This is a genomic window from Coprococcus sp. RTP21281st1_F1_RTP21281_210402 (assembly GCF_040915325.1).
In the GTDB taxonomy this organism is placed as follows: domain Bacteria; phylum Bacillota; class Clostridia; order Lachnospirales; family Lachnospiraceae; genus Coprococcus; species Coprococcus aceti.
Genome location: NZ_JBCPDQ010000001.1, coordinates 1 through 57,671, shown reverse-complemented (window position 1 = coordinate 57,671; position 57,671 = coordinate 1). Strand labels below are relative to the sequence as shown.

General features: G+C 38.1%; 69 protein-coding genes and 1 riboswitch (1 of these 70 running past the window's edge). Of the genes, 3 read left to right on the top strand and 66 right to left on the bottom strand.

What is annotated here, in order from left to right:
* From AB5150_RS00345 to AB5150_RS00225, 25 genes are all read right to left on the bottom strand, one after another.
* A protein-coding gene (locus AB5150_RS00345) for a DUF3048 domain-containing protein (protein WP_015534912.1) crosses the window boundary here: on the bottom strand, positions 1-256 show its 5' end (the start). The gene continues 842 nt to the left of window position 1, outside the view; the window shows 256 of its 1,098 coding nt (coding positions 1-256); its start codon is at positions 254-256; the stop codon falls past the left edge of the window.
* A complete protein-coding gene (gene ybeY, locus AB5150_RS00340; protein WP_015534911.1) occupies positions 243-755 on the bottom strand; it encodes an rRNA maturation RNase YbeY in 513 nt (170 codons plus the stop codon). The genes AB5150_RS00345 and ybeY overlap by 14 nt, the downstream gene beginning before the upstream one ends.
* Position 756: 1 nt before the next feature.
* Complete coding sequence (locus tag AB5150_RS00335) at positions 757-1,779, bottom strand: PhoH family protein (RefSeq protein ID WP_022216489.1); 1,023 nt, start codon at positions 1,777-1,779, stop codon at positions 757-759.
* Between the two features lie 28 nt (positions 1,780-1,807).
* Positions 1,808-3,079, bottom strand: a complete 1,272-nt coding sequence (locus tag AB5150_RS00330) for a sporulation protein YqfD (RefSeq protein ID WP_082423595.1) — start codon at positions 3,077-3,079, stop codon at positions 1,808-1,810.
* Between the two features lie 4 nt (positions 3,080-3,083).
* Positions 3,084-3,359 carry a YabP/YqfC family sporulation protein gene (locus AB5150_RS00325; RefSeq protein WP_055279965.1) on the bottom strand — a complete coding sequence of 92 codons (276 nt, stop codon included), beginning with the start codon at positions 3,357-3,359 and terminating at the stop codon, positions 3,084-3,086.
* Positions 3,360-3,471: 112 nt separating this feature from the next.
* A complete protein-coding gene (rpsU, locus tag AB5150_RS00320) occupies positions 3,472-3,648 on the bottom strand; it encodes a 30S ribosomal protein S21 (protein ID WP_004851031.1) in 177 nt (58 codons plus the stop codon).
* A 148-nt stretch (positions 3,649-3,796) separates the two neighbouring features.
* Positions 3,797-6,460, bottom strand: coding sequence for an alanine--tRNA ligase (gene alaS, locus AB5150_RS00315; protein WP_368291009.1), 2,664 nt, complete (start codon positions 6,458-6,460; stop codon positions 3,797-3,799).
* 18 nt (positions 6,461-6,478) lie between these two features.
* On the bottom strand, positions 6,479-7,753 hold the full coding sequence (gene hisIE, locus AB5150_RS00310; protein WP_082419752.1) for a bifunctional phosphoribosyl-AMP cyclohydrolase/phosphoribosyl-ATP diphosphatase HisIE: 1,275 nt from the start codon (positions 7,751-7,753) through the stop codon (positions 6,479-6,481).
* 17 nt (positions 7,754-7,770) lie between these two features.
* Entirely contained in the window at positions 7,771-8,373 is a 603-nt protein-coding gene (gene hisB / locus AB5150_RS00305) for an imidazoleglycerol-phosphate dehydratase HisB (RefSeq protein WP_015534907.1), read from the bottom strand.
* A gap of 37 nt (positions 8,374-8,410) precedes the next feature.
* Positions 8,411-9,703 (bottom strand): histidinol dehydrogenase, encoded by a 1,293-nt coding sequence (gene hisD, locus AB5150_RS00300; RefSeq protein ID WP_055144485.1) that lies wholly within the window; start codon positions 9,701-9,703, stop codon positions 8,411-8,413.
* Positions 9,704-9,917: 214 nt separating this feature from the next.
* Positions 9,918-10,568, bottom strand: coding sequence for an ATP phosphoribosyltransferase (gene hisG / locus AB5150_RS00295; RefSeq protein ID WP_055144488.1), 651 nt, complete (start codon positions 10,566-10,568; stop codon positions 9,918-9,920).
* A gap of 58 nt (positions 10,569-10,626) precedes the next feature.
* Positions 10,627-11,877, bottom strand: coding sequence for an ATP phosphoribosyltransferase regulatory subunit (hisZ, locus tag AB5150_RS00290; RefSeq protein WP_022216494.1), 1,251 nt, complete (start codon positions 11,875-11,877; stop codon positions 10,627-10,629).
* 132 nt (positions 11,878-12,009) lie between these two features.
* Positions 12,010-12,543 carry a Holliday junction resolvase RecU gene (locus AB5150_RS00285; RefSeq protein WP_368291006.1) on the bottom strand — a complete coding sequence of 178 codons (534 nt, stop codon included), beginning with the start codon at positions 12,541-12,543 and terminating at the stop codon, positions 12,010-12,012.
* Complete coding sequence (locus tag AB5150_RS00280; RefSeq protein ID WP_118017591.1) at positions 12,544-13,548, bottom strand: RluA family pseudouridine synthase; 1,005 nt, start codon at positions 13,546-13,548, stop codon at positions 12,544-12,546.
* A gap of 6 nt (positions 13,549-13,554) precedes the next feature.
* Positions 13,555-14,124, bottom strand: coding sequence for a hypothetical protein (locus tag AB5150_RS00275; protein WP_015534904.1), 570 nt, complete (start codon positions 14,122-14,124; stop codon positions 13,555-13,557).
* A 60-nt stretch (positions 14,125-14,184) separates the two neighbouring features.
* Positions 14,185-14,952, bottom strand: a complete 768-nt coding sequence (locus tag AB5150_RS00270; protein WP_015534903.1) for an SDR family oxidoreductase — start codon at positions 14,950-14,952, stop codon at positions 14,185-14,187.
* Complete coding sequence (locus AB5150_RS00265; RefSeq protein WP_368291004.1) at positions 14,949-16,334, bottom strand: RsmF rRNA methyltransferase first C-terminal domain-containing protein; 1,386 nt, start codon at positions 16,332-16,334, stop codon at positions 14,949-14,951. The genes AB5150_RS00270 and AB5150_RS00265 overlap by 4 nt, the downstream gene beginning before the upstream one ends.
* 11 nt (positions 16,335-16,345) lie before the next feature.
* The gene (locus AB5150_RS00260) at positions 16,346-17,149 is read right to left on the bottom strand and encodes a GTP pyrophosphokinase family protein (RefSeq protein ID WP_022216499.1); all 804 of its coding nucleotides are present in this window, start codon (positions 17,147-17,149) and stop codon (positions 16,346-16,348) included.
* 27 nt (positions 17,150-17,176) lie between these two features.
* Positions 17,177-17,995, bottom strand: coding sequence for a lipopolysaccharide assembly protein LapB (locus AB5150_RS00255; protein ID WP_015534900.1), 819 nt, complete (start codon positions 17,993-17,995; stop codon positions 17,177-17,179).
* 186 nt (positions 17,996-18,181) lie between these two features.
* Complete coding sequence (locus AB5150_RS00250) at positions 18,182-19,360, bottom strand: phosphoribosylaminoimidazolecarboxamide formyltransferase (RefSeq protein ID WP_015534899.1); 1,179 nt, start codon at positions 19,358-19,360, stop codon at positions 18,182-18,184.
* A 26-nt stretch (positions 19,361-19,386) separates the two neighbouring features.
* Positions 19,387-20,100, bottom strand: a complete 714-nt coding sequence (locus tag AB5150_RS00245; protein ID WP_022216500.1) for an IMP cyclohydrolase — start codon at positions 20,098-20,100, stop codon at positions 19,387-19,389.
* Positions 20,101-20,212: 112 nt separating this feature from the next.
* A riboswitch (ZMP/ZTP riboswitch) is annotated at positions 20,213-20,308 on the bottom strand.
* 111 nt (positions 20,309-20,419) lie between these two features.
* Positions 20,420-20,575, bottom strand: coding sequence for a FeoB-associated Cys-rich membrane protein (locus AB5150_RS00240; RefSeq protein ID WP_022216501.1), 156 nt, complete (start codon positions 20,573-20,575; stop codon positions 20,420-20,422).
* Positions 20,576-20,691: 116 nt separating this feature from the next.
* Entirely contained in the window at positions 20,692-23,181 is a 2,490-nt protein-coding gene (locus AB5150_RS00235) for a ferrous iron transporter B (protein ID WP_368291002.1), read from the bottom strand.
* Between the two features lie 131 nt (positions 23,182-23,312).
* A complete protein-coding gene (locus tag AB5150_RS00230) occupies positions 23,313-23,534 on the bottom strand; it encodes a ferrous iron transport protein A (RefSeq protein ID WP_022216503.1) in 222 nt (73 codons plus the stop codon).
* Positions 23,535-23,587: 53 nt separating this feature from the next.
* Positions 23,588-23,800: a FeoA family protein gene (locus tag AB5150_RS00225; protein WP_044997990.1), complete on the bottom strand. Its 213-nt coding sequence runs from the start codon at positions 23,798-23,800 to the stop codon at positions 23,588-23,590.
* Between the two features lie 264 nt (positions 23,801-24,064).
* Here AB5150_RS00225 and AB5150_RS00220 point away from each other — a divergent pair, with 264 nt between their 5' ends.
* Positions 24,065-24,439: a metal-dependent transcriptional regulator gene (locus tag AB5150_RS00220; RefSeq protein ID WP_022216504.1), complete on the top strand. Its 375-nt coding sequence runs from the start codon at positions 24,065-24,067 to the stop codon at positions 24,437-24,439.
* A 113-nt stretch (positions 24,440-24,552) separates the two neighbouring features.
* On the opposite strand, the gene AB5150_RS00215 is transcribed toward AB5150_RS00220, so the two are convergent.
* The 3 genes from AB5150_RS00215 to AB5150_RS00205 form a co-directional block, all read right to left on the bottom strand.
* Positions 24,553-25,437, bottom strand: coding sequence for a phosphatidylserine decarboxylase (locus AB5150_RS00215; protein ID WP_055279973.1), 885 nt, complete (start codon positions 25,435-25,437; stop codon positions 24,553-24,555).
* A 94-nt stretch (positions 25,438-25,531) separates the two neighbouring features.
* Positions 25,532-26,224, bottom strand: a complete 693-nt coding sequence (locus AB5150_RS00210; protein WP_055144505.1) for a phosphatidylcholine/phosphatidylserine synthase — start codon at positions 26,222-26,224, stop codon at positions 25,532-25,534.
* 102 nt (positions 26,225-26,326) lie between these two features.
* Entirely contained in the window at positions 26,327-28,021 is a 1,695-nt protein-coding gene (locus AB5150_RS00205) for a S8 family peptidase (RefSeq protein WP_055273013.1), read from the bottom strand.
* 292 nt (positions 28,022-28,313) lie between these two features.
* On the opposite strand from AB5150_RS00205, the gene AB5150_RS00200 reads away from it, so the two are divergent.
* Together AB5150_RS00200 and sigE are read left to right on the top strand one after the other, a co-directional pair.
* A complete protein-coding gene (locus AB5150_RS00200) occupies positions 28,314-28,769 on the top strand; it encodes a sigma-E processing peptidase SpoIIGA (RefSeq protein ID WP_368290998.1) in 456 nt (151 codons plus the stop codon).
* Positions 28,747-29,484 (top strand): RNA polymerase sporulation sigma factor SigE, encoded by a 738-nt coding sequence (gene sigE / locus AB5150_RS00195; RefSeq protein WP_368290996.1) that lies wholly within the window; start codon positions 28,747-28,749, stop codon positions 29,482-29,484. The genes AB5150_RS00200 and sigE overlap by 23 nt, the downstream gene beginning before the upstream one ends.
* A gap of 102 nt (positions 29,485-29,586) precedes the next feature.
* Here sigE and AB5150_RS00190 read toward each other — a convergent pair whose 3' ends face one another.
* From AB5150_RS00190 to AB5150_RS00005, 38 genes are all read right to left on the bottom strand, one after another.
* Positions 29,587-29,808 carry a hypothetical protein gene (locus AB5150_RS00190; RefSeq protein ID WP_015534896.1) on the bottom strand — a complete coding sequence of 74 codons (222 nt, stop codon included), beginning with the start codon at positions 29,806-29,808 and terminating at the stop codon, positions 29,587-29,589.
* A 224-nt stretch (positions 29,809-30,032) separates the two neighbouring features.
* Positions 30,033-31,271: a tyrosine-type recombinase/integrase gene (locus AB5150_RS00185; protein WP_368290993.1), complete on the bottom strand. Its 1,239-nt coding sequence runs from the start codon at positions 31,269-31,271 to the stop codon at positions 30,033-30,035.
* 84 nt (positions 31,272-31,355) lie between these two features.
* Positions 31,356-31,787: a dUTP diphosphatase gene (locus AB5150_RS00180; protein ID WP_368290992.1), complete on the bottom strand. Its 432-nt coding sequence runs from the start codon at positions 31,785-31,787 to the stop codon at positions 31,356-31,358.
* A 4-nt stretch (positions 31,788-31,791) separates the two neighbouring features.
* Positions 31,792-32,118 carry a hypothetical protein gene (locus AB5150_RS00175; protein WP_368290991.1) on the bottom strand — a complete coding sequence of 109 codons (327 nt, stop codon included), beginning with the start codon at positions 32,116-32,118 and terminating at the stop codon, positions 31,792-31,794.
* A gap of 58 nt (positions 32,119-32,176) precedes the next feature.
* On the bottom strand, positions 32,177-32,407 hold the full coding sequence (locus AB5150_RS00170; protein WP_368290990.1) for a hypothetical protein: 231 nt from the start codon (positions 32,405-32,407) through the stop codon (positions 32,177-32,179).
* The gene (locus tag AB5150_RS00165) at positions 32,404-33,030 is read right to left on the bottom strand and encodes a hypothetical protein (protein WP_368290989.1); all 627 of its coding nucleotides are present in this window, start codon (positions 33,028-33,030) and stop codon (positions 32,404-32,406) included. Before AB5150_RS00165 ends, AB5150_RS00170 begins: the two co-directional genes overlap by 4 nt.
* Entirely contained in the window at positions 33,030-33,161 is a 132-nt protein-coding gene (locus AB5150_RS00160; RefSeq protein ID WP_368290988.1) for a hypothetical protein, read from the bottom strand. The genes AB5150_RS00165 and AB5150_RS00160 overlap by 1 nt, the downstream gene beginning before the upstream one ends.
* A gap of 13 nt (positions 33,162-33,174) precedes the next feature.
* Positions 33,175-33,735 carry a 4Fe-4S single cluster domain-containing protein gene (locus tag AB5150_RS00155; RefSeq protein ID WP_368290986.1) on the bottom strand — a complete coding sequence of 187 codons (561 nt, stop codon included), beginning with the start codon at positions 33,733-33,735 and terminating at the stop codon, positions 33,175-33,177.
* 1 nt (position 33,736) lies between these two features.
* Positions 33,737-35,926, bottom strand: coding sequence for an anaerobic ribonucleoside-triphosphate reductase (nrdD, locus tag AB5150_RS00150; protein WP_368290985.1), 2,190 nt, complete (start codon positions 35,924-35,926; stop codon positions 33,737-33,739).
* A gap of 3 nt (positions 35,927-35,929) precedes the next feature.
* Entirely contained in the window at positions 35,930-36,142 is a 213-nt protein-coding gene (locus AB5150_RS00145; RefSeq protein WP_368290984.1) for a hypothetical protein, read from the bottom strand.
* Between the two features lie 40 nt (positions 36,143-36,182).
* The gene (locus AB5150_RS00140) at positions 36,183-36,515 is read right to left on the bottom strand and encodes a hypothetical protein (protein ID WP_368290983.1); all 333 of its coding nucleotides are present in this window, start codon (positions 36,513-36,515) and stop codon (positions 36,183-36,185) included.
* Positions 36,516-36,721: 206 nt separating this feature from the next.
* Positions 36,722-37,294 (bottom strand): hypothetical protein, encoded by a 573-nt coding sequence (locus AB5150_RS00135; protein WP_368290982.1) that lies wholly within the window; start codon positions 37,292-37,294, stop codon positions 36,722-36,724.
* Positions 37,291-37,548, bottom strand: a complete 258-nt coding sequence (locus AB5150_RS00130; protein ID WP_368290981.1) for an HPr family phosphocarrier protein — start codon at positions 37,546-37,548, stop codon at positions 37,291-37,293. Before AB5150_RS00130 ends, AB5150_RS00135 begins: the two co-directional genes overlap by 4 nt.
* Before the next feature lie 156 nt (positions 37,549-37,704).
* Complete coding sequence (locus tag AB5150_RS00125) at positions 37,705-38,295, bottom strand: hypothetical protein (protein WP_368290980.1); 591 nt, start codon at positions 38,293-38,295, stop codon at positions 37,705-37,707.
* Positions 38,296-38,309: 14 nt separating this feature from the next.
* Positions 38,310-38,951 (bottom strand): hypothetical protein, encoded by a 642-nt coding sequence (locus AB5150_RS00120; protein WP_368290979.1) that lies wholly within the window; start codon positions 38,949-38,951, stop codon positions 38,310-38,312.
* A gap of 129 nt (positions 38,952-39,080) precedes the next feature.
* Positions 39,081-41,069 carry an NAD-dependent DNA ligase LigA gene (gene ligA, locus AB5150_RS00115; protein ID WP_368290978.1) on the bottom strand — a complete coding sequence of 663 codons (1,989 nt, stop codon included), beginning with the start codon at positions 41,067-41,069 and terminating at the stop codon, positions 39,081-39,083.
* A complete protein-coding gene (locus tag AB5150_RS00110; protein WP_368290977.1) occupies positions 41,062-41,184 on the bottom strand; it encodes a hypothetical protein in 123 nt (40 codons plus the stop codon). The genes ligA and AB5150_RS00110 overlap by 8 nt, the downstream gene beginning before the upstream one ends.
* A gap of 110 nt (positions 41,185-41,294) precedes the next feature.
* Positions 41,295-41,678, bottom strand: coding sequence for a hypothetical protein (locus AB5150_RS00105; RefSeq protein WP_368290975.1), 384 nt, complete (start codon positions 41,676-41,678; stop codon positions 41,295-41,297).
* A 30-nt stretch (positions 41,679-41,708) separates the two neighbouring features.
* Positions 41,709-42,320, bottom strand: a complete 612-nt coding sequence (locus tag AB5150_RS00100; RefSeq protein WP_343087447.1) for a hypothetical protein — start codon at positions 42,318-42,320, stop codon at positions 41,709-41,711.
* 50 nt (positions 42,321-42,370) lie between these two features.
* The gene (locus AB5150_RS00095; protein ID WP_343087448.1) at positions 42,371-42,646 is read right to left on the bottom strand and encodes a hypothetical protein; all 276 of its coding nucleotides are present in this window, start codon (positions 42,644-42,646) and stop codon (positions 42,371-42,373) included.
* 42 nt (positions 42,647-42,688) lie between these two features.
* A complete protein-coding gene (locus AB5150_RS00090; RefSeq protein WP_290987858.1) occupies positions 42,689-42,850 on the bottom strand; it encodes a hypothetical protein in 162 nt (53 codons plus the stop codon).
* Positions 42,840-43,376: an AAA family ATPase gene (locus tag AB5150_RS00085; RefSeq protein WP_368290971.1), complete on the bottom strand. Its 537-nt coding sequence runs from the start codon at positions 43,374-43,376 to the stop codon at positions 42,840-42,842. The genes AB5150_RS00090 and AB5150_RS00085 overlap by 11 nt, the downstream gene beginning before the upstream one ends.
* A gap of 31 nt (positions 43,377-43,407) precedes the next feature.
* Complete coding sequence (locus AB5150_RS00080) at positions 43,408-43,731, bottom strand: hypothetical protein (protein WP_368290970.1); 324 nt, start codon at positions 43,729-43,731, stop codon at positions 43,408-43,410.
* Positions 43,732-43,776: 45 nt separating this feature from the next.
* A complete protein-coding gene (locus AB5150_RS00075) occupies positions 43,777-43,929 on the bottom strand; it encodes a hypothetical protein (protein ID WP_368290969.1) in 153 nt (50 codons plus the stop codon).
* 2 nt (positions 43,930-43,931) lie between these two features.
* Positions 43,932-44,108, bottom strand: coding sequence for a hypothetical protein (locus tag AB5150_RS00070; protein ID WP_368290967.1), 177 nt, complete (start codon positions 44,106-44,108; stop codon positions 43,932-43,934).
* Positions 44,109-44,127: 19 nt separating this feature from the next.
* Positions 44,128-44,316, bottom strand: a complete 189-nt coding sequence (locus AB5150_RS00065; protein WP_368290966.1) for a hypothetical protein — start codon at positions 44,314-44,316, stop codon at positions 44,128-44,130.
* Positions 44,291-44,743 carry a helix-turn-helix domain-containing protein gene (locus AB5150_RS00060; RefSeq protein ID WP_368290965.1) on the bottom strand — a complete coding sequence of 151 codons (453 nt, stop codon included), beginning with the start codon at positions 44,741-44,743 and terminating at the stop codon, positions 44,291-44,293. The genes AB5150_RS00065 and AB5150_RS00060 overlap by 26 nt, the downstream gene beginning before the upstream one ends.
* Positions 44,744-44,895: 152 nt before the next feature.
* Entirely contained in the window at positions 44,896-45,462 is a 567-nt protein-coding gene (locus tag AB5150_RS00055; protein WP_368290964.1) for a hypothetical protein, read from the bottom strand.
* 208 nt (positions 45,463-45,670) lie between these two features.
* Entirely contained in the window at positions 45,671-45,931 is a 261-nt protein-coding gene (locus tag AB5150_RS00050; RefSeq protein WP_368290962.1) for a hypothetical protein, read from the bottom strand.
* A 29-nt stretch (positions 45,932-45,960) separates the two neighbouring features.
* Entirely contained in the window at positions 45,961-46,500 is a 540-nt protein-coding gene (locus AB5150_RS00045; protein ID WP_368290960.1) for an ERCC4 domain-containing protein, read from the bottom strand.
* Entirely contained in the window at positions 46,484-49,810 is a 3,327-nt protein-coding gene (locus AB5150_RS00040; protein WP_368290959.1) for a PHP domain-containing protein, read from the bottom strand. Before AB5150_RS00040 ends, AB5150_RS00045 begins: the two co-directional genes overlap by 17 nt.
* Positions 49,788-51,392, bottom strand: a complete 1,605-nt coding sequence (locus tag AB5150_RS00035; protein ID WP_368290958.1) for a DHH family phosphoesterase — start codon at positions 51,390-51,392, stop codon at positions 49,788-49,790. Before AB5150_RS00035 ends, AB5150_RS00040 begins: the two co-directional genes overlap by 23 nt.
* A complete protein-coding gene (locus AB5150_RS00030; protein WP_368290957.1) occupies positions 51,373-52,401 on the bottom strand; it encodes a hypothetical protein in 1,029 nt (342 codons plus the stop codon). Before AB5150_RS00030 ends, AB5150_RS00035 begins: the two co-directional genes overlap by 20 nt.
* Positions 52,402-52,419: 18 nt before the next feature.
* A complete protein-coding gene (locus tag AB5150_RS00025; protein ID WP_368290956.1) occupies positions 52,420-53,979 on the bottom strand; it encodes a DnaB-like helicase C-terminal domain-containing protein in 1,560 nt (519 codons plus the stop codon).
* Positions 53,972-54,451, bottom strand: coding sequence for a hypothetical protein (locus tag AB5150_RS00020; protein WP_368290955.1), 480 nt, complete (start codon positions 54,449-54,451; stop codon positions 53,972-53,974). The genes AB5150_RS00025 and AB5150_RS00020 overlap by 8 nt, the downstream gene beginning before the upstream one ends.
* 13 nt (positions 54,452-54,464) lie before the next feature.
* The gene (locus AB5150_RS00015; protein WP_368290954.1) at positions 54,465-55,598 is read right to left on the bottom strand and encodes an AAA family ATPase; all 1,134 of its coding nucleotides are present in this window, start codon (positions 55,596-55,598) and stop codon (positions 54,465-54,467) included.
* A gap of 60 nt (positions 55,599-55,658) precedes the next feature.
* The gene (locus tag AB5150_RS00010) at positions 55,659-56,870 is read right to left on the bottom strand and encodes a hypothetical protein (RefSeq protein ID WP_368290953.1); all 1,212 of its coding nucleotides are present in this window, start codon (positions 56,868-56,870) and stop codon (positions 55,659-55,661) included.
* A 261-nt stretch (positions 56,871-57,131) separates the two neighbouring features.
* A complete protein-coding gene (locus AB5150_RS00005; protein WP_368290951.1) occupies positions 57,132-57,572 on the bottom strand; it encodes a YopX family protein in 441 nt (146 codons plus the stop codon).
* Between the last annotated feature and the right edge of the window lie 99 nt (positions 57,573-57,671).

The window sequence follows — 57,671 nt, the reverse complement described above, 5'->3', positions numbered from 1 at the left end:
TTATAGCGATCGGTCTTCCGTACTCTTCCTTTCTGTCGGTGTTCCACTCGCCTGTAAGATCATTATATACTCCCTCATGGTAAGTCTCATCAACCGCTGTGGCAGACTTCATCATATCGGCCTGTGATACATCCACCTCTGCCTTAGCCTCCGTTGTAGTGACATTCTCCTCCGTTTTCTTCGAGCCGCATCCAAAAAGTGATAATCCCATCACAAGAGCGGTTGCCAGAACTAATCCCGTCTTAATTCTCCTCATAGTCTCTTGTATATCCTTTCATTGTAAGTATTTTTTCCTGCATCTCTTCCATGACCCTGCGCTCATCGTCCTCCATATGGTCATATCCTGACAAATGGAGCATGCTGTGGGCTACAAGAAAAGCCAGCTCTCTCGTCTTTGAGTGATTGTACTCAGTTGCCTGCTCATACACCTTATCAATAGATATAACGATATCTCCCAATAGCAGTTCATCTGTAGTAAGATCAAAGTAGTCACACCGGCTATCCTCGAGACCATCAAAGTTTCCAGGAATTGTATAATCAATCAGTGGAAATGACAGAACATCTGTCGCCCTGTCTATATTCCTCTGCTGGTTATTGATTTCATGTATGGAGTCATTGTCCGTGAGCAGCACGTTCACTTCGCAGGGATATGGACACCCAACGAATTCCAGCGAAGCCTGGACGATACTTGTTATGACATCCTCATAATTCTTAATATCAATATCTCCATACTCATTCTCAATATTAACTGACATATTATTTTCCTCTGTTTTTCTGAGCAGTTGTGGTTTTTCTAGGCTTTGCCTGTCTGCTCCTCTTATCCTCATATTTCTCATACGCATTTACGATCTTCTGCACCAAAGGATGTCTCACAACATCAAGACTCGTCAGATGGCAAATGCTTATGTCATCAATATCCTTTAACACCTTGAGTGCAACATCAAGACCTGACTGCGCGTCGTGTGGAAGATCCTTCTGTGAAAGGTCTCCTGTTATTATGGCCTTTGAGCCAAATCCTATTCTGGTAAGGAACATCTTCATCTGGGCAGGAGTGGTATTCTGGGCCTCATCCAGCACAATATACGCATTATCAAGAGTTCTTCCTCTCATGTAGGCAAGAGGAGCAACCTCGATCAGTCCCTTTTCCATATTCTTCATAAAAGCATCAGCACCCATTATCTCATACAATGCATCATAGAGCGGCCTAAGATAAGGATCAACCTTGCTCTGAAGGTCACCCGGAAGAAATCCCAGTTTCTCACCGGCTTCTATGGCCGGCCTTGTAAGTATGATCCTTCCAACCTCATTATTCTTAAATGCCGTTATGGCTTTTGCCATGGCAAGATAAGTCTTTCCTGTTCCGGCAGGGCCCACTCCGAATACTATCATGGACTTTTCTATTGAATTGACATATGTTCTCTGCCCGACAGTCTTCGGTTTGATCGGCTTGCCGCTCATCGTGTGACAGATTATGTCCCTGTCAAGCTCAGCAAGACTCTCCTTAGCCTCCTGCGGGTGTTCATTGACTATCGATATAGTGTAGTCTACCTTCTGTTCATCGATGGACGAGCCACGGTCTGCCATCTGGAAGAGCTGTTCTATAACCTGAATAGACTTCTTCACGCCTTCCTCGGAGCCGCTGACCTTAAGCTTGTCATCGCGAAGTATCATTGACACACTGTATTCTTTCTCAATCTTTTTTATATTGGCATCAAACTGTCCAAACACAGTCTGTATATAGTTTGATGCAACAGTTACGGATTCTGAATATTCGCTCAATACTTGTATCCCCTGTCATTATTATTTGTCAGTCAGGCTCCACCTCTTCGCTTCCCGATGTATTGTTTACGTCAATATATCTCGGCACAGCAACCGGGAGTCTGATACTGATATCGCCTTCAGCCGAAGCCTCACCGCGTTCATTAGTAATAATAACATTTTTTCGGACAATTTGCACCCCTTTTTCTTGCATTTTGCCAATATAAACATGCAGATGCTGGTTAAGTCTGTCTTTCTGCTCCTTATCCGTAAGCTTACGTGTATTTACTTTATAGAACACTTTTCGCTCTATATTCACGGATAACGGAAAATACATATCGCCGATATGCAGCCGTTTTTCCTCGGCGGAAAGGTCGTATGAGCCGTCGGAGGCAGCAGTTTTATACGGAGTAAATACCCGGCGTCCAATTTTTATATCTACTTTGTTTACCTTCCTGTCTGTAGTCTCCTTTTCCTGGAGCTCACTCTCAACCACATCTCTGTACTCTACATCACAAAGACCATATATCTCTCCGGAAGCAGGTACAAACACCGTATCCACAACCTCACTGTCATCATTGTATATGTTAACTGTTCCCGATATAAGAGTATCCCCTTTTTTTACTTCATCTCCAACCGATGCAACAGGCGTCCCCGCCGATGCAACAAGGGAATAGATCGTACAATCCATTGTGGCCACGAGATCACACGGTCTGCCATCTTCCGGAACTGTAAATACATCCACGGACTCCTTGAGCGCAACTGTAAGCTTTGTCCCACTGATGCTGCAGGATGCCCAACATATCTCCCCAAGATTATCCGTCAGCATGTCTGTCAGTTCGCTCAGATCAATACTCTTTTTTCTATGTCCATAGCACGGATACTCCATCTCGATAAGATCTGCAATTTCCTCACTTGTATAATCCTCACATCCGTCAATTTCTATGTACCATACATACCCTGATTCCCAGTATACAAACAGCAAAAATAATAAAACTCCGAGTAATATCGAGATCCTCTTCCTATTGCCCAGCAAACCGGTTCTTAGAGTCTTCTTCTCAGCTATTCGGATATCTATCATACATTTGTCCGCTATCTCTTCAAGTCTTTTTCTGTCATCGGAGTATATGCAGAAGTTTTCTGCCTTGCCATTCCATTTACTGTCATTCTGTTTACTGCCATTCTTTTTTCTGTTCTTCTTTACATCCCTCTCGCACCATGTACGTATTCCTTTATGGCTGCATATATTCATCAGGCGCAGAGCTGCGCGGCTGTCACAGCTCACATAGCACACACCTCTTATTTCCCTTCTAATATTCATGCAGTCACACTGTCAGCCAATCTACACTGTTTATCGAACCGCATATTTTCACTTCATAGGATGCATAGTAAGCGATCTGTAATCTTTCCCCATATATATTCAATATCCCTTTCCGGGTCTTAACAGACACTCTCTCGTCGTCAGAGTAGATCACATGTCTGAAATTCTCTATCACCAGCTCATCATTGTTGAACATGGTGAGTCTGGAGGTCGTTCCCGCCGAGTCCGGACACCAGCACGGAGGTTCAAATGCTATAACGTTTTTCGCTCTGTCTTTCATGAATACCACCATAACGCTTTTGGAACATTATATGAATACACATAAAAAAAGAGTACCGAATAAACTCGGTACTCTTAGAAATCAATTTAAAATCAAATATATATACTATGATTTATTTGTACTTGCGCTTTCTAGCTGCCTCTGACTTCTTCTTACGCTTTACACTAGGCTTTTCGTAATGCTCTCTCTTACGAATCTCCTGCTGAATACCAGCCTTCGCACAATTTCTCTTAAATCTGCGAAGAGCGCTATCTAAGTTTTCGTTCTCTTTAACTATTACACTTGACATTCTCTCACCTGACCTCCCTCCAGTTGTAAAATTATGCTACCAAATAACAACTGATTGGGTATTTTTAAGCACAAAATGTATTATATACATAAAATTCCTAATCGTCAACAGGAAAATGACAAATTAATAAAATATCTGTCACGAAACCTTAAGCTATCTGATTCTGAGCCTCTGTAACCGCCTGGGCAAGAGCTACCTCAATTCCGTCAGGATTCTTTCCACCGGCCTGAGCCATGTTAGGACGACCACCGCCGCCACCACCTACAATGCCAGCCACGGCCTTTATGATATTACCGGCATGGGCTCCCTTAGCAACTGCGCCGTCTGTAGCCATGGCAATGAGATTTACCTTGCCATCCTTTGCAGATGCAAGAACAACAACGCTGTCACCAAGCTTGCTCTTGAAGTCATCTCCGAGGTTTCTCAGTGAATTCATATCTGTATCCGGGATAGCCGCTGTGAGGATCTTGATTCCGTCCTTGTCTATAGCACTTGAAAGAACGTCTCCAGCTGCCTCCTTTGCCATCTTATCCTTGAGCTTCTTATTCTCATTCGTAAGCTCCTTAACCTCTGCAAGAAGCTGTTCTATTCTTGATGCCACACCATAGATATCAGTCTTAGCTACCTTTGCAGCATCCATGAGCTCCTGCTCTACATTTCTGTAGTAATCAAGTGCTCCGACAGATGTAAGTGCCTCGATACGTCTTGTACCTGCGGCCACACCGGCCTCTGATATAATCTTGAATGTTTTTATAGCTCCTGTGCTGGCAACATGTGTACCACCGCAGAGCTCCTTTGAGAAGTCTCCCATTGATACCACACGGACCTTCTCACCATACTTCTCACCAAACAGAGCCATGGCTCCGGTCTCCTTAGCCTCATCTACAGACATTACATCCGTGCATACAGGTATATCGAGCTGGATCTGCTCATTTACAATATCCTCAACCTTCTTGATCTCTTCCTTAGTCATCGCTTGATCATGTGAGAAGTCAAATCTCAGTCTTCCCGGCTCAACGAGTGAACCTGCCTGCTCTACATGATCTCCGAGAACCATCTTGAGTGCTCTCTGAAGAAGATGTGTTGCGGAATGGTTGTTACATATGAGTGCTCTGTTCTCAGCATCAACTGTGAGTTCTGCCTCATCACCAACATTGAGTTCGCCTGACTCAACATAACCGATATGTGCGATCTTGCCGCCTACAACCTTGACAGTATCCTCCACAACGAATGTACCGTTCTCTGTCTTGATGATTCCCTTATCACCGATCTGACCACCCATGGTAGCGTAGAAAGGTGTCTCAGGAACTATAACTGAAGCCTGTGCTCCCTCAGATACAGTATCTGCAAGAACTGACTTCTTATCATCACCCTCACCAACCTCTGTTGTGATAGCTGATATAGTTGACTTGTATGTCAGCTTGTCATATCCGACAAACTCAGATGTCATGTCAACAGGAAGCTGCTCATATACGGTTGCGTCTGCACCCATGTATGTTGTGGTCTTTCTGGCCTTTCTTGCAGTCTCCTTCTGGATATTCATGCACTCGGTGAATCTGTCCTCATCAACCTCGATCCCCTCCTCCTCGAGGATCTCCTTTGTGAGATCAAGAGGGAATCCATAGGTGTCATAGAGCTTGAATGCCTTGTCACCTGAGAGAACCTTCTCACCTGCAGCCTTAGTCTCGTCTATATAATCCTTGAGGATCGCAAGACCTGTATCTATGGTCTTATTGAAGCTCTCCTCTTCCTTGTCTATCTTATTGAAGATATATTCCTTCTTCTCACTGAGCTCAGGATATGCATCCTCTGACACCTCGATAACTGTCTTTGCAAGCTCTGACAGGAACTTGCCCTTGATGCCGAGAAGTCTTCCGTGTCTTGCAGCACGTCTGAGAAGACGTCTAAGAACATAACCACGGCCCTCGTTCGATGGAACGATACCATCTGATGTCATGAATGTAACTGAACGGATATGATCAGTTATAAGTCTGATCGATACATCCTTCTCATGATCTGTCTCATATTCCACGCCTGCCATCTCACATACCTTGTCGCGGAGAGCCTTGATCGTATCAACATCAAATATAGAATCAACATCCTGAACAACAACTGCGAGTCTCTCAAGACCCATACCTGTATCTATGTTCTTCTGCTCAAGCTCTGTGTAGTTGTTGTGTCCGTCATTGTTGAACTGTGTAAATACGTTGTTCCAAACCTCCATGTATCTGTCACAGTCACAGCCTACAGTACAGCCAGGCTTACCGCAGCCATACTTCTCGCCTCTGTCATAGTAAACCTCTGAACAAGGACCACAAGGACCAGCTCCGTGCTCCCAGAAGTTGTCCTCCTTGCCGAATCTGAATATACGGTCAGCATCGACACCGATCTCCTTATTCCATATATCAAATGCCTCATCGTCATCCTGGTAAACCGATGGATAGAGTCTGTTCTTGTCAAGTCCTACAACCTCTGTGAGGAACTCCCATGTCCATGATATAGCCTCATGCTTGAAATAATCGCCAAATGAGAAATTACCCAGCATCTCAAAGAATGTACCATGACGGGCTGTCTTACCTACATTCTCGATATCTCCTGTTCTGATACACTTCTGACATGTTGTCACACGTCTTCTAGGTGGTACCTCCTGACCTGTAAAGTAAGGCTTAAGTGGTGCCATACCTGAATTGATCAGCAGTAAGCTGTTGTCATTGTGTGGAATAAGTGAAAAGCTCTTCATTCTAAGATGACCCTTGCTCTCCATGAATTCCAGGAACATTTTTCTCAGTTCGTTCACGCCATAATTTTGCATTGTCTAATATCCTCCACTCTATCTTCTGTCAGCCAGTTCTTCTGTAATATCTTTCCAGCTGATTCCTCTCTCTACCATCAGACACATGAGATGATAAAGGAAGTCAGATATTTCATATTTTATATCCTCTGAATCAGGATTCTTGGCAGCTATGACTATCTCCGTAGCTCCCTCACCGACCTTCTTCAGGATCTTGTCAATACCCTTGCCGAACAGATAATTGGTATAAGAATCATCTCCTGGCTGATCCTTTCTGTCGCGTATGGTATTGTATACCTCCTCGAATACCTTCATAGGATTGGTATCATTGTACTCCTTTCTCACCAGATCTGTAAAGAAACAAGTACGGCTGCCTGTATGACACGCAGCTCCTATCTGTGACACCTTGGCAAGTATGGTGTCCTTGTCACAGTCTATCGTAAGAGATTTGACAAACTGATAATGACCGGATGTATCACCCTTGGTCCACAGCTCATTGCGGCTGCGGCTCCAGTATGTCATGCGCCCTGTTCTGATGGTCTTCTCATACGACTCCTTGTTCATATAAGCGACCATGAGCACTTCACCGGTCTTATAGTGCTGTGTAACACATGGAATAAGTCCATCCGAATTGAGTTTGAACGCCTCAAAAGGCATGGACGATTCAAACAGATCCACATCTATATTTGCCTCACGGCAATGCTGTTTAATCTCCATTATATCCATCTTCTGGAGATTGTACAGAGAAATTGATTCAGCATTTGTCTCATTGAGCATCTCTGCCACAGCTTCCCCGTTAGTGGAATAGGTAGAAACTATAACAGGAAGTGCAACATTTTCTCTTATGGATTTTACTATATCCAGATATTCCGGCACCATGTTGTTGTGAAGCAGCAGAAGTTCTCCCGCTCCAAGCGCCTTCAGTTTTCTGGCATATCCGACAGGATCATCACACTCACTCAGATCTATAGTACAGATTATTCGCTCTGAACCAAATCTGTCAGAAGCCTCAGTGACAAGCTCCGGCGTGTTCAGTGCCGCAGATTTCATACATACCTTGGATGCACCTGCATACAGAAGCTTCTTGACATCTTCAAGCTCCCTCACACCGCCACAGGCAATAAGTGGAATATCAACACTGTCACATATCTGTCTTATAATGGCAACATTGGGTTCTCTGCCATCTTTTGTTGCCTTGCTGTCAAAATAAGCTATCTCATCAGCTCCGGCATCATTGTAATATTTTGCCATCTCGACCGCATTGTTCAGATCCAGACATGGAATTATCTTTTTGCAGATCATATCATTATCCATAGTGAACCAGCACCTCCTTAAAGTGTGCCCTTGGTAGAAAGCACCTTTCCGTTTAATCTTCTGTCATAAGTTGTCGCCTCATCAAGAGCCTTCGCAAATGCCTTGAATGCGGCCTCTATGATGTGGTGATCGTTCTCCCCTGAGAACTGCTTAATATTGAGATTCATCTCAGCAGCGTATGATACTGCATAGAAGAATTCCTTGACCATCTGTGTGTCGAAGTATCCAACCCTCTCTGTGCGGAGGTTCAGATCATAGACAAGATATGGTCTTCCCGACAGATCTATGGCACACATTACGAGAGTCTCGTCCATCGGCAGGAAGAAATTGCCAAATCTCTTGATGGCCTTCTTGTCTCCAAGAGCCTCCTTGATGGCCTTGCCCAGCACAATTCCCACATCCTCAATGGTGTGGTGACAATCCACATACAGATCTCCCTTGACTGTAACGTTGAGATCAAAGAAACCATGCTTCGCAAAACTTGTGAGCATGTGGTCAAAGAAACCGATTCCTGTGTCGATCTTTGACTGTCCTTTTCCATCTATATTAAACTCGAGGGTTATGTCTGTCTCGTTTGTCGTTCTTGTACATTTGGCGATTCTAGCTGCTTTCTCTGCCATATCCCTGTCTCCTTCCCATATTCTATATCATTATGTCTTATTTTTCAAATCTTACTGCTATTGAATTGGCATGTGCTGTGAGCTGCTCAGCCTTGGCAAATGCTTCAATGTCAGTGTGAACTGCCTCAAGTGCCTCTCTTGAATAGTAGATTATGCTGGATTTCTTGATGAAATCGTCTACTGAAAGCGGTGAGAAGAACTTTGCTGTACCGTTTGTTGGAAGTACATGGTTAGGGCCTGCAAAGTAATCTCCAAGAGGCTCTGATGAGTATTCTCCGATAAATATAGCTCCAGCATTCTTCACTCTTGTCATCACGTCAAATGGATTGGCTGTGACGATCTCGAGATGCTCTGATGCAATGTCGTTGACAGCATCTATGGCATCGCTCATGTTGTCTGCAAGAAGAATATATCCATAATTGTCTATAGACTTTCTCATTATCTCTTTTCTTGAAAGCTCATCGATGAACTTGTCAACCTGAACTGATACCTTCTCGGCAAGCTCCTCTGATGTGGTCACAAGTATGGCTGATGCCATCTCGTCATGCTCTGCCTGTGACAGCAGATCTGCAGCCACGTATCTAGAATTGGCAGTCTCATCGGCAAGTACCATTACCTCTGATGGGCCGGCTATGGAATCTATGCTGACATGTCCGTATACGGCACGCTTTGCAAGAGCGACAAATATGTTTCCAGGGCCAACTATCTTGTCAACCTTAGGTACTGACTCTGTTCCGTATGCAAGGGCAGCTATGGCCTGCGCACCGCCTGCCTTGTATATCTCATCCACTCCTGCTTCCTTTGCTGCAACGAGTGTTGTGGCGTACACCTCACCCTCAGCATTACATGGAGTTGTCATGACTATCTTCTCAACGCCTGCAACCTTTGCCGGCATAACATTCATCAGAACTGATGAAGGGTAAACAGCCTTTCCACCCGGAACATAGACACCTACAGATGCAAGTGCTGTAACCTTCTGTCCGAGAAGAGTTCCATTTGGCTTGGAGTCAAACCAGCTATACTGCTTCTGCTTCTCATGGTACTCCCAAATGTTCTTCTTGGCTTTTCTGATAACGTCAAGGAGCTCAGGGCTGACCTGTGTATATGCGTAGTCTATCTCTTTCTGTGTAACCTTGACATTTTCTGCTGTTATATCTGCCTTGTCGAACTTCTTTGTGTATGAGAAGAGTGCGGCATCGCCGTTATCTCTCACATCGTCAACTATTTCCTGTACAGTCTCTGCATAGTTACCGAAATTACTTGGACTTCTCTTCAGAAGATTCTTCAGAAGATCCTTCTTTGTCTCTGCATTAAGCTTTACGATTCTCATCTCTGTTATGCCTCCGTGTGATTATCAATTTGTTATATCATAGGTCGTCGTGCGTGAGCGCGATTACATGCGCATGCCTCAGCGTGCTTCATTATATCATGATTCGCATCTACGGTGCTTTCCGTTGCTGTCGCAACTATCATGATCCAATTCGCCGCTCGCCAATCATGCAAGCATGTTGGCTCACTTGCGCTCATTATATCATCTATATATGCTACTTGTTCTCTTCCTTTATAAGTCTGTTGAGATCTTCCAACAGCTTGTGTATCCTCTCATTCTCCATCTTGAGACTTACCTGGTTCACAACCATGCGGGCTGAGAGTGGACAAACTTCCTCAAGCACCTCAAGTCCGTTCTCCCTGAGTGTGCTTCCTGTCTCAACTATATCTACGATCACCTCTGAAAGTCCAACTATAGGAGCGAGCTCCACTGAACCATTGAGCTTGATTATCTCAACTGTCTGGTGCTTACGGTTGTTGAAGTAATCCTTTGCGATCACCGGATACTTACTTGCAACTCTTATGATCTCATTCTTCTTGAGAAGCTCTCTGGCAGATGCCGGTCCGCATACACACATGCGGCACTTTCCAAAACCGAGATCCATGACCTCATACAGGTTTCTTCCCTCCTCAAGTATTGTGTCCTTACCTACAACGCCTATATCGGCCGCACCATATTCTACATAAGTAGGAACATCTGTGGCCTTTGACAGGAAGAACTTCATCTTAAGCTCCTCGTTCACAAATATAAGCTTTCTTGTGTCGGGATCCTTCATCTCCTCACATGTTATACCTATCTGTTCAAGCAGCGCAAGTGTCTTTTTTGCAAGTCGCCCCTTAGCAAGGGCAAATGTTAAATATCTCATCTCTCCATAACCTTTCATCTAATTCAATCTATTCTCAATCAAGCCGTAAAAGTTTCTTCTATAAATTGCCATCCCACTTGGAGTGTGATCGGCTTATCAGATCGTATGCCACCGCATCGCCTGACTGTTCAAAATATATAAGGCCTGAGAAATGCTCTCTACCCGCATACTCGATATAGTCATCAACCGATTTCTTCTGTGACTTTCTTATGAGCTCTATCTTGCGTCCCTCACTTCTGAGCTTCATACCGGCCTTGATAGCCTTGCCCTGATTCTCTATATCATAGAGGATGATCGTGTTTGAATAATCCACATCTATGTCTATATTCTGTCTGTTCATGGCCATTATGAGCTCCTCAACAGTGAAGGCAAAACCGATAGACGGTGCATCCTTTCCAAACTGCTTGAGAAGATTATTGTAACGACCGCCCTTGACAACAGCATCACCGGTTCCATAAGTATATCCGCGGAATATGATTCCTGTATAATAGTTGTATCCGTCAAGCATACCGAGATCAAAGCTTATGTGATCCTGATATCCATAGCACTCAAGGGCTGCATATACTCTTCTGAGCCTCTTCACAGCCTCAAGTGATGTCTCATTTGACACATATCCCTCAGCCTTGTCAAGCATGGATATTCCGCCGAACAGAGAATCAAATGCAACAAATGCTTTCTTAAGAGAGTCACTTATATCAAGTGCATCCACATACTCCTCAAGTCCGAAAAAGTTCTTGATATGGATGTACTCTTTTATCTGATCCTCCTCGTCCTCACTGATACCAGATTCAGCAACCAGACCCTTGAAGTAGTCTATCTGGCCTATCTCTATCTGGAAATCACTGATCCCGATCTCGTTGAAGCAGTCTATCACAGTTGCGATTATCTCAGCGTCAGCAGCGGATGAATCATCATTTACAAGCTCGGCACCGATCTGTGTGACCTCCTTGAGTTTTCCCTGAAGCTTGAGTGTGTTTGTATAGGTATTGCCTGTATAGCAGAGTCTGACAGGAAGCTCCTCATCTGCATAATACTTTGCAACACATCTCGCTATTGAAGGTGTTATATCCGGCCTGAGCACCAAAGTATTGTTGTCCCTGTCAAAGAACTTGTACATCTCATTGGAAGGTGCTGAACCCTTATCTCTGTTAAATATATCAAAAAACTCAAATGTAGGTGTCTCTATATCGTGATAGCTGTATAACTCCAGAATATGATGGAGTTCATGCATAACCTTTCTCTTCTTCTTACATTCTACATCGTAGGTGTCTCTCACTCCATCCGGGGTCTGTAACAGTTTGTCCTGCATAATCATATCTCCTTGTCAATTAAACTTTGCCATGCTTCACGTTCTTTATTATTGCTTTATCGCATTAAAGTGATAATTTGCTACTTTGGTAGCATGTCAACGTGCACATTATATTAAAGCGGATTGTATTTGTCAACCTCTATCATCAAGATCCCTGCTTAGAGGTTCAAGATAATGTACCAATGCACCACCCTTGGCTCTTATAAAGAAATTGGGATCAAGTTCATTGTACTTGAAGTTGTTGGCATGCCCATTCTGGACTCTCTCAAGATACCCCTTAAGCTCCTCGAATCTCATATAATACAGTTCATTTCGTTCCGAGAACATTATGATAAGGAAGCTTACACCGTTCTGTCTCTCGAAATCCTCCATGAACCTTATCTGATGCTCATGAATGTTACGCATTGTAAATGTATCAGTGGCACATTCCTTTGCATCGAAACATACCGGAACTCCCTGGACAACACCTATATAGTCGACGGTTGAATCCTTCTCGAAATACGCCAGGGTGATCTGGCTGCTGTCCTTGTCAATCTTTATCGGCGTGATAGGTGTCGGGATCTTCTGGACCAGCGCAAGGTTCTTCTGTCTGTAATATTCATTTGTGTTGTTTATCATATCCTCCAGTGTGGAGCCACGAAGCCCTCGCGAATTCCATGTAGCCATCTATTCAAACAAATCCTTTTCTATTCTTTTATACATATCAGGCTTGAATGCTGAGAAGCTCTTGCCCGTCAGATAATCCAGTCCACCGACAACATCGGTAAACTCCACCTCGCCGCAGTGCAGAATCTGGTTTCTAAGCTTGTATGTCTGTCTGAAATGTATGTTTGTCTCCCTGTCACCATACTTCTGGTCACCGATCACCGGATACCCCATGTGCTGGAGCTGTGCCCTTATCTGGTGAGTCTTACCCGTTATGAGCTTTACCTTAAGCTCTGTATATTTTCCATTTGTTCTGACCGGCTGGAATATGGTATGGATCTTATCATAGCCCAAGTCCCCGGCAGCCCTGCGTATCTCCTCCACACTGTCACGTATTGTCACAGTGTTCTTCTTATCATCCTTCACGAGATATGCCGTAATATCCTGCGTCTCTGTCATATTTCCCTTGACTATGGTGTAGTAATATTTGTCTATGCGTCTCTCCCTTATGATCCTCGAAAGCTCCTGACTTCCCATAAGTGACACTCCACACAGAACAAGGCCGGAGGTATTCCTGTCCAGCCTGTTGCATACAGAAGGCTTGAAGGTTCTGAGCTGAGTCTCAGTTATATACTCATTGTCAAGCAGATAATCGATGACACTCTCATTGATCGAGTAATCGTCCTTCGATGCCTTCTGTGACAATACACCCGCCGGTTTATTGACTATAAGTATGTTGTGGTCGTGATATATGATCTCCGGTTTAAACCTGTTTCCACCTGTGGAAGCACCGGCTCTCACGCTGTCATCCCTGAATGAATCTATGGTCTCATCCGACAGATAGAGCTGTATCACATCTCCAACATACACGATCTCATTTCCAACCGCCTTGCCGTTATTAAGTTTTATGTTTTTCTTTCTTATCATCCTGTAGACGAAGCTTGAAGGAGCCTTGTTAAGGTACTTCATGACCAGCTTGTTAAGCCTCTGGCCGGCTTCGTTCTTTGAAATAACTATCTCTCTCATTTTTTTCTATATTCCCAGCTCATATAATCTGTTTCTGATCTTCTCATCGGCACCGACAAATTCATCTGAAGGTGCTTTGATCTTCTCGGCCTTTGCCACAAAACCATCAATGTCTGTGGCTATGATCACAACATATTTTTTCTGGTCTGCCAGAGCCTCTGTAATGATCTTCTTGAGCGCTGCCTCATCAGGTATCTTTTTGCCATATCCACCATTGTAGTAAAACAGCATTCTGCCATCTCTTATGACCGCAGCAGGGAAATACACTATTCCCTCGTACCTGCTTATCGACACATCATATACAAGTGACGGATCTCCAAAGTATGATAACTTCTCAAGTTTAGCGTACTCATCCTTCGTGAGTTCCTTGAACCCTGCACACATTATGTATGCCACAAGCTGTTTTGCAAGCGGCAGGGCGACGAGTATCGGTATGACTATAAATACAGTCTTTCTTGTGTCAAACATAGCCACAGTAAAGAATACTCCGGCTATAACAAACAATCCAAGTACAATGATACTTATAAGAACATTTCTCTTATGCCTGTTCATGTATCCGTGTTGTCCTTTTTCCATATCATCCTCCATTTATCTCTGGTCTGGCTGTAGAGCTATGTCCGCCTGCAGCCCATATATCTACTTCATAAATCTGATCAGCAAACTGTGAGGCAGGTACTTGCTCACAAGTCTGAACGCCTTCATGAGCGGCGAATACACCGATATATCGCTCATATAATACGCGTCAAACAGTGCCTTTTTTACAACCTTCACAGGATCTGCTCTTAGAATCATCTTATACGGCTTGGACTTTGTGTACTTCTGCGCAACATCGAAGAACTCTGTCTTGACAGGTCCCGGGCAGACAGCCGTAACAGTTATCCCCTTTTCCTCAAGCTCTCTGTTAAGTGCTCTTGAAAAGCTCAGCACCATTGATTTGGATGCCGCATATATAGCAAATGATGGCTGAGGCAGAAAAGCTGCAGATGAAGCAAGATTGATTATATTTGAAGGGCCTGACATATATGGCAGAGATATATGTGTTATGGCAGCCAGCGCCCTGCAGTTGAGATTCAACATTCCAGTCACGTCGTCCACTGTCATATTCTCAAAATGGCCTGCTATTCCGTATCCAGCTGCATTTACAAGTACTCTTATTGATGGAGCCTGTCTCTCAAGAAGATTTCTGTAGAACTTGATATCAGTCTCATCGGTTAGGTCAAGCGCAAGTATCCTTACAAGCTTTCCACTTACCGCGTTTATCTCGGTCTTAACCTCAGCAAGCCTGTCTTTTCTCCTTGCTATAAGCCATATCTCGTCGATTGTCCTGTATCGCTGTGCTATCTGAAGTGCAAATTCTCTTCCAATCCCTGAAGATGCTCCTGTGATTATCGCTACCTTTCTCATGACATCATCCTCCATCCCGATAAATATTTGTTTTTTAATACTCCTCTGTTGTTCTTGGCCCACCCGAGCGGATATCCATCCACGCAGACAAGCACATACCCATTCTCTATATCCTGATCATCTTCCAGCTCGACGGTCTCTCCCTTTAAATACTTTATGACCCTTATGTCATCCGCCGAAAAACTCACAACATTGTCAAACTGATCTGACTTGAGATACATCGCAAGTGACTGACTCGGTTCAAATCTGTTCTTCTTGACCTCACCGAGGAACAGTCCATGCCTCAAAAGCCTGAGTCCCTTAACATCAGGCATTCCCTCTGATATATAATAAAGTCTTCCCTTATTTTCCTCTATCCTGTCTGTCTTTATACCCGCAGACTCAGATACATGCTTTATAAATGCGATGAAATCCTCATCCGGCCTGTACGACTTGAACGAGTATGTTGAGTTTCCTCTATATGAGTCATCCTGATCCTTTTCAAACAGAGCTATGAAATGACCTTCGCCCTTCACGTGATGAGGCCACAGTCTTGAACATTTCACAAGCTCAGGATTGCCGGTCTCTCCCCAGGCCGGATTGCCGTCATCAAATTTCTCATATTTAGGAAAATCCACAAGATGCATACTGTCATCTATCGACAGCAGATACTCCACCGACCTCTCATCCTCCTCGGGGGAAAATGTACATGTGGAATAAAGCAGCTTTCCGCCCGGTTTCAGCATCTTGCACGCTTCATTTAATATTCCTCTCTGCAGTCCGGCAAAAAGTTCAGTTCCGTTGTTCTCCCATGCAGTCATCATCGATGAAGATTTTCTGAACATTCCCTCTCCGGAACACGGTGCATCTATAAGTATCTTATCGAATGTACCCTCAAATGCCTTTGACAGATTATTTGGAGGTTCACTTACCACACACATGTTTCCTATTCCGAAAAGTTCCAGGTTCTTCAGAAGCGCCTTGGCTCTCGAGTTGCTTATATCATTGGATATAAGTATTCCCGTGCCATTAAGCTTCGCCGCAAGCTCGGTGGATTTGCCTCCCGGTGCCGCGCATATATCTAGTACCACATCTCCATCCTCTATATCCAGAACACTGGCAGGTGTCATGGCACTTGGCTCCTGTATATAATAGAGCCCCGCATAATAGTATGGATGCTTGGAAGGCGTATACTTCCTGTGATCATAGTAAAAACCATTCTTAGTCCACGGCACAGGCTCCAGCTCGAAAGGACTTATCTTCAGAAAGTCCTCCACGGATATCTTGGATGTATTCACCCTGATTCCATGATACATATCACTGTCAAAACACTTTATATAATCCTCGTATTCATCGCCAAGCTGTATTCTGATCCTCTCGTCAAACGCCTTTGGTAAAGTCATAACAAACTCCTTTATCTTACGCTCTGGGCCTTGTAACCCTCAGCTATTATGTCAAGCTGCTTTGCAAAATTCTCAAGCAGCTCCATATCATCCTTCTTATATATAGAATAAAACTCATCCTGAATCTTCTGGATCTCTCTTGGATTTCCCACCTTGTACAGATTCTGGATATTAACAATGATCTCCGAAACTATATTCGCCTTGATATTGAACGAATTCTGTGCATCCATGATCTCTCCGCGGACATATGACATCTCCCTGTCAAGTGCAACGGTGGCATCCGCAGCGTTCTTGAGCTTCGCCCTTATGTCCTCTGGAATTCCCTTCCTGTACTTGTACTGCAATGAATGTTCTATGGTTGCCCAGAAGTTCATCGCCATTGTCCTTATCTGGATCTCCGCCTGTATGGTGGTGCATCCATTTACCGTATATACATCGTAATCAAGTATGATGTGATAGCTCTGATAGCCGCTGGCCTTGGCATTTGCTATATAATCCTTCTCCTCACGTATCCTCATGTCCTGTCTGCCACGTATAATCTCAACCACCTTGCTGATATCCTCGGTGAACTGGCACATGATCCTGATTCCGGCTATGTCATCCATCTCCTCAACGATCCGGTCCATAGGAATATTCTTCTTCTGAAGCTTATCGATAATACTGGAGACCGTTTTCACCCTTCCGGTCACACTCTCTATAGGTGAGTACTTTCCCATACTCTTGTACTGCATTATTATGTGGTTGAACTTCACGAGAAGCTCATCAACCGCCTGCTCGTAAGGAGACAGTATCTCCTTCCAAAGCTGAATCTCCATATAAAATAACTCCTCCCAATACAAATACTACTGTGACACTCTTGTGCTCAGGAATGTATACTCCTTCTGTCCTTTCTCATAATCCGGATACTCAGACACAAGCTGTCCCGCTATCTCATAAGCCTTATCGTAATCCTCGTTCTTCTCATAATATGTTATCTCAAGCATCAGGAGCTCTTTTCTGTATATCTTGTCTCCACTGTCAAGTCCATTTGTAATATATGCGATCGCAGACTCCATATCACCGTTATTCAGATAATATGAACCGTACATGGCATATACATACGAGTTGAATCCAAATGTCTGGACATATTTTTCATAGCTCTCAAACATCTTATCGGACTCATCAGTAACTGCGTAGCATGTTCCTATGTACATATAAAGCTCCGGATATGTCTCCGCCTGCTTCAGAAGCACATCGAGAGCACCGCCATAATTTCCCTGTGAGAAATCACTGAGTGCAGTTGCCAGTTCCTTCAGATCTTTTACATTTGATCCGGTAAATGAATCCTGTATCAATTCGTTGTATGTATTTGCGGCCTCTGTGTACTGCGCGCTCTTGAGATACGCATCAGCCAGATACAGCTTTATATTCTGATCCTTTTTCTTTGAGAACAACTGATTCTCTGCCAAGGCATTGTCAAATGAATCTATTGCCTCCTGATACGAACCTGACTTGTAATATTTTACGCCCTGATCGTAAAGTTCATCCTTCTGTGACACTATTGCCGATATAGCGTATGAGATCAGCAATACAGCCACACACGCAAGTATCACCAATGCAAAAATTAGTTTATAGTTGATCTTTCTTCTCTCTTTAAATATGCTGCGTTTACGTCTAGACATATGTTATCTCCTTTGAATCACAGTATTTTTATTACACGGCATAGCTACCGCAGTTTATACATCATTTTATATTAGCACAATCCAACAAATATATAAAGTAAAAAAGCGGCTTTGCTGATTTTCATCAGCAAAACCGCTCTCAATTCTTCTATAAATACAATATCTGACGCCGACAGGTCTGGCAGATTAGTGATGGAATAATCTGATTCCTGTAAATACCATGACCATATCGTACTTGTCAGCACACTCGATAACAAGATCGTCACGAACTGATCCGCCAGGCTGTGCAATGTACTTGACACCGCTCTTGTGAGCTCTCTCTATATTGTCTGAGAATGGGAAGAATGCATCTGATCCAAGGACAACATCTGTGTTCTGCGCAAGCCATGCCTTCTTCTGCTCTGCTGTGAACACCTCAGGCTTAACCTTGAATCTCTTCTGCCACTCGCCTTCCTTAAGAACGTCCTCATACTCATCACCCATGTATACGTCGATGGCATTGTCTCTGTCGGCTCTTCCAAGTCCGTCAACAAACTGAAGTCCCATAACCTGTGGTGACTGACGAAGGAACCAGTTGTCTGCCTTCTGTCCTGCAAGTCTTGTACAGTGGATTCTTGACTGCTGTCCGGCTCCGATACCTATAGCCTGTCCGCCCTTTACATAGCATACTGAGTTGGACTGTGTATACTTGAGTGTGATGAGCGCGATCTTCATATCGATCTCAGCCTGCTCTGGAAGATCCTTGTTCTTTGTAACAAAGTTTGACAGTAGATCCTTGTCGATCTTGAGCTCGTTTCTTCCCTGCTCAAATGTAACACCGTATACCTGCTTTCTCTCGATCTCAGCAGGAACATAGTTCTCATCTATCTGGATGATGTTGTAATTTCCCTTCTTCTTTGCAAGAAGAAGTTCCATAGCCTCATCTGTGTATCCAGGAGCGATAACACCATCTGATACCTCTCTCTTGATAAGGCGTGCTGTGTCTGCGTCACATACATCTGAAAGTGCGATGAAATCGCCAAATGATGACATTCTGTCAGCACCTCTTGCTCTTGCATATGCGCATGCAAGTGGTGAGAGCTCTCCGAGATCATCTACCCAGTAGATCTTTGCAAGTGTATCTGTAAGTGGAAGTCCAACTGCAGCGCCTGCTGGTGAAACATGCTTGAATGATGTTGCTGCTGGAAGTCCTGTTGCCGCCTTGAGTTCCTTTACGAGCTGCCATCCGTTAAATGCATCAAGGAAGTTGATGTATCCAGGCTTGCCGTTTAAAACCTTAACAGGAAGATCACTGCCATCCTCCATATATATTCTTGATGGCTTCTGATTTGGATTACAACCGTACTTTAACTGAATCTCGTTCATGATCAAATATCTCCTTTATTCTTTAATTACTTATTCTTGTTCACGATCTTTGTCTCATACTCACCTGTTGCGATGTCAATATATCTGACGAACAGTGACACCTTGTTGTCCTCATTGAGGCTGTTCCATACCTTGTCTGTGAACTCATCGATATCACCGGATATCTTAACCCACTTTGGCTCACCCTCAAAGCTTGGGAGCGGATTGCCATCATGCATATATGTGTGAATGAAATGTCCCTCACCGGCTACAGGGTTCTCGTATGAGAATGTGTATCTGTTATTTGCAGCAGGGTTGCCGTTGTTGCTCTTAAGTATGGACATTGAATAGTCGAACACACCATTCTTTATGTGCATAACACCTGAGATTCTAGGTGTGTAGTTAGGGCCGTCAGGCTCAAACTGTCTGCTTCTGAGTGACTGCTCAAATGTGAGCTCATCGTCAAGTCCGTCATATATAGTGTCTGTCTGATCGCCATTTGTAACTATAGTCTTATTGCCAAGAACTCTTACAGGTGCATAGATGATAAGGCTTGGATCCTCAAGCTTTGATGGATCAAACGCCTCTGTTCTGATTCCTTCGCCCTCTGTCACAAATACTCTGTTACGGCTGTTTGAGCTTCTTCCCATGATGAAATAAGCTGTCACTGCCTTCTTACCATCCTCGGACACACCGATAACGATTCCGCGTCCTGGATATGCATTTTCGCTAAGTTCCTTCTCAAGTGATAACATTTCCATTTTCTGTTGTACCTCCATGTGTTTTCTCGTACCTGTGAGCTGATGTTATGCTGCAAAGCATCCTAAAAAAGAAAGCCGGCCACCTGCGCACACAAATACATGTCTTGATATATTTGCTTGCCCAGGCGGTCGGCTTGTCTTAACAGTACACTCCCTGTAGGTAATTCCTACCAGCCATCGGCTGTCTCCGCCAGTCGTGTACCAACATGTTTTTATAATATAGTAAATCTTTTGTTATTTCAAGTGTTATCTTACATAAAAAGGTGCGTTGTCATAACTTACAACGCACCCCATATATATTACTACAACTGTTATTTAATTAGAGCTTGTGACTACATCCGCCATGACAGTTCGAACAGTCGCCACCACATATGTGTTTGCCCTTTTTTCTATCCTTTACCATACCTCTGACAATGAAGAACACCATCAGAACGATTATGGCCGCCACAATGATTGTACCAAGATACTCTGACATAAGTCACCACTCCTTTTATATTATATGGAGCAGACGCATTTAAATGCGCTTACGCGCGGCGTCTGCGTGCTTCATAAGGATTCCTCCCACTTACGTGGGTCCCTCCTTATGAAAAGTTAAGCGTTGAGGAACTCCTTGCTTGTCTTTACCTTCTTGTTTGGATCCGGACGGAACAGCATGAAGAAGAACAGAACAACAAGTGCAATTGCTACTACTGACCATACACCGAATGTACAAGCTCCTGTGAATAGACCTGCGATTCTGTATACAACAAGTGCTACAAGGTAAGCAAATCCACACTGATATCCGATTGCGAACCAGAACCACTTAGCACTGTTCATCTCTCTCTTGATAGCACCCATAGCTGCAAAACATGGTGCGCAGAGAAGGTTGAATACAAGGAATGAGAATCCGCTTGCTGTTGTGAATGCGCCTGCAAGTGCCTGGTAAACTGTACCATCTCCACCACCGTAGAGGATACCCATTGTACCAACGATGTTCTCCTTTGCAACAAGACCTGTGATAGATGCTACAGTTGCCTGCCAGTTACCCCATCCCTGTGGAACGAAGATCCATGCTATCGCATTACCGATCTTTGCAAGAATACTGTAATCGATCTGGCTCTCATCAAGCATCTGGAATGAACCATCAACAAATCCAAAGTATGTTGTGAACCATACAGCGATTGTTGAAAGTGTGATTATTGTACCAGCCTTCTTGATGAATGACCAACCACGCTCCCACATGCTTCTGAGTACAGAACCTACTGTTGGAATATGATAAGGTGGAAGCTCCATAACGAATGGTGATGGATCTCCGGCGAACATCTTTGTCTTTTTAAGTATTATACCAGAACATATAATTGCTGCAATACCAATAAAGTAAGCACTTGTTGCAACTATTGATGAACCACCGAATATAGCACCGGCGATCATGGCGATAAATGGAACCTTAGCACCACATGGTATAAATGTTGTTGTCATGACTGTCATACGACGGTCTTTCTCATTCTCAATTGTACGTGAAGCCATGATACCTGGCACACCACAACCTGTACCTACAAGGATAGGTATGAATGACTTTCCTGAGAGACCGAACTTTCTGAAGATACGGTCCATGATGAAGGCGATACGTGCCATATATCCACAGTACTCAAGGATTGCAAGTAAGATGAACAGTACGAGCATCTGAGGTACGAAACCAAGTACAGCACCAACACCGGCTACAATACCATCGATGATAAGTCCATGTAACCAGTCTGCACATCCAATCTTGTCAAGTCCTGCAGAGATGAGATCTGGGATTGAAGGAACAAATACGCCATAATCAGCAGGATCAATCTCTGCCATCTGTGTCTCGTTGAAGTAATCAACTGCATCAAGATATGACATTGCGTTTGTTGTCTCTTCGTCAGCATTTGCTGGAACCTCTGAGTAGTATACATCGATATCGTATGTATCGAGTGTCTCCTCATCTTCCATCTCATACTTAACGCTTGCCTCTGTGTTTGTGTTTGCCTCGATAGCTGCCTTTGTGGCATCTACATCAACAGCATCCTCGTCATCTGTTACGAGTACGCCGTATGCATCGAGTGCTGTTGTTGCTGCATCATAGTCACCTGATGCATCTTCATAAGCTGAGCTTCCGATGCCGAAGAGATGGAAACCATCGCCGAACAGGTTATCATTTGTCCAGTCTGTGCACCATGCACCTACTGTTGACATTGCTATATAATATACGAGCCACATGATGAGAACGAATATAGGAAGTGCAAGGATACGGTTTGTTACAACACGGTCGATCTTATCTGATATTGTAAGCTTCTGTCCCTTTGCAGCCTTCTTTACACACTTGTCAATGATTGATGAAATGTATGAATATCTCTCACTTGTGATAATACTCTCTGTGTCATCATCGAAATCATCCTCAAGCTTCTTGATCTCTGCTGAGCAATCTGGAGCATTCTTCATCTGCTCTATGATCTTGCTATCCTTCTCGATGAGCTTGATCGCGAAGAATCTCTTTCTGTTCTCCTCCATGTCAAGCTTAGTGCTTACGCTCTCGATTGCAGCCTCAACAGCCTCATCAAAGTTGTGAACTCTTGCATTTGCTGTCTTGGACTTTGCTGCTGCGATAGCCTTCTCTTTAACCTCGTCAATACCGGTACCCTTAAGAGCTGAGATCTCAACGACCTCACATCCAAGAGCTTCCTTCAGGTTCTTGATGCTGATGGAGTCGCCGTTCTTCTTTACAAGATCCATCATGTTAACAGCCATGACAACAGGGATTCCGAGCTCAATAAGCTGTGTTGAGAGATAAAGGTTTCTCTCTATGTTAGTACCATCGATAATGTTGATGATGGCATCAGGATATTCTTGAATAAGATAATTTCTGGCAACAACTTCCTCAAGAGTGTATGGAGAAAGTGAATAGATACCAGGAAGGTCGGTTATGATAACATCCTTGTTACCCTTAAGCTTACCCTCTTTCTTCTCAACTGTAACACCTGGCCAGTTACCTACGTACTGGTTAGCGCCAGTTAAAGCATTGAATAATGTTGTTTTACCGCAGTTAGGATTTCCTGCAAGTGCAATCTTTACTGACATTGTTTACCCTCTTTCCTATTGTATTGTGCAGACGCATTTAAAGGTGCTTACGCACGGCGTCTGCGTACTTCATATTAGCCTTTTCTATCATATGTTAGCATATACTAACGTATGAACAAAAAAATAAGCTGTTACTCTACCTCTATGATCTCAGCATCAGCTTTACGTATTGATAACTCATAGCCTCTTACAGTAACCTCTACAGGATCACCGAGAGGGGCAACCTTACGAACATAAACCTGTACACCCTTTGTGATGCCCATGTCCATGATACGTCTCTTTACAGGGCCCTCGCCTGCAATCTTCTTGACAGTGACAGTACTGCCAACCTTGACATCTTTTAATGTGCTCATGATCTTACTCCTTTTACATACTTTTGTCGTCAGTCAGATACATGTAATCGTACCTATACAAGTATCTTGCTGGCCATATCTTTATCAATGGCAACACGGGAATCTTTGATATTAACTATAAGATTTCCTGCATTCTCTGCCACGACAGTTACAACACTACCTTCAACAAAGCCCAGCTTTTCAAGAAACAATCGTGTTTTCTCTCTCCCGCCAACCTTTTTGATCACATTGGCTTCTCCCGGTTTTGCAAATGTTAATGGCATAATTGCACCTCCTTAACTAGCAACTTAAACCACTGATTTTCATATCGTGGTTAGTATATACTAACATTAATTAGATGTCAATAATATTAATCATTTTGGACTAATTGAACAAAACACGGCTCTTTTATTGATAAAAAGTGCCTATTTGTCGAAATTCGTATTTCAATTATAAAATTGAATAAAAAAATCATTTATGATATATTATTTATAATTGCTACATTGATACAGATACATTTATAATGTTAAATATAAGGGGGATATATAATAATGTTGACCACGAATGAATCAGTAGAGAATTATCTTGAAACCATTCTCGTTCTCAGCCAGAAGCTTCCGGTCGTCCGAAGCGTTGATGTTGCCAACGAGACTGGCTATAAGAAATCAAGTGTAAGCGTTGCTATGAAGAATCTCCGGGAGATGTGTTATATAGAAGTAAGCGATTCAGGATACATAACTCTCACAGCAGCCGGTAAAAAAATTGCAGAGATGATATATGAGAGGCACCAGCTTCTGTCTTCATGGTTCACAAGTCTCGGCGTTGCAAAAGAGACCGCAGCCGAGGATGCCTGCAAGATCGAACATGTTATAAGCCAGGAGACTTTTGAGGCCATCAAGAGGCATGTGAATTCTACAAATGAATAATATAGAATATAAGTTCTGACACAGACTGGATAAACAACAAAACAGGAACAGCGTATAGCTCCATAGCAAGCTATACGCTGTTCCTGTTTTATATGGAATATATAATATTGCTCTTAACGTACATATCCAACCAGCTCGCCCTGTCTGACTCTGGTCTCAATATCTTTTCTAGAATTCTCAACTATTCTGTCTAAAGGAGCGACTTTGTCCTTCTGGATGAGAAGAATGATTGTTGAGCCACCAAACTCAAAATAGCCCTTTTCCTCTCCTCTTCTGACATCCGTGGAATCCACATACCTGTTAACTATACGACCAACCAGAAGTGCTCCAACCTCCATATCAATGATGGTTCCCGCATCCTGCGTCCTTATAAGACAATACTCTCTGGTATTTTCTTTGTAAATGTCGTAATATTCACTGGCTATAGGGTTAACTGTGTGATATAAGCCTTCTATACGTCTGACATCAGACTGCTTTCCAGACACGTTATATATGTATCTGTGATAATCATCGACACACAGTCTGAACAGCCACAATTTTCCACCTCTGTAGTGTCTCGCAAGCTTTTTGTCCCTGAGGAGGGATGCCACCGTGTACTCTGAATCCTTTATATTGAAAGTCTGTCGTTCTGTGTCTTCTATATCATATACCGTAAGCCTGCTGTCACATGGACTCACAAAACCTTCATCGGTCATATCTATGGCCCTTGCTCCCGGCACCAGCTTTCTCTTGAAGAAATCGTTATATGAGTCAAACTCATTCTTCTGACACACAGATATATCAATATCATTTTTCTTAATGAATGGGTTGATCATGATTCTGGATAATCCAGTGTCCATGAATCTTCCCACAAGCTTTGACACCTCTGGTCTGATCAGCCATCCCAGCACCATACGACCCGCTCTGTTGCCATATAACAGGCGCAGGACTCTGTCCTGTGTCGATACACACTCATTATGTTTTGATCTTTTGTATATTGCATATTTGTTCTTTATCATATCTTATACATCATCCTTCATCGCTTCTGTATATCCGGTTTAGCCAAATTACTTCTATATCTTTTATTTTTCATAGCTCCTATACACTTATAACTTATAATAGAAGGGATATAAAATAAGGAATAGTTATGATATGACGTCTGACCATGTATCTTATCATAAGCCAAACTACGGCAACTGCCACAATGACAATTATCACCATAAGTTCCTTTGTGGTTGGCTTAGGGAATCTGAAATCTGTTATGAAAAGTATCATTGCAAGTATCATGATTCCATGAAGCAGAATTGGGAAAGAGGACCCAAGCAAAGGTGACGTAACGTATATTATAGGAAGCCCCACCGATATTGCGGTGATCGGCATTCCATGGAAATACTTTCTTCCATCCGGCTGCTCTATGACCTCAGCATCATCATCGTCATTGTTCTTCTTCTCCTCGAGCACGTTATAGTATGCAAGTCTTATCATTCCAGCCAGACAGTACAGTGCAAGAATAACCATTCCAAACGGCGTGTTCATTCCTGAATACCAGCACAATACAACAGGAAAAACTCCAAAACTCACCAGGTCACAGAGAGAATCTATCTGGATACCAAATCTCTTCTCATCCATAGTCCTATCCTTCTTGCTCCTTGCGACTTTTCCGTCAAATGCATCAAACAGACCGGAAAGTGCAAGACACAATATTCCTATGCTAAGGTGTCCGGTAAATGTAAAGAACATGCCTGTGATAGATGACACCAGGCTCATATATGTCAAAATAACTGTATAATTATAAAATCCTACCATGTGTGAAATACCCCGTTTTTTTCTTTTATACTTGCAAAAAGCACGTATGAATCAAATTATACACAATTACTTGACATAAAACCACATCTTTTTGCAAATCTTTCATACAATTAATCCTTTGAAGCTGTTTTCCATACACACGGTCCCCCAGCCTGTATATCTGTTCGGGTAACTGCCCAGTGAACCGAGAGGCTTTGCTCCCCTTATAAGCTGAGCCTTAACCCTCTCTCCGTACATAAATGGATCGTTCCCCAGGACTATCCCCCATTCCATGATAAGTGCCGCACAGCCAGACACAAATGCCGCCGCCAGCGATGTGCCATCGGCATTTCCGTATCCATACTCACCATAGCTGACAGTCACTCCGACACCCGGAGCTGCAATATCCGGTTTTATGGCATTATCCGACGTAAAACCCCTGCCTGAAAATCCCGTTATGGATGCATTTACCTGATCATAGGCAGCCACCGTTATTATATTTGATGCCGTACCCGGGATCGTGAGGGTTCCATACACCGAAGGATTCTCAAATGCAACCTGCCCCGTCACATAACTGTCACCGGGTAGATACGCATTGAATATCCCATTTGCAATGCTCTTCGGTGCAATCCTCACATGCCATATCCCCTGCTCTATATCCCCGGTCTCAGACTGGAAAAATACATATATGAGCTGCTTGACATTGTAAGGTGAAGGTCCCTGGAATATCCCAAGCAACTCCGTGCTCCCATAATACGCCCCGGATACTATCTGTCCCTCCGTGAGATACGCCACAAGGTCGTAGGACGGCGAATAGACGAGCACATCGAAGCTGTCGATATAGTTTTTCCATATCTGCAGGCCAAAGTTTTTCACACCGGCCGCCACCGCAATGTCAATACTCGCATAGCTTACATTTCCAAGCATACCGCTGGTATGCAGTTGTCTTCCACCGTCATTTCCTGAACCCGTGACAACACACACCTTAGCCATCTGGGCCACAGAATTAACAAACAGCTCAAGTGTCGACGTGCCATCATGGGCTCCAAAGTTATTTCCATATGAAAGATTTATCACTACCGGAGTTCCAGTCTCCATGCTGTATCTCACAAGCAGATCTATCCCCATCATTATACCTATCGTGTCCGGCAGCGCGCGTTCAAGCGACTGTTCAACGACAATGATCCGGGCTTTTCCCGCCACTCCTATATTGCTCCCGGCGGCCACAGATGCAACCTCCGTGCCGTGCTGCTCTCCCATGACACCGGGCAGCCGCCTGTCCTCATACATTTGCCCGATCTCACTTTGATCATATATCCGTCCAAGACCATAGCGGTTTGGGTAAGTCCTTTCATAATCTGTATTCTGGTTCCAATACATGACTATCCTGGAGCCGGCGTCATCTGCAAATTCCCGGTTGAGGATATTCACGCCGCTATCTATAATTCCAATACATACGCCTTCGCCTGTGAGCCCATACTTCGACATGAAATTTTCCGTTATGCAGGATATGTATCTGTCATAGGCGACACCCGCACCATAACTGTAATATTGAGCTTTATCGATATAAAGTACCCTCGGCTCCTCCTGAAGCCTTTTTATATTGTAGGAATACACGTTCACTATGGCATATCCCCCGAGCAGATAAACGCAGCTATTCAGAATATCTCCCTCAAGATCATCTATGTCACCGGAATGTCTGATTATCAGCATCCACGAATCATCGGATGCGTTATATCCAAGATAAAGACTGCTGTACGGCATGTAACCATCCGCATCCATGGCAAGTTTAAGTTCAGGGCTTATTTTGTCATCCATACATATACATTTCTCATTTTTTATCATTATATTGCACAAAATATCGCTCTATGTCGCAAATTGTTTGCTTATTTCGCACTTTTTAGGATGTTTTAGCACTTTTCCACATTATCCACAGATTTATACACATTTTTCAAATATATAGTCGTATATTGAAAAACTTAACCACATTTCCATCAACAAATTAAAAATTCAATCGAAATATCGATGCTTCATTTATTGTAATACGACCATTTTCTTACCGGCCCACATATATAATTCCAATTGCACTACATGAAAAGAAGTGAATTATTTGAACTTTCTGACAAATGTATTACTAGGCAGACATTCAAGGATCACCAATGCTATCGGTTACCTGGACACAGGTAACACGCTAAGATGCAATCTCACAGGACGCAACGTCGCCGTGACTACATACGCCGTAGCCATCGAACTGGCTCCACCGGAACTGACTCCACTGCTCGATGACTACATCAAAAAACCGTCTTCCATATATGAATATGATTACCGTGATGACATTCCGGCCGGAATACACATAATTCCCTACAATACGATATGCTCCGGAAATCAGCTTATGCTCGCCATGGACATTGACTACATGTTCATCGACAGCTCATACATGGAACACAGACCACTGATCGGTATCAGCCCAAATACATTTAATATACTTCACACAGACAAATGTATTCTTTTAAGCAAATATTATATGAAAAGAGGCAAAAGACATGTTAAACACAATAAGGAGTAACGACTTCAAATTTACTGTTGCCAGCAATATTTCACTGCGCTCCCTGAAAAGCGGCAAAGATATATATTATATTGGAGGAACCGAGGTACTTCCCGCCCCGCTGGAACCCCACGAGGAGGCCGTGGTCATAAACGAACTCACAAACAACCAGTCGGATTCCGCAAAGAAAATGCTGATAGAGCGAAATCTGCGACTTGTCGTATACATTGCTAAAAAATTTGACAACACGGGTGTCGGAATTGAGGATCTGATATCCATAGGCACGATCGGTCTCATCAAGGCCATAAACACCTTCAAAAATGACAAAAACATAAAGCTTGCTACCTACGCATCAAGATGTATTGAAAATGAGATACTCATGTTTCTCCGTCGCAACAGCAAGCTCAGAACAGAGGTGTCCATCGATGAACCGCTGAATGTTGACTGGGACGGCAACGAACTGCTTCTGTCCGACATTCTGGGAACGGATGAGGACGTAGTCTACCGTGATCTGGAGACAGAGGTAGACTACAATCTCCTCGACAATGCCATATCAAAGCTCTGTGAAAAGGAACGCACCATCATAGAACTGCGGTATGGAATAAACACCATAGGTGGGGTAGAAAAGACTCAGAAGGAGGTGGCTGATCTCCTGGGAATATCCCAGTCCTACATATCCAGGCTGGAAAAAAGAATAATCAAGAAGCTTCGCAGAGAGATAATGAAGCAATACTGATACACACAGACAAATATGACCGGGAAGCTACATACATCCGTTGTTCTGCAGTCTCCCGGTCATAATCTTTCAGTGACGATATTATGTCATTATGACATACTGTCAGTGATGATATCCCGCCATACGTCTCTTGTAATCATCCACTTTATCCCTCAGTTTGGTGTAGTCCTTTTCCTTGAGCTGCCCCTCCTCATTAAGCTTCGTAACCAGCTCATCAAGTTCCTTCAAGGCTTTATGCGCCAGATCCTTGTAGTTGTTCGCCAGATTCATATCCAACTCATTCACAGCCGAATTCACCTGCTGTTTTACTTTTCTACTCATCATAATATATCACCGCCCATTCATTTCAAGATCTTATTCCCACGTATACCAAAAGAGCCTGAAACCCTTGATTCTACTCAGGTTTCAGGCTCAATATAATGCCGGCTGCGGGACTTGAACCCGCACTTAAAATCATCTAAAAAGCCATTTTTCGTTGATTTTACAAGGTTTCTAAGGTTCAAAATGTAATCTCGTTTTGATTACTTTGATTACTTTTATAAATGCTATTACTGATTACTTTTCGCCATCATCTTCTTATTTGCTTTTTCAAGAATATTTCTCTTTTCCTCAATTTCTGAAACATCATAGGTGTAATATTGGCTATTTACTTCTGGTGTATTTCCTATAATACTAGAAGCAACAATAGAAGATGTCCCATCACATCGAATAGTTGAGTTTATGGTTCGTCTATAACAATGTATACTAATACTTTTATCGACACCTGCTTGATATGCTTTGTTTCTGGCACAGTCTCCAATTTTTCTCTTATTTATATGACCATCTTTGTTCATAAAAATATAATCTCCTAAGAACCCAAATAGTTCTTCGGTGGTTTTAATCTCTTCTAACAGTCTTTCTATATCTTTCGTAATTGGAACTATCCTTGGTTTTTTGTTTTTTGAATAATTGACAATATAATATTTATTTTCAATTCTGTCATAAATTTCTTCTTTATTAATTATTATTACATTGTCTTTAATAGAGTCCCAAGTTAAAGCAGATATTTCTCCGACTCTCATACCTGTGTACATTGCTAATTCTACAGCATAAGGCACTATATAATCAGGTTTTTGTTTGTAGTCACTTCTTAATTTTTTGACTACTTTTGCCACTTCAATTTGATTTGCAATTCGATCTTCTGTATTATAAATCTCATATACACAATTTCTCAAATAATAAGAAGTAGGATTTAGATATATACATGGGTTTTCGTTTATATATCTTCTAACTATGGCATGTGTAAATATACTTTTTATATAACCTATCAATGCCTTCGCTGCTTTAGGTTTAAGTTCCAATTCTTTGATGGTTTTTTGAATAAATATATCTAATCTATCGCCAGTGATTTTAGTAATATCAGCGTTTTCAATCCATGTATCTTTAAAATATCTTTTATAATCCGTATCATATTTGGACAAGGTATTATTAGAAACTACTTCCGATTTAAGTTTTTTATAAGACGAGAAACAGTCTTTGAATGTGATTACTCGATTCTCACTCTCGTTCTCATAGAAGTCAAGAATAGCCTCATGTATTTTATCCAAACTTTTCTTTTTTATTAATCTTCTTCCGTTTTTCTTTGTATTATCGGATAAATATGTGTACCAAAAGCCATTATCTCCTTGCCATATTTTGTATTTGTGCTGTGATATTATATCATTAATTTTACTCATATATAATTGTTCTTGCACATCTGATATATTGATTATACCTTTATCTATAGCTTGTTGCAATATACTATTCATATTGTCATTTATATATATCACCTCTTTAAACAGGGGATAAATTGATATAAATATCAGTTTATCCCCTGGTATAAAATTTTAGTATTACTGTTTACCTGTCGATCCAATACCTCCTCTATCAGTATCATCAAGATGTTCAACTTCAACAAATTCTATCTCTGGCTGAACCTTCTGAATCTCAAACTGACAAATCCTATCGTTTTTATGAATAACTGTGTCTCTCATAGCAATTGCTGGAAACTTCCAACAGTCATTATCTCCACTATAACTATTATCAATCTGACCTACACTGTTTGCTAAAATGATGCCAAAATTTTTATATGTACTACTTCTCGGATATACATTAGCCTTGTATCCATCAGGAAGTTTCATTCCTACACCAAGAGAAATGAGTCTAAAATCACCCTTCTTCATTTCTACTGTCTCTGCTGCACGAAGATCTATCAAATCACCTTTACTAATCTTTTCTATCTTATCTATCTCATCGTCAAAATATTTTATCTTAATTTTCTCCATTTTTTTATCTCTCCTTAAAATCTGTTACTCGCCATCCAAAAAATATTTTCATCATTACCTTCTGAAATTTATTAAAATGTTGGTCACAATATATGGTTGCCGAGTATACATTACCTATCTGTAGTTTTGAGCCGTTCTTTATCTTCCTTACGGATACATTATTTCCCCAAGGCATAGAAATAGCCGTAACTGGTGGACTTAATTTGTCTGCCACTTCATATGCTTTCTTTATAACATTTTTGTCCGTATATTCCGTACACTTCTGATTAATATCCTTTATGATAAATGGTTCTTGAACACCGATGCAAACATAATCGTTTGGCTTAGACATAAACCATCCACGCTTACAACATTTGCAATTTTTACAGATCATGTAGTTTCACCTCTCTTTAGTTTTTGATTTCGTATCTCTCTCGATTTTTCTTGTTTCGCCATATACCATATCTACATTTTGTGATGCAATAATCTTTGTACTTATTGTTAGCGAATTGGCAACCAGGACAATAAGAATTACTTAGATATTTACTTTTTTCGATTTCTTCAAAATACTCTTCTGCTCTAGCTTGTTTCTTTGTTTCTCTTCGCTTTTTATATTCAATTATTGATCGTTTTATGTTCATAAATTTTTCTCCAAATATTTAATATATCTATCCCAAAGTCCAATACAATGTATATACTCCTTACCACGTAACCCCTTTAGTTTCATATCAGCCTTAATACTATCAAGAGGTTTTCTTCTATTAGCCAAGGATTTAATGAAGTTATTTGTGGCGTGGGAAACGGTTAAAATGCGCTCTGATGGGATTTTTTCAACAATATTTTTATACTTGATTAAGTCTTCATCTGATATCTTATAATCCTTATTTTGAGGTAAATTCCTACTTGAAAATGGACTGATATTTGAACCACTTGTTCGTGGTTTCAGTAATGGGATAATTTTGCCAGAATCGGCATATTTGAATTTGAAAAGAACTTCTGAATCACTTTCTTCTATGTCATATACATTACCAAGATTTTCTTCTTGTATAGTATTGATAATATTATGTCCACGCTGAAGGCTTGGAATGTAAGCTAGTAATGTACTACCTGTGTCATGGAATATCATATTGCCGTGTTGACAGGATATATACATATCTATATCCTCATACTGACCGTTTGGCTTGCGTGGAAAATCATTTGTATTTTTATCAATAGGTACTTTCAGACGATAGATACCCTTAAACTTGTCGGTTAAGTATGACATTAATTGCCCCACTCCCTCTCTTTATCATCTGGATATCTAATGTTATCTCGGTGTGATGCTGCATTGCAGAATGCCATAAGTGTGCCACCTACGAATACGCCTACTATAAATGAGATTGTTGCTGTTATCATATTGAAACTCCTTTCAATCGCAGTATAAAATTATTTTGTCTTGAGCAAGGGATTGCTGTACATCAATAACTCTTTGATTTTTTGAGCCTCTGAATTTGAGTGTAAGATCTTTTTGCTCATCTATATATTCTCCATCTACAAGAACATCTACATTACCTACTATTTCCCAACGCTTCTTTAATATTTCTTGTAAATGTGGTGCAAAATTACTGCCAGGTAATAATCCATCTTCTGAGAATGGTCTACATTGTTCAAAGATGTATCCTGTATATAACCAAATTATTTTGTCTGGGAATCTTCTGTTAATTTCTTTAACAAGAGATAGAACTTCATCAAGATTTTGTTCAGCTAAACATTCGCCACCAAGAAATGAAACTCGTTTAATATATGGTCTGTCAATCAGTTTTATAAACTTTTCTCTTATTTCTTCTGTCCACTCTTTGCCACCATTAAAATCCCATGTCTCAGAGTTGAAACAATTTTTACAGTGGAACGGACATCCTTGAACGAAGAGGGAGACACCAACTCCCTCTCCATTGGAAATATCAAGATTGCGCATACTTGCATATCTCATACTATTCCTCCTCGATATCGTCAAGGTGTGGTACTCTATCATGAATATCACCAAGTCTACCCTGATTCCATCCATTACGTGCTGTTCCTTTATATCCGCAAGTTCTACGAGTAATATCCATAGTTCTTACATCTCTATTACCACAGTTAGGACATTCCCATACCAGCTTTCCGTCTTCATCAATAAGCTTGATTTCTTTATCCCATCCACATTTTTGACAATAATCACTCTTGGTATTCAGTTCGGCATACATATTATTGTTGTAAATAAATTTTATTACTTCAAGTACAGCAGGAATGTTGTTTTCCATGTTTGGACATTCTATATATGAAATACTTCCTCCTGGGCTTAATCTCTGGAATTTTGCTTCGATACGAAGCTTCTCGAATGCGTCAATATTTATAAATACAGGAATATGATAAGAGTTTGTAATATATGTACGATTTGTAACTCCTTTGATAACGCCAAATCTTTCTTTAAGTTTCTTTGCAAACTTTTCCGTGGTCGCCTCTAAAGGTGTGCCATACAAGCTATAATCAATGTTTTCTTCTGCTCTCCACTGGGAACATTTATCATTTAATGCTTGCATTACTTCCAGACCAAACTTCTCTCCAATCCCTTCATCACAATGATAGTGACCTGTCATATATTTTACACATTCTGCTAGACCTGCGTAGCCAAGTGACAAGGTTGAATAACCACCAAAAAGTAACTGATCAATGGATTCACCCTTTTTAAGTCTTGCAAATGCTCCATGTTGCCAAAGAATAGGTGCAACATCAGATTTCGTTCCACGTAATCTCTTGTGTCTAATTTTTAAAGCTTTATGGCACAATTCTGTACGTTCGTCAAATATTCTCCAAAACTCATCAACATCCCCACCTGATGATAACGCAATATCTGGTAATGAGACTGTTACGACACCAGTATTAAATCTTCCATAGAACTTTGGTTTATCATTTTCATCATGCCATACTGTTAAGGCACTTCTACACCCCATTACAGGATAGCAATTACCATCTTTCATTTCTTTCATAACCTTTTCCGAGATATAATCAGGGGTTAATCTCTTCATAGAACACTTGGCAGCCATCTCAGTAAGATACCAATACTTATCTCCTTCATGAATATTATCTTCCTGAAGTACATAGATAACTTTTGGGAAAGCTGGTGTGATATATACACCTTCTTCATTCTTTACACCAAGATAACTCTGACGAAGTTCTTCTTCAATTAATATGGCTAAATCGTCTTTTTCTCTCTGATTATGTGCTTCATTAAGATACATAAATAAAGTAATAAATGGTGCTTGCCCATTTGTCGTCATGAGAGTCGTGATCTGATACTGAATTGTTTGGATTCCTTTTTCAATCTCTTTCTTTAATCTTTTTTCAACAACTGTATCAAAGTCCTCTTCTAAAATTGCCCCTCTTGCACATCCCAACAAGCTAATTTCTTCATTTAACTCTTTACGGATTTTTTGTCTTGAAATGTCTACAAATGGGGCAAGATGTGCCAAAGAAATACTCTGCCCCCCATATTGACTTGAAGCAACCTGCGCTATAATCTGAGTTGCGACTGTACATGCAGTTGAGAAACTGTGTGGCTTTTCTATCATAGTCTCGCTTATTACAGTTCCGTTCTGTAACATATCCTCAAGATTGATAAGACAGCAGTTATTCATATATTGAATAAGATAGTCAAGATCATGTACATGAATTAAACCATCATCATGAGCCTGTACAATCTCAGGTGGCAAAATATATCGTCTTGAAGCATCTTTACTTACAATTCCTGCTAAATAATCTCTCTGTGTTGTATTAAGTCTTGGATTTTTATTGGAGTTCTCATTATTCCAATAATCACTTTCTCCACTTAATAATTCTGTTATTTCTGTATCAATCGTATTCTCGTTCTCTCTCTGAAATTCACGAATACTTCTATACCCCTCATATGCTTTTGCTGTTAATCTCTGCTTCTTTGAAATTAGTTTATCAAATACTATTGTCTCTATATCTGATACACTCAGCTCATCTTTGTCGGCATACTCAGTTTCAATCTCATTCGCAATATCTTCAGCAACCTTCGGCTTGATAATACCCGATCCGTTTTTCATAGCCTTTAAAATCGCAGAAGAAATCTTTGCTTTGTCAAAATCAACTTCTGAACAGTCTCTTTTAATTACCTTCAAACCTTATCTCTCCTTTTCTGTCTCTACTTTGTTTTTTTCTTCGTTATCAACTTCGTCATTGATTCTATGTAGAACTCCCAAACCTTTATAATACCTTTTATTTATAATACCTTTTAAATGAGTAACTTGATATACGATCATACTTATACCAATTGTTAAACACATACATAAAATCGAGACTAACACCATAAATATAGCTATTGTATCTGTATCCATAATTCACCTTCCTTTCACCGTTGAAACTATTCTTCAAATCTCACTTGAAAATGAAAGAAAATATATCATCGTCTGCTAATAATCCAGCCCTTTTACACATATTATTGTTCTTATTAACATTTTTCTCATCTTTACCTTTGATTTCAATCTTGTAGCCAAGAGCCTTCTCAATCTCTTCCTTGGTCATAACCTTTGGCTCAACCTTGAGCGACCACATATCTTTGTGAAAAAGATCATATAACATATCTTCAAAATCATTACTTACTCCAAAATTCTTAATCTGGAAACCATCTTTCTTACTGTAAGTGCCATATTCACACTCATAGGTCTTTCCATTCTGGTCGGCTAATCCAACCATCTGATAACAAAACATATCTTTATCCTCCTATATAATATTGCCACTGCACTCACTGAGATTCAGTGTCCAATAGTGCAATGTATCATCATAATTAGCATCAGTGGCTATCCTCTGATAACTACTAATCTTATATTCTCTGTTATCACGAGTTTTTGCTGTAATGTAACCATCAGGTCTGCTTAATAGCTCTTGCGCTAACTCATGACTTGTCATAATGCTCACTAACTAATATTTCCTCCTTGTAAAAAATCTTTTATGTCGTACCAGTTATTACATCTGACACCCTTCCAATTTTTATTCCATACATATTCATCGCCGAAACAAATATTAAACATGGCATTTGAAGTAATCAGGTTATTGTATGAATCATCAATAAATATACCGTCTTGCATATTAATATGACTCTTATCTGTATACTGCTTTAGATTTACACCTATAAAATCACAATAAGGTAAATTCTCCTTAACCCAAATTGATTTACCATACAGATTTGGACTATAACCAGCAGAAACAATAATTATCTTATAAGTTTCTTTCAGTTCATCTAATATCTCCTTCGCCCAATCCATATAAGTGATATATTTAAAAAATCTTGGTTGATTAAAATATGTATCTATATATTCAGGCTTGGCACAATTACACTCTTCAAAATTCCATGTCTCAACTTCCCACCATTTAACAGGTTTAAAATCTTTGTAATATTTAAAATCTTCATTATACATCTGACATATAGTTGCGATAGTGTTAACCACGCACCCATCGAAATCTACATAAAGTTTCCTTATATTAATCACCTCACAATCAGATCAAGTAAATCTTTGTAAAATCTGGATAATACATCTTCATTATCGGTATGTATTCTTATCTTCAATGGCTGAGATATATCTAAGCTAAATATTCCAAGTATTGATTTAGCATCAATTACATACCTATCTTTCAAGATATCTATGTCTTCCTCATAACTAAGTGCAATCTCATTTAATTTCCTTGCTTTTGCAATAGTATTTATGTCTATCACATAGGTATCATTAATCATTTCTATGCTCACTTTTAATACAACCTCACTATTTGATTTATTTCATACATCTCATCGACTGCTTTGGGCAGTTCAAATTGTGTCCCACATTTCATACATTGACACTTGTATGTCTTTTCATTTTTCTTACATTCAATTATTCGATAATTTTTATGCTTACAAAAAGTTTTAAACATTTTCTTTTGCCTCAGACATATATATATCTTCATGTTTTATGACTGTTATGATTTGTTTCATATGATTAATTGCTGTCGATATATATTGATTATTATCAACATGCCATGACTTGTCATAATCTATATTCGGATATATTTTTATAAATTCCGTCTCTTCCTTATCATAGTTTTCTTTCCAATTGTCAGAATTTGAACGACTTTTGGAACGAACGATTAATTGGTCTGAATCACAATCAATCCATATATCCACTAATCGAAGATTGGGAATGTCCTTTGTAGATTCAATTAAATCTGAAAAACCGCTTGGATTGATAATATATATATCACTGTTCATCAACTGCTCCTTAGTAGCGAATGAACAATAACCTGCTCTTTCTGTATATGCCACCATATCATCTCTATACTTATCTACATCATCGGCACTGATAAATGTATGGTCATAACTGTCTCCTATCTCACTCTGCCTTCTTGTTCTTGTCGTATATGACTTTAGAATTTTTAAGTTTAAATCTTTGGCAACTGCATTAACAATAGTTGACTTACCAGATGCGGTTCTGCCAACAATGCAAAAAACTGTATGCATTTTTTCCCTCCTTATTACCATGTAACAGCAATATCAATCTGATATGGATCACTATTAGCGAATCCACCAGTATCAACGACAATTGCAGTCCCTAAACTTGTTTCCACTAATGATCCTCGTGGGTATACATCAAGATTTGCTGCACACATAATATAATTCCCAAGCATTTTACAGCCATCTTTCCTTACCCAATATTCATCTGTATTTCCCATGCTGCGCATAATATCTATGCAACCTGACATATCAAGGTTATAATATGTCTCTCGTTGAGAACCATAATAATTAACACCGCTTGATGCAGTTAATATCGAACCATTATAAGCAGGTGTTGAATACTCTTCAGATTCAAACACAGTTTCAATAAGCTCATTTTCTTCAGAATCTGAACTTGTGTCTTGCGAGTCATCTTCTTTGTTTTCTTTCTTACTATCAGATTCAATAGCCATTACATTCTCAACAGAAGGTAGATTATTTACACGCTCAATATGACCTATATAAAAATCCACTACTTGTTGTTCTACTTTTAATCTTTCGTTTTCTTCTTTTGTTTTCGTATCTATAGTGGTTTCAAGCACTTCGATGTAGTCTGACTTGATATCTAAGGCTGTTTGTAACTCATCGCACTTATTCTTTACAGAAAGGTAATTGTAGTGCATTGCGCAAACACCCAAGTACATTACTGCCATTAACCCTATAGACACACGTTTATAGTTCAGCTTAATTTACTTCACTTCCTTTGTATTTATTTGTGCCATTTATATATTCTCTTTTTTGATTGAAAAAATTTATGAAATCATTGATATAAACTGATCTTCTGATATAATAGGAATATTTAATGATTGAGCCTTCTTGTTCTTGGATGATGTAGAATTCACATCGTTATTTATAAGATATGAAGTCTTACTTGAGATAGATCCAGATACTTTACCACCATAAGATTCTATTTCTGATTTAAGAGCATCACGGTTGGAATAATGTTCGAGTGACCCAGTTATAACAAATATCAAACCGTTTAGTAATTTATTATTTGACGTATGACAAATAGGTTCTTTGAATTCAAAAATAAATTCTTTTGATAAATCAATTATCTTTGAATCATTCTTGTTCCAATAATCTATGATAGATTGCCCTAATGTTTCACCAATACCATTAATGGCTGTAAATGAACTTTTCCCATCGACCTGTATATTGTCAACAAACACATCAAAATTATAATCACAAAATTCGGCTATGTCTTTGCTGGCTGATTTACCTACAAGTGGAATTGAAAGTGCATAAAGGAAACGCTGAAGATTAGTAATACGAGATTTCTCGATAGAATTAAGAAGTTTTTCAATTGATTTCTTACCGAAACCATCAAGAGATTCTAGTTCTTTCTTGTGATCCGACAAATGGTATATGTCCTGTATTGAATTAAGTAATCCTAGATCAATTAATTTATTTATTGATGCCTCTGAGAATCCATCAATGTTAAGTGCATCTCTTGACACCGCATGACTTAGTTTACCAAGAAGCTTACCCTTACAATTATCATTGGTACACATCAATACCTGTGAATCATTATCTTTTCTAATTTCTGTTGGTTGACCACAAATAGGACATTTATCTGGAATTTTTATATATCTTTTATTTACACTTTTTACACCTACTTCTGCCCATTTTACTTGAGGAATTATCAGGTTAGCCTTACATACTCCCATTCTTTGTCCAACCCAAGGAGTACCCATGATCTCCTTCATAACTGAAAGATTATGTAATGATGCTTTTTCAACTATTGTGTCCTCTATCTCTATAGGTTCAAAGATGGCTACAGGGGTTAATATACCCGTCTTACCCATAGTAAAATCAATCCTTTTCAGAGTTGTTTCTACTGAATTATTTGGAGCTTTCCACGCCGTTGCTCCTCTAAAATGATGAGAAGTTCGTCCCAAGGATTCACCGTACTTAAGATCATCAAACCTAAATACGACTCCATCTTGAGGCAAGTAAAGGTCATGTGCATATTTTAACATAGTATTAATCATTTTTTGACACATATCCCCAATACATATGAATATTCCCGAATGAGGAACAACATCAAATCCAAGCAGTGTTGCTTCTTTTAAAGTATCATAGAATGAATTATCATCAACATCAGGTTCTGCTCCCTCAATAACTTTCCATGCATACCAGGATAACCTTCTATCTTTCACAACTGATGTATCAAGGCTTGATAAAGTACCTGCTGTAAGATTGCGACTATTCTTAAACTCTCCGTTTTTATTAATCTCGGCAAAATCATCAAGTTTTATCAACGCTTCACCATCAATTACATAAGTTCCTTTCTTGTTAATGTGTAATGGTATATTCTTAAACTGCTTTATATGTTCAGTAATATCAGATCCAACTATACCATTTCCTCTCGATTCTGCCCTAATTAATTCTCCATCTTGATAAGTAAGCCTACAAGAAATTCCATCAAGTTTTACAGAAGCAACAAGTTCATGCTGATTACCATCTGCAAATTCCTCAATCTCTTCAACTGAATGAACCTTATCAAGAGATAACATCGGAACAGTATGTGTCACTTCGTTGATGCTGTCAAGAATTGCTGCACCAACATTCTGTGTTGGGCTATTAGACAATACTATTCCAGTCTCATCTTCCCATTCTTTAAGTTCGTCTAATAACTGATCAAACTGGCTATCACTCATAATAGGATTACCTGTATTATAATATGCATCAGACGCTTCATTCAACAATCTGACTCTTCGTGCTATATCAAACTTATCCATTATCATCTGCCTCCTCTCCACAATACTCTTTTAAATATGTAATTGCTTTATTCTCCTCAATAAAAAACGGATCTAGTTTCTTTTCATGTGCGATCCATCCAAGAAAATTCATCATGAGCTGACAATATCTCCAATCAGGAAAATATTTCTTCCATATTCTATTGAGTTCTGCCGTAAACTTATCTATTCGTGCTAGACTTCTAATTTTAATCACCTCACTTATTTCTATTTAACTTCAACATCTGGAATAACTCTTTCTGGATAGAACACTAACTGATAATGATACTTATCTGTGCTTGTCGGTTCTGTCTGTTCCATAACATAGCATGTCCAATCATTTAAGTAGATATAATCTTTATAATATGTATCTTCGCCTGTCTTGATTGTAACTACTAGCTCATTGTTGCTATTATTACTAAGGCTCATATAACCTTCAGCTTCCAACATAATAGTGTCAGTTCTTGCGTTAGTCACAGTGATCTTTCTGTACAGATTAAATTCGTCTCCATCCTTTGATAGATTATGGTTTACTATGTCTGCTGTTCTACAACCAGTTAGACTAAACACCAAACAAATCATGAGAATTATTCCAATTATTTTCTTCTTCATTTTCTATTATCCTCCCATTGAAATGAACATTTACTTGTGTACTTCATAAAACCATTCATTGTATAAATCATATCTATTTTGAATATTAAGCCAATTAATTTCCTTATTATTATCCTTTGCCCATTTAATAAAATCAGTAATCTTTCCACAACAACCAAACTCAGGGCAACCTGCACGATAAATACAATGAGGAACTAACACATCTGATTCATAAGGATGTGTCTTATGTAATTCAATTTTGAAGTCTTCTGCCAATTCAACTGCTTCTGGTGTAGCATTGCCACACAATCTTTTTCTCCAACTATCAATAAGGTTTTGCATATTAGCATAGCCATCAAAATTAACCAATGCATCTTGTGGTTTCTTACCTCGTGGAGTATCATCAACCAATCTATCATCTCTTTGTGAGCTAATAAATTTTTCAAATTTATGTCTCGACCACTCCGTACTCAACCAGTAATAAATACTTTTCCACGACCAATCAAATTCAAGTAATCTAATTGGCGAATGTTCAGATATAAGCAACTTCTTTTTAAAAGTGTCTGTTGCTTCATTCTCTGTAAAATCTTTATTATCCGTGGTTCTACAATGATTTTTTACTCTCTTCCAATCATCACCGAACCAGTTAAAAACTGTTTTCATTTTAATTCTCCTATTTTTTTAATCTATTCATAAGAAATAATGGATTCTTGTTATTTACATTTATCTAATTTTTCTTCCAACTCTTCTATTTTATCTTCTAAAATCTCAATTCGATTTTTAAGAGTATCATTTTCATCTTCTAATGAAGTAATATCACCATCTTTTTCCTCTAATTGCCATTCTAAATCCCGATATTCTTCGTCTGTATGTTCAGGAATCATCTTATCCATTTCATAAGCCAAATCTTCATTAAAATATTCTCTGATTATTTTAGAAACATCTTCCAAATCTCTAACTTCTTCCCAGTTGTCATTTATTAATACCACTTAATCACCTCTAATCTTCGCAAGAAACTGTTTCTTCTTAACCTATCTCTCATCAACCAATTCTTCTAACACACCACCAACTTCAGCAACAATAATTCCTACTGCTAGTGGAATAATCGAACCATTCACTAATGTTACAATTCCACCAATTACTCTGATTGCTGATTTCCCTAAACTAATAAATAAATGTCCTTTACTGTTCATTTCTAATTTCCTCCATAACTTCTTCTACTATGTATCCACAATTTGATTCTATAGAAGCAATCTCTTCATATTTAATATTGTATTGATTTAACTTATCAATAATTTCTTTTCTCACTTCTTTTGCTTCGTCTTCATTCTGGAATCTTCCTTCGTTCTCATAAGAATGGTGTCTTGTGAGTAGATAATTCCTATTATTATATGAATTAAATACATTCAGTACAGTCTTATTAAAGTCTTCTCCCAACACTTCGTCAGTGTTATATACGGCACTTAATATTAAAGGAGAGTCAACAATCATAACTTGTACCTTATCTTTCACACGTCCCATTTTGAATGACTGTTTACCAAAAATGTATTCCTGATGCTTAAATATCTCACCATTATTTTCATATACCTTATCCTTGGCAAATTCTGAAACATATTCAGCATTGATACCGTGTCTTTTTAATTGTGCTGTAATATCCATTGCACAGGTACTTTTACCTGATGATGGTTCACCAAACAAATTTACAACAATTGTGTCCATTTTTTGTTCTCCTTTTTTGTTATTACTCTCCTTATCTTCTACATCTCACACTTCCACCAGCATCTATATCACCTGATACGTTACCACAAGTTACAGAACCACCTGCGTCTATATCTCCTTTGACATCCCCACTGACTTCACAACTACCACCGCAATCAATACTTCCTGAATTGCCGTAAACTTCTACTGATCCACCACAATCAATTTTGTTTACATCTCCTTCGATAGTGACTTTAATATCACCACTATTACACTCTTGAATTGTTTTACCATCTACAATAACCATTCCATTGTTGATGACAACATTAGCTCCTGAACATGTGATTGTTTTACCATTAATAGTTATTCTGTTCATTTTTACCTCCTTAATTTCCACAAGAAACTGTCGTTTATTACCATTTTAAAGTTTAACTTCTCCATTTTTCCATCTCTGGATGTCATACATTTCTCTTGATTTGCTTGTCATAGTTGCTTCAATAACATTACAATCAAGTAAAACGTTCAAAGCTAATGGTAATTCGTCAATTAGAATATCTTTAGGTTTGTTTTTCATATTTAAGATTTCTTGAATTGTATATACATCAACATGCTTGTAAGTGATTTTTTGATTGTTTCTTCAAGATACTTTTTCTGAGTCTGCAATCCAACAACAATTGGGCATCCTGTTTTAGTTGCTTCCATAATAAGATGCGTTGTTTTTCCACAACCTCTTGGTACATTAAAAATTTCCATATTAATTTATTCTCCTATCTTATAATTTTTCTACAATAACTCTGTATTTATCATCTTCATTGGTTTCAAAATTGTGATATTTAATCACAAAAGAGTTTTCATCGTTATCCTCACACTTGCAGCTAGTATATGTTCTTTCTTCATCAAGAACGTCTCTTTCACTAATTCCTGCTTTTAAATCTCTAATTACTTCGTTCATCTGAATCATAGTCTTTGTTCTCCTTGTAAAATTTCATTATTCTTTCATATAACTCAAGTGAAATATTTATTTGTCCTTTCTCCCAACGACTAATTGTTGTTTTGTTACATCCAACATAAAATGCAATTAATCCCTGAGAAATTTCTTCTTCTCTACGCCATTTTCTAAATTCCTCATTTGATATTTTAGCTTCTGGAATTTCTGACCAAGCATAAACATCAGTTAATCCGTTTGTTGTACATGCATAAAAATCATGCGGTATAATATGTATCCAAAAATTTTTATCTTTAATTTTTTCGAAAAATCCATTACCGCCTATAAATTTTATTGTGCTTGGGTCATAAAAACCAACTAGCACTCCATGATTTTTGGTGTATAATAATAATTGTGTACTCGTAGGTGGATAATCTTTTTTAGATTTTAGTTCATGTATCATTTATTGTACTCACCTCATTTCTATGTACAATATATAGTTGTGTACCATTACTACCGCTACTATATATTGTATATAACTTCAAAAGAAATCCGTCTTTCCTTGGCTTTTTGAATCTCTGAAACGCCCTATTTATGGGCATTCCAAGGTTTGAGTTATTTCCAAATTCCTTGTTTTAATTTTTCTTTTACAAACTCATTCTTCATTTCATAAATATCAGTATCACATGCATTACATACTCCATAAATTTTCTTACCATCAAATTCATAATGATAACAGTTTGAGCCACAACCACACGGATTTAGTGAGTCACTAGAGTAGTAACACCAAACCTTCCCATCATCTTTGTAACATTGTGTCTTTCGTTTGTCTGTGATGGAATTAATCAACTCATTCAAATCTGTCAATTCAATATTCTCTTTTTCTAACTTGTCACAACACTCACATGCTTTATTGAATAGCTTTTTCATTTTAAAGAATAAATCAACAACCTTTTCATGTGACATCTGTCTCAAATCTTCATAACATTCCTTGTCTGAAAACATTGTTTCCACATCTCTTAAATGCTCTCTCATTACATCACAAGCAATTGCACAAGCTTCATTAACTTTCTCAATCGTTTTATCTCTGTTAGAGCCAGCATAATATTCAATTTCTGCAATCGCATCTGCTGATGTTTCAAGATCTAAAATACGAATAGCCTCTTCTATTGATATGTTCATATAATCTCCTTCATATCATAATTCTCTCTTATATAGTCACATAACTCTTGTATTGTGGTCTTGATGTGCTCATCATCCTTTAGGCAAGGATGAATATTACACATACAAGAACCTTTTGTACCATTTTCTTTGAACAGCTTCCAGTTGAATGTAATCCACAACAGAGGAATTTTAGTAAGATTTTTCGTAAATAATCGTGTTAAAATTTTCATATAACATTACTCCTTCTTTTAATTCCTATTATTGGTTGTATGATACCAGCTAACTCTAATTGTCTTATAGACTTTCTGAATACATAATCAATATTTTCTGTACTTTTAATAGTTCCATCTTCTTCAAGATGCTTATTGGGAATCCATACATTTTGATTTGTATGATTAATCACAAATCTCTTTGCTTTCATATTTTTATATTTTCTTGAAACCAAATTTAGAGGGATATTTTTATAATACTGAGTTTCATAATTCACGACTTTTACCTCCTACCATATTATTCTCTCTATCGAAGATAATTCTTTAAGAAATATTCAAAATACTCTCTGATAAATAGTCCTGAATATTGATTGTTTGGCATAAACATAACTGGAATATTATATTTAAACCAAAAGCTGTGTATTGATGCAATGAATGATTTTCGATTATACTTTGTATCATAATTTCCTGTTGCAATATCTTCATAAGAAGCGTTTTCAATCAACAGAACTTTTGTTTTAAGTGCAAGACATAATTCTTTTTCAAATCTATCACGCTCTTTTGTCAGATTACCACTTATCTCTTCAAGACTTGCTTTTCTCTCAATGACACATGAATTTGTAAAATACAAATCACGAAGTATTCCAAGCTTTTCATTAGCTGAGATCATGAATGAATAATCACCATAGCTTAAAGCTTTCTTTTTATATTTAATTTCTTTTCTATCAAAATAATCCGTAATGTGAGAATTGACTTTCTCTCTTGTGTCAACAAGGATTACAATGGAAGATATTAACTCTTCCATTTCCTTATCTGTGTACTTATATTTGTTAAATATCGTCTTCATCCTCCTCAATATCATTTTTTATTACAAATTTGCTCAACCAAAATTCAAATTTATCAGGTACTTCTTTATAAATTTTTTTACCTGTAACTGGATTTATTTCACCAGTTGGTTCTTTTTTATTCTTTTTTTCAAGGGAAATAATATATAGAATAGTACCTAGATCAAATGGATTTCGATTATACTGACTTGTCCACATTTTTACTTCTCGTGTTTTACCACTATAGATTTCAAAAAGATGGACATTTACAATAGATTTTTTAATATCAAGTTCAGAAACATAATATAGACGTTTACTTACTTTAGAATCCGAGTCACTGACAATACCAAGAACTTCTCTTTGATTATCAAGTCTTTCCTTTAAAGTTAATTCTCTACAAGGAATTTTAGAAATCAATTCCTTAATAATTTGTTCAGAGTCAAGTTTATTAAATTGTTTGGCTGTCTCATTTCCATGTTTTACAAGTATATCAAATGGAATATTATTCTTTTCAGCTTTATCTTTGGAGATCTGCTTCGCACCATTTAACAAATCATATAATCTTGTAATCTCAAGTAAAGTATTTACATCACCATATTTCTTAAAATAATTGATTCTAATGAGTTTGTTTACAATGGTCTTATTAATTGAATTTGAAAATAATGCAGTTAATACATCAGTAAATGTTTTATACTTCGACTGTCCTAATTCATAAAGGGTATCAACAACCCCTTCACCAAAGCCTTTTACACTTGACAAATTTGGATATATTAATTTATTTTCTTCATTAATTGTCACTTTTCTGTTATCTGCACCAAATTCATAATCGCCTAGTTTATATCCCCAAAATTTAATTGCTTCTTTAACAAGAGCGTCTATCTTATCCTTCTTATTCTTTTCCTGATAATGATTGATTGCTACTTCATAAAATGTTTTAGTATGATGTGCTTTGAACCATGCTTGATAGGCAGAATCTCCACCCATTGAATAGGCATGTGGAGAATTAAATGCGTAAGATCCAGAAGACTCTATTACATTCCAAACATTATGAAAATTATCTGTCTTACCGATTTCTGCTTTCCAACCTTCTATTAATCGTTCCTGTAATTCTTTTAACATTTCAGGATGTAATTTATATTTCTTTTTTGAAATATTTTTAATAACTCCATATGTTTCTGCCATTTTCAATTCCAAGAATGATAATACTTTCATAATAGATTCCTGATAAATCATGAAATGTGCAGTATCAGATAATAAATCATCAATCTTTTTCTCGCCTGTAGTATATGGCTCACGATTCAAGAATGTGCTAAGTAATGACGCAAAACCTGGTCGAATTGCTGCAATGAAACTACTTAACTCTGCTAGATTTTGCGGTTTATACTTCTTCACTCGATTAGTGGTCGCTTCTTTCTCACACTGATTAACACAGCATGTAATACCATTAGCATAAATATCCCATGTTTTTTTATCACCATCAATCATATGTCTTAGTTCATCAAATGTCGGAACTTCCATGCCAATGCTATGAAAAAATTTATATGTAAGATAAACACTATCTACAATAAGAAAATCTTCTTTTACATATCCGAATTCATCAAGATAACCACCTTCAATAGCTGCACATACTGTTCTTTTGCCAGTTGATTCAGAAACAGCACTTATTAATCCTACTTCTCTACGAATATCGCCATCAAAGATAAAATGACCACAAGCATGTACTTTTAAATTGATTGTGATCCCTTGATATTCATTACTCTGTTTGAATAACTCTGCATACTCTTCTGGGATATAATCTTCTACATGAATATCATCCTTTTCATCTTCATCTGCATATTTTAATGCCTTATTATATTCATCAAGATACTTTGAAATCTGATTCGCATCCTCTGGTTTAACTTCGTTTGCACCAGCATATAACTGCCAAGCTGCCTTTTCTTTAAGTTTTTCTATTGCCATTAATGGGTAACAGCCATGTTCCCCTAATAATTTTCTTGCTGCTTTAACAAATGGTTCTTGTGTAGCAACATTCAAATCAATATCTGGCATCTGACCAGCTAATACACGTTCCTTAGTCAAGAATCGTTCAGGATAAATAGGAATATCAGCATTGAATCTATCAACAGTTGTAAGTCCTAAAAGTTTATTTGTTATAAATGATGCAGCACTACCTCTTGAAGTAGTTGTTAAAATACCACCTTCATTTTTTATTGCGTCATCTACAATAGCCTTACTTGTTAAGAAATAATCCACAACACCAGCTTCCATAACTTGCTTTGCTTCATATCGAATACCATCGGCTTTTTCTTTTGATTTTTCTTTTTCTTTTGCGTAAGCTTTATTAAGAACATCTTTGTAAATTTTACATTTTTCTTTATAGGTTTTTCCTTTGTAAACACTCGGAATTTTAAATTTTCTATCAAGAACAATTTCTTCACATTCTGCTACAAAAACATTTGTATTCATAATTGCTCTATATATTTCTTCTCTGTTTAAAACACCTTGTTCTTCAAATCTTTTAATGACTGTTGGAGTATCAGGATAATCGAGATACCACCCCTCTTCATCTGGATAATTAATATTTTTATATTTCAGAATCTGATCACGTTTAACTGCATTTTCTTCTTTAACATAATGACTATCAAGACCACATATAATCTGAATATTATGTTCTTTTGCAATTCTTAAAATCTTTTTATTAAGTTCTTTCTGCTTATCAGTGTTGTGATACTGAACTTCTAAAAAGAAATTATCTCCGAAATATTTATGTATTTTAAGCCATATATCTTCTGCATCTTTATAATTCCAACCTGCAACACAAGCTGACGTTACAATCACATTGTCCTTTGGAATATTAAATAATAATTCCAAGTCAATACGTGGCTTATAATAATATCCATCAATATTTGCCATAGATAAAGCAAAATTAATGTCTCCACGACCTTCAGCATTTTTAGCTGCTACAATCATATGACAATTTGCTCTATCTTTTTCTTTTCTATCTTTTACCCAATATACTTCAGATGAATGTATATATTTAAGATGTTCACTCTCAGCAACTTTATATACTTGGAACTGATTGCCTTGTGAACCATGTTCGCCAGAATATAAACATTTTGTTCCAAACTCATGTACTCTATCAGCGTATGCATTAATTGATTCAGCACAATCTGGGGTAGATGTATTACTAAAATCTTTATGGCAATGATAATTTTCAAGATATAAATTTTTCACATAATCTTCTGCGGAATAAGGAAATTTAAACGTTAATGTTGGAATAATTTTTTTAACTAATTCAATATCAGAAATATCAAGCCACCTCCTTAATCTCATCACATATTGCTTTTAATACAAATTTTCTACCAAAAAATCCCGAATCAAGTGTACATACAATTTCCAACTCATCATTCATCATCGAATGATCCTCCATCTCGTCAAATGAACCATCAAAATTCCATTTGATAATTTGTAGATAATCATTTGGTTTTATTACAAGATGTTTATAGTCACTCATTTGACCGATTTCATATTCATCAATACCATCAATAAATACTTTTACAGGCTTAAAATTTGTACCAGATATTTTATCTATCTTCTTTATATTCTCTACAAGTTTGCGAGTAACATCTGAAATATTAATCTGAATATCTACATTTATAGAAGTGTCAGATTCCAATTCTGGAAGAGTTTCTTCTATATATAATGCAAACTTATCAATGTCAGATTTTTTTATAGTAATACCACTTGCTAATTCATGTCCATCTGCTTTTGCAAAACCACTGTCGTTACAAATCTGGCGAAAATCATCTACCCCAATTGCTCTCATTGAACCAGAAAATGTATCCTTAATGTCTTTTAGAACAAGAATAGGTTTTTGATACCTTTCCAATAACTTATTTCCAAGTAATCCACTAACACCATAAGGTGTATCTATATATGTAATAATCATCTTCTTGTCTACTTGAGTATCGCATTGTTTCAACACATCGGGTAATAATCTATCTACTTCTTTGTTTTGTTCTTCCTTGCATTTTTTTAATTCTTTCACGTAAGCCAAAACCTGTTTATTTTCGTCTTCCAAAAATGCTTTCATAGCAATTTCATTTTTACCCATGCGATTACTTGCATTGACAATTGGTGCAATGCTGAATGCAATAGCGGTACTATTAAACTCAAAGCCACCAACAATTTTCTTAACTGCTGGATTATATATCTTCTCTAATCCCTTAGATACAATATATCTATTCTCCATAACAGTCATATCCATCATATCTCCAACAAGACCACATGCAGCTAAATCAACAAGTTCATCTGCATAATCTGTAAGATATTGTTCATCAAGATATTTACAAAACTTCCACACAACACCTGCACCTGATAGTTGGGCATTTTCATAATTCCTCTGGGAAGATACAAGAATTACATAATCATCATATGATTCTTTCTCCTTAATTGCATGATGATCGAGTACAATTACATCTACTCCCATTTCTTTTAATAACTTATATTGAGATATATCTTTATCCAAACTATCTACAATAATAAGTAAATCAATGCCTTCAAACTGAGATAAATCTTGCCCAATCAAACCATGCATTTTACCCTCATCAATATAAGTTTTAATGTTATCAGTAGAATACCTGAAATACCTGGTCATTATTGTTCCTGATGTAATTCCATCTAAATCTGTATCAAATAAAATTCCAATACGCTCATTATTTACAATTGCTCTATCTACTCTTTGATATGCTTCGTCAATACGAAGTAATGAATCTAGGGGAAGCAAATCATCTTCTGTAGGAGTCAAAAAATGTTCAACATCATTAATTCCTCTTTGACTTAAAATCGTATCAAATACTTCATCCTCATACATTCCACGACAATCATTTAGTATTCTATAATTCGTCTTCGTCATCCTCATCTCCAATCATTGTTATTTCATTCTGCAAAATATTTTCTAAACATTCTTTTCCTAAATCAGATGGCGAAACTTTATCCTTATATCCTCGTCCAAAATAATTCCAATATCCAAGTTCTATCTCTGTGAACCTAGAATAATTCTTTATCATGTCAATGTTTCTCATAATATTCTCTAATCCATATCCTACGTCATGCAGGAAAATTATCTTTTTGGGATTTAATTCGAGTAACATTTTGACTTGTTGAATAGAAATAGATCCGCTTCCAAGAGATACACAATTTCTTATCCCATAAGAAAAGCATTGCATACAACTCTTTTCCGCTTCAAAGATGTAGATAGTATTATCTACTAAGAATTCATAATTTTGAGAATAACCAAATAATGTTTGACTCATGCTGCAAGGTACAGCATAAAAGTATTTCATCTCACCATCAGCAACATCATAATTAAATCGTTCTTTAACACCCATAAGCTGTCCATACTGATTTCTTATGGGGATAACAATGCCTTGTGACTCTACATCATATCTTATACCAAAAAAATTTTGTGAAAGAAGTGATATATTATCAGCAAGAAACTTTGTATTCCCACAATGAACATAGCAATTTAAGATGGAATCATCATATGTATTGACTTTATTTGTTCTTCGTTTTCTAATCTTCTCATAAAATCCTCCAAAAATTCCTCTATTATCAAAGAAATCATAGTAATCTGTAATACCTAATGCATGTCTTACTTCATTAAGGACATCTATGAATTCAACTTTTCTTTGTTCAATAATATATGAAAAAATATCCTTTCTGATATTTCTTGCATAATCTATAATGTACAGGTATTCATTGTTTTCAAGATTGATTACTATACTTTTCTTTGAAGATTTCTCATCTCGCCCAAATGAAATATATTTGGGACGAATTACTATGTTACAATAGCCAAAATGTTCAAGAACATCTTTTAGCTTATCTGGGTGATTTATCAGTTCTTTTTTAACATCAGCTAACATATATCACTCCATAATTTGTTATTTTATTTCACCATGTCGAGGACGGCATTGTGCCACTTCACGGAAAATGCAATGATCACCATCATATTTCAGTAAATATGCAATGCCATTATCGCTTGAATTAGCACCACTACGGCATTTCTCTGTAAAACACATTCGCCATACTGCATTAGGATCTGGTTTATATTCTTCTTCTATCCATTTATCATTAACTTTTTTGAGCCTAAACGGACGACAATAGTATTTACTTTTTTCGTCCAATTCTTCCGCATATACAGTTCGCATTAAGAATAAATTTTCCAAAATTTCCTTAATTTGCTTTGCATTACTCAAACAACTTGCATCAAGAAACAGTTTACCCTTCATGTATTCCGCTAACTGGACAGAAGCAAGCATAATCAAATTATATTTTTTTGCTAATTTATCAAGTTCTCGACTATCTCTTACAAGTGATAAGTCTTGTCTGGCAGATGAAAAATCTCCTTCTTGAATTTTGAATGTGTCATATAACACAGTATCATATCCATGTCTTAGAACATTCTCACGAATTTTCTTTTTAACCACTCTCATATCTGCATCATTGATTGAAATAAATTTGACTCTTCCTTTATAATTCTCTCTCCAAAACTTCTGAACATCCGTTAGTTGTTCTCTGCTTTCTGCATTTATATCGCCAGATGTCATTTTCTTTTTTGTAAGTTTGAAATATCTATTGCGCTTTCCAAGCAACCAGACCATGAATTTTATCTTGAATTTTTTGATATTCTCCTCATTGGAGATAATAAGAATTTTTCGATCATAATGTAGAAGTGCCATCAGAACTGTAATCCACCAAGTAGACTTACCTGCACTGGAGAAACCACCCATCATAGTAAGTGTCCCTTCAAGTAACCCCATTATCTGTCGTGATAGAAAAGGAAAACAATTCATTTCCTCCCCATTTTTATCATATCCTGCTATATCAAATGGAACACCATTCTCTTCACCATCTTTACAAGATTCAATAAATTCATCATCAAAATCTATTTCTTCCTCTTCAAGAATCTTGCTACTATATCCTGTACCATAACTGGATATACGAGCTTCATACCAATCTGTGACTTCTTCAGCAGTCATTTTTCTAAATAACTTTAGCGGAATTACTTTCTTATCTCCTATTGTTATTTCTTGCAGAAGATTAAAACCATCTTTATACATGTTTATCATAATATTCTCTCTATAAAGAATATCTATGTATGTATCAAAATTCTGAGTATTGATAATATCAATCTGGTGTTGAATTGTTTCCCAACCACCTTTATCCTCAAATTTTTCAATAACTTCTTGATTCATATTAGACAGAATAGTAATTTCATCCAGAGAATAAAATCCCTTCTTTCGTAAATTTTTCAATAACGAAAAATAAAAAAGACCATCTGCTGTAACAAAATCTTTCTGCTCAAATGTTGTGTCGTCAAGTAGAAGCATATCTTTGAAGAAACAACTAATGACATTACCCTCTATCTCAATCCTACCTTTTAATAATTGAGCAGGATACTTTTCTTTCACACCTGTAATAAATTCACTTATGTCAATCACCTACACTTTCTTCAATTTCAGATAAACTTCTACGTTTATTTCTTCTCTTATAGTTTATAATTGGCATATCTACATTCACCTCTTTGGGCTTTTCAGGTTCTTTCATCTTAAAATCAGCAATATTATTTTTTAGTATTGCAGCGAAGTATCGAATCTTTGCATATTCACTTACAAAATCTTTTTCAAGAACCTTTGTTATATACTCTTTATTCTCTATTAGATATGCCAAAATATGTTCATAAGAATATATCTCCAATAAAAGATTTATCTCTTTGAACAGTGCAGAATTTAGAACTTTATATCCAAATATCTGATTAATGCACTCATAAGTGTTATCTTTTACTTCTCTCTCGTGCAATACTTTTTGATACTCAGCTTCATTGCAATAGTAGGTGTTTTTACCACCTACTACTACTTTGAATGCTTCATTTCTATCTACCTTAGTACCGCACAGTCTGCATTTTACCAGCATGTGCTATACCTCACTAATTCATCATGTCGTAGATTCTCTTTAATCCATCCTCGTCAACATCGTTGAGTTTACCATACTCAGCAATTACATTCTTGACTGATGCCTTGAGTTCTGCATCCTTACACTCCTTATACATCTTACGGATAACAGCATCTAAATCATCTGGATATGTAGATGTCTCCTCTACTGTCGTTTCAACTGGTGTGTCAATGTCGTCAATATCATCCTCAATCGGATCTGAGTCTACCGACTTCTCTTCCTTAATTGGAGCTGTCTTCTTAGATGTAACCTTCTTTGATTCAGATGTTGTAGCATCAACACGTCCATTCTTGAGTGCGGTTTCAATAGTATCAATAAATGTCTGTCCCATATTTAACTGATCAAATGGAATATACTCAGGAATTGATAAATCCTTTAATCTACCACCTGCTTCTACAATCTCATTGCCACGGAAGTATAATCTACGCTCTGTCTCTTTAACATAACGCTTTGTACTATCACCTTCACCTTTCTCTTCGATTTCTCTGTCAATAAGTCCTGTTGCGATAATATCAAAGCAATCTGCGACTGCACTCTCATAATCAGCAATAAGAGAAGAACCTAATCTCTGAAAACCTTCTTCATCAAGAGAAGCCTTATCTTTGACAGTCTTTAACTTTGTATGACCAATCATCCAAGGCATAATTCCTGCATTATATAAGTCATTAAGGAACTTCTTTACAAGCTTTGCACACTCTTTCTCGCCATTTGTATATCCACCATAAGCAGCTTTGATTGACTTAATCTTCTTACCATTCTCAAGAATAGATAATCTGATTACCTCTGATTCTGCAATCCCGAAAAACTCTTCTGCACTATCGAAACACACCATCTCGACATTGTGTTCATTACCTTTCTCTTTAATAAGCCAATCCTTAACCTCTACTAAATCTTTCCATGTATTAGCGTGAGTAGTAAAGATATTATCAATCATATTAGTACCATGTTCCATTCCACATGATACGAGCAATCCTTTTTCTGGATCTCCAAACTTCGCATTAATCATATCTGCCCATAAGCTCGTCTTACCAAACTTACGAACACCCATAATAAATCCTGTAATCTTATTAATCTCTGTTGCTGATCTCTGTAACATAGGTTTCTTCATTAATATAATTCCTCCATATTTTTATTTAATTTTGAGAGAGGGCAAATGCCCTCATCTCTTTTAAAGTTCATCATCGTCATCTTCAAATAAGTCTTCTGTTCCTTCAGGAACTTCCTCTTCGAGTGGCTTGATAATCATATCGTCCCCAGTGTAGACTGTATCCTGTCTGCCCTTAGTAAAGCCCTTTGCTGGTTTTAAGAACTGATACTCTCTAATTCTTTCACCGTATACACTTCCACCAAGTTCAGTACGAATATCATCCATAGTAATAAGACCACACTCTAAATCATCCTTCTGTTCATCAGTGAGCATATCTTCTGTAATCTCTGTCTTCTGTGCTCCATTCAGCATATTAACAACAGCCCCATATTCCTTGAATGTGTCATCATCAACCATAAATTTATGCTTAATTGACTCTGCTCTCTTCTTGGCTTTTTCATCTGCATCCTCTGAAGGAACTGGAATTGTAATTGTAACTGGCACAGGGATATTGCCCTTACGATTATTGTCATATTCCATCATGTAACCATTTACATAATATTTACCCTTCTCCTCAACACTCATATCATCTAAGCTCTCAGAGTTAAACAAAATATTGATTGTTGCTGTAGATACCTCTTCTGCGTCATCTGCCGCAAGATAAATACGATTAGGAACATAAGATTCATATACTCTCTCGTTTTTATCTGAATACTGGTATTCACCATTTCCACGAATAAAGAATTTCTTATCAGAATACTTTCCACTTTCAATTACCTTTTTGATAAAATCAATAAAATCCCACTCGGAAATAAACTCATGTCTTCTCTTATTACTCTTTTCAAGTTCGGCATTTACATCTGTTTCGCTCTCAAGACCAATCTCTTTTAACTCTTCGTCTGTAAGACTTGTACCTTCCTTAACCTTTTCAGCAGCTTTCTCAAGCTTATATCTACGACCAGGCTTCTCAAGATCAAAGATAAACTTCTTGAATTCGGCAACCTCTGCTAATTTTGGAGAAGTAAGTCTCTCTTTGAATGGAATCTTTAATGACTCTCCCTTAACCTTATTACCATCTTCATCTACACCACTCTTAGAAAATGTGTACACATCACCATGTCCATCTGCGAAAGCACCAGATGTAACAGTAAGCATATGTCTGTTGTCACCACAAGCAACATTGAACATTAACTGCTTACGAATCCAACCAGAGTCAAACTGTTTCTCCTGATAAGGATGAAACTTGTCACTCTCCTTACTAATGCTTAACTTTCCTGTCATTTCAAAATTCATTAAATGAATCCTCCTTATAATATGTAATAAAATTTTTTGATAACTATATTTGAACAGTCTTACGACTGGAACACAGAAGTTAATTTATGTAAACATCTATGTATAATCAGTGATTTTTGAGTATAAAAACCCAAGGGTATGCTGTTCTTCCACCCATACAAATGTTTTCTGCATTTATTTATTCTCTTATTTGTCACGTATTTTATATATTATTCGTGACATTTTGTTTTGGAATTTTTGAACTGAATCGTTCAAGACTGATTAGATATTATCTAAGATATTTCCTGTTACTTCATACATTTCCAAATCATTTAATTCACACCATGATTCGAAGTTATCTCTCTGAACATACCAACCAACATTCATTCCGAGAAATTCATTCTCACCATTTCCATAAGAGACTACATTATATAATTCTCCGTTTAGAATGTCGTTTTCAAAGATTAACTTACCATTCTTATCATGGCTGCCTGTACATCTACACAATGTCTTTGGATCTATTTCATATTCTCTAAACACATTTGGTAATCCCCAATCTGTCATCTCATCACAAATGATATAATGACATGTCTGAACAGGATTTCTATCATAATCTTCTTTAAAACAATATGTAGTCTCTTGTTTACTCGCATAAAATCCTGTAATCCATGTGTTAGAATTTAATAATTTTGCTTTACATAGCTGCGTATCTAAATTCTTCATTTTCCACCACTTATATTCTCTAAGTTAGCAACCACCACTTCAAGTGGTGGTTTATTATCAGCCCTCCAAAGGGCTATTGTTACTGCTCGCCCCAAAGGG

Coding starts and splice junctions, on each gene's coding strand:
- AB5150_RS00240 (WP_022216501.1), bottom strand. CDS start 20,575: ATGTCAGAGTATCTTGGTACAATCATTGTGGCGGCCATAATCGTTCTG.
- AB5150_RS00270 (WP_015534903.1), bottom strand. CDS start 14,952: ATGAGAAAGGTAGCGATAATCACAGGAGCATCTTCAGGGATTGGAAGA.
- ligA (WP_368290978.1), bottom strand. CDS start 41,069: ATGGATAAGTTTGATATAGCACGAAGAGTCAGATTGTTGAATGAAGCG.
- AB5150_RS00125 (WP_368290980.1), bottom strand. CDS start 38,295: ATGCATACAGTTTTTTGCATTGTTGGCAGAACCGCATCTGGTAAGTCA.
- AB5150_RS00140 (WP_368290983.1), bottom strand. CDS start 36,515: ATGTTTTGTTATCAGATGGTTGGATTAGCCGACCAGAATGGAAAGACC.
- AB5150_RS00255 (WP_015534900.1), bottom strand. CDS start 17,995: ATGTCTAGACGTAAACGCAGCATATTTAAAGAGAGAAGAAAGATCAAC.
- AB5150_RS00285 (WP_368291006.1), bottom strand. CDS start 12,543: ATGGCTACATGGAATTCGCGAGGGCTTCGTGGCTCCACACTGGAGGAT.
- alaS (WP_368291009.1), bottom strand. CDS start 6,460: ATGCAAAATTATGGCGTGAACGAACTGAGAAAAATGTTCCTGGAATTC.
- AB5150_RS00325 (WP_055279965.1), bottom strand. CDS start 3,359: ATGAAAGACAGAGCGAAAAACGTTATAGCATTTGAACCTCCGTGCTGG.
- AB5150_RS00165 (WP_368290989.1), bottom strand. CDS start 33,030: ATGTCATACTTAACCGACAAGTTTAAGGGTATCTATCGTCTGAAAGTA.
- AB5150_RS00275 (WP_015534904.1), bottom strand. CDS start 14,124: ATGGAAAAAGGACAACACGGATACATGAACAGGCATAAGAGAAATGTT.
- AB5150_RS00220 (WP_022216504.1), top strand. CDS start 24,065: ATGTTGACCACGAATGAATCAGTAGAGAATTATCTTGAAACCATTCTC.
- AB5150_RS00145 (WP_368290984.1), bottom strand. CDS start 36,142: ATGGATACAGATACAATAGCTATATTTATGGTGTTAGTCTCGATTTTA.
- AB5150_RS00090 (WP_290987858.1), bottom strand. CDS start 42,850: ATGAACAGTAAAGGACATTTATTTATTAGTTTAGGGAAATCAGCAATC.
- AB5150_RS00030 (WP_368290957.1), bottom strand. CDS start 52,401: ATGTTAGCTGATGTTAAAAAAGAACTGATAAATCACCCAGATAAGCTA.
- AB5150_RS00100 (WP_343087447.1), bottom strand. CDS start 42,320: ATGAAAACAGTTTTTAACTGGTTCGGTGATGATTGGAAGAGAGTAAAA.
- AB5150_RS00235 (WP_368291002.1), bottom strand. CDS start 23,181: ATGTCAGTAAAGATTGCACTTGCAGGAAATCCTAACTGCGGTAAAACA.
- AB5150_RS00155 (WP_368290986.1), bottom strand. CDS start 33,735: ATGAGATATGCAAGTATGCGCAATCTTGATATTTCCAATGGAGAGGGA.
- AB5150_RS00035 (WP_368290958.1), bottom strand. CDS start 51,392: ATGACGAAGACGAATTATAGAATACTAAATGATTGTCGTGGAATGTAT.
- hisG (WP_055144488.1), bottom strand. CDS start 10,568: ATGAGATATTTAACATTTGCCCTTGCTAAGGGGCGACTTGCAAAAAAG.
- AB5150_RS00070 (WP_368290967.1), bottom strand. CDS start 44,108: ATGGAAATTTTTAATGTACCAAGAGGTTGTGGAAAAACAACGCATCTT.
- AB5150_RS00330 (WP_082423595.1), bottom strand. CDS start 3,079: ATGAATATTAGAAGGGAAATAAGAGGTGTGTGCTATGTGAGCTGTGAC.
- AB5150_RS00005 (WP_368290951.1), bottom strand. CDS start 57,572: ATGAAGAATTTAGATACGCAGCTATGTAAAGCAAAATTATTAAATTCT.
- hisB (WP_015534907.1), bottom strand. CDS start 8,373: ATGGCAGAGAAAGCAGCTAGAATCGCCAAATGTACAAGAACGACAAAC.
- AB5150_RS00020 (WP_368290955.1), bottom strand. CDS start 54,451: ATGCTGGTAAAATGCAGACTGTGCGGTACTAAGGTAGATAGAAATGAA.
- AB5150_RS00265 (WP_368291004.1), bottom strand. CDS start 16,334: ATGACTTTACCAAAGGCGTTTGACGAGAGGATCAGAATACAGCTTGGC.
- AB5150_RS00120 (WP_368290979.1), bottom strand. CDS start 38,951: ATGCACTACAATTACCTTTCTGTAAAGAATAAGTGCGATGAGTTACAA.
- AB5150_RS00185 (WP_368290993.1), bottom strand. CDS start 31,271: ATGAATAGTATATTGCAACAAGCTATAGATAAAGGTATAATCAATATA.
- hisZ (WP_022216494.1), bottom strand. CDS start 11,877: ATGCAGGACAAACTGTTACAGACCCCGGATGGAGTGAGAGACACCTAC.
- AB5150_RS00045 (WP_368290960.1), bottom strand. CDS start 46,500: ATGAAGACGATATTTAACAAATATAAGTACACAGATAAGGAAATGGAA.
- AB5150_RS00010 (WP_368290953.1), bottom strand. CDS start 56,870: ATGAATTTTGAAATGACAGGAAAGTTAAGCATTAGTAAGGAGAGTGAC.
- hisD (WP_055144485.1), bottom strand. CDS start 9,703: ATGAGAATCGTAAAGCTTAATGCAGAGACAAAGAAGGATCTTCTGAAG.
- AB5150_RS00160 (WP_368290988.1), bottom strand. CDS start 33,161: ATGATAACAGCAACAATCTCATTTATAGTAGGCGTATTCGTAGGTGGC.
- AB5150_RS00245 (WP_022216500.1), bottom strand. CDS start 20,100: ATGGAAATGTTATCACTTGAGAAGGAACTTAGCGAAAATGCATATCCA.
- AB5150_RS00230 (WP_022216503.1), bottom strand. CDS start 23,534: ATGAGCACATTAAAAGATGTCAAGGTTGGCAGTACTGTCACTGTCAAG.
- AB5150_RS00075 (WP_368290969.1), bottom strand. CDS start 43,929: ATGAAAAACAAACCTAAAGATATTCTAATTGACGAATTACCATTAGCT.
- AB5150_RS00215 (WP_055279973.1), bottom strand. CDS start 25,437: ATGATAAAGAACAAATATGCAATATACAAAAGATCAAAACATAATGAG.
- hisIE (WP_082419752.1), bottom strand. CDS start 7,753: ATGGATAATGATATGATCTGCAAAAAGATAATTCCATGTCTGGATCTG.
- AB5150_RS00040 (WP_368290959.1), bottom strand. CDS start 49,810: ATGAGATTAAGGAGGTGGCTTGATATTTCTGATATTGAATTAGTTAAA.
- AB5150_RS00055 (WP_368290964.1), bottom strand. CDS start 45,462: ATGAACATATCAATAGAAGAGGCTATTCGTATTTTAGATCTTGAAACA.
- rpsU (WP_004851031.1), bottom strand. CDS start 3,648: ATGTCAAGTGTAATAGTTAAAGAGAACGAAAACTTAGATAGCGCTCTT.
- AB5150_RS00080 (WP_368290970.1), bottom strand. CDS start 43,731: ATGAACAGAATAACTATTAATGGTAAAACAATCACATGTTCAGGAGCT.
- sigE (WP_368290996.1), top strand. CDS start 28,747: ATGTTAAACACAATAAGGAGTAACGACTTCAAATTTACTGTTGCCAGC.
- AB5150_RS00190 (WP_015534896.1), bottom strand. CDS start 29,808: ATGATGAGTAGAAAAGTAAAACAGCAGGTGAATTCGGCTGTGAATGAG.
- AB5150_RS00250 (WP_015534899.1), bottom strand. CDS start 19,360: ATGAACGAGATTCAGTTAAAGTACGGTTGTAATCCAAATCAGAAGCCA.
- AB5150_RS00280 (WP_118017591.1), bottom strand. CDS start 13,548: ATGAGAGAGATAGTTATTTCAAAGAACGAAGCCGGCCAGAGGCTTAAC.
- AB5150_RS00015 (WP_368290954.1), bottom strand. CDS start 55,598: ATGAAGAAACCTATGTTACAGAGATCAGCAACAGAGATTAATAAGATT.
- AB5150_RS00110 (WP_368290977.1), bottom strand. CDS start 41,184: ATGATGAATTTTCTTGGATGGATCGCACATGAAAAGAAACTAGATCCG.
- AB5150_RS00210 (WP_055144505.1), bottom strand. CDS start 26,224: ATGGTAGGATTTTATAATTATACAGTTATTTTGACATATATGAGCCTG.
- AB5150_RS00060 (WP_368290965.1), bottom strand. CDS start 44,743: ATGATACATGAACTAAAATCTAAAAAAGATTATCCACCTACGAGTACA.
- AB5150_RS00175 (WP_368290991.1), bottom strand. CDS start 32,118: ATGTCTAAGCCAAACGATTATGTTTGCATCGGTGTTCAAGAACCATTT.
- AB5150_RS00260 (WP_022216499.1), bottom strand. CDS start 17,149: ATGGAGATTCAGCTTTGGAAGGAGATACTGTCTCCTTACGAGCAGGCG.
- AB5150_RS00170 (WP_368290990.1), bottom strand. CDS start 32,407: ATGAACATAAAACGATCAATAATTGAATATAAAAAGCGAAGAGAAACA.
- AB5150_RS00065 (WP_368290966.1), bottom strand. CDS start 44,316: ATGATTCAGATGAACGAAGTAATTAGAGATTTAAAAGCAGGAATTAGT.
- AB5150_RS00205 (WP_055273013.1), bottom strand. CDS start 28,021: ATGGATGACAAAATAAGCCCTGAACTTAAACTTGCCATGGATGCGGAT.
- AB5150_RS00180 (WP_368290992.1), bottom strand. CDS start 31,787: ATGGAGAAAATTAAGATAAAATATTTTGACGATGAGATAGATAAGATA.
- ybeY (WP_015534911.1), bottom strand. CDS start 755: ATGTCAGTTAATATTGAGAATGAGTATGGAGATATTGATATTAAGAAT.
- AB5150_RS00105 (WP_368290975.1), bottom strand. CDS start 41,678: ATGAAGAAGAAAATAATTGGAATAATTCTCATGATTTGTTTGGTGTTT.
- AB5150_RS00085 (WP_368290971.1), bottom strand. CDS start 43,376: ATGGACACAATTGTTGTAAATTTGTTTGGTGAACCATCATCAGGTAAA.